Annotated in this window: 59 protein-coding genes, 2 tRNA genes and 1 pseudogene (2 of these 62 only partly in view); 30 read left to right on the top strand and 32 right to left on the bottom strand. The window is 71.5% G+C overall.

Annotation, left to right across the window (positions count from 1 at the left end):
• Positions 1-160, top strand: partial view of a tyrosine-protein phosphatase gene (locus tag ACGFI8_RS10655; protein ID WP_392802805.1) — the final stretch only. Its footprint begins 584 nt before the window's first position; 160 of the gene's 744 nt are visible here — the last part of the coding sequence; its start codon lies off the left edge, out of view; its stop codon occupies positions 158-160.
• A 24-nt stretch (positions 161-184) separates the two neighbouring features.
• Here the strand turns inward: ACGFI8_RS10655 and ACGFI8_RS10650 are convergent, their stop codons facing one another.
• A complete protein-coding gene (locus tag ACGFI8_RS10650; RefSeq protein WP_392802802.1) occupies positions 185-1,006 on the bottom strand; it encodes an SDR family oxidoreductase in 822 nt (273 codons plus the stop codon).
• A 118-nt stretch (positions 1,007-1,124) separates the two neighbouring features.
• Here ACGFI8_RS10650 and ACGFI8_RS10645 point away from each other — a divergent pair, with 118 nt between their 5' ends.
• The 6 genes and pseudogenes from ACGFI8_RS10645 to ACGFI8_RS10620 all read left to right on the top strand — a co-directional run bounded on the left by ACGFI8_RS10645 (position 1,125) and on the right by ACGFI8_RS10620 (position 4,723).
• Positions 1,125-1,787 (top strand): DUF2625 family protein, encoded by a 663-nt coding sequence (locus ACGFI8_RS10645; protein WP_392802800.1) that lies wholly within the window; start codon positions 1,125-1,127, stop codon positions 1,785-1,787.
• Entirely contained in the window at positions 1,784-2,467 is a 684-nt protein-coding gene (locus ACGFI8_RS10640) for an alpha/beta fold hydrolase (protein WP_392802798.1), read from the top strand. Before ACGFI8_RS10645 ends, ACGFI8_RS10640 begins: the two co-directional genes overlap by 4 nt.
• Before the next feature lie 88 nt (positions 2,468-2,555).
• On the top strand, positions 2,556-2,954 hold the full coding sequence (locus ACGFI8_RS10635) for a YciI family protein (protein WP_392802919.1): 399 nt from the start codon (positions 2,556-2,558) through the stop codon (positions 2,952-2,954).
• Positions 2,954-3,631, top strand: a pseudogene (locus ACGFI8_RS10630) (RNA polymerase sigma factor); the annotation flags it as partial. The gene ACGFI8_RS10635 and the pseudogene ACGFI8_RS10630, both read left to right, overlap by 1 nt.
• 178 nt (positions 3,632-3,809) lie before the next feature.
• Complete coding sequence (locus ACGFI8_RS10625) at positions 3,810-3,965, top strand: hypothetical protein (protein ID WP_392802795.1); 156 nt, start codon at positions 3,810-3,812, stop codon at positions 3,963-3,965.
• 50 nt (positions 3,966-4,015) lie between these two features.
• Positions 4,016-4,723: a GntR family transcriptional regulator gene (locus ACGFI8_RS10620; RefSeq protein ID WP_392802792.1), complete on the top strand. Its 708-nt coding sequence runs from the start codon at positions 4,016-4,018 to the stop codon at positions 4,721-4,723.
• Between the two features lie 10 nt (positions 4,724-4,733).
• Here ACGFI8_RS10620 and ACGFI8_RS10615 read toward each other — a convergent pair whose 3' ends face one another.
• The 8 genes from ACGFI8_RS10615 to ACGFI8_RS10580 form a co-directional block, all read right to left on the bottom strand.
• Positions 4,734-5,204, bottom strand: a complete 471-nt coding sequence (locus tag ACGFI8_RS10615; RefSeq protein WP_392802789.1) for a ribose-5-phosphate isomerase — start codon at positions 5,202-5,204, stop codon at positions 4,734-4,736.
• 13 nt (positions 5,205-5,217) lie between these two features.
• Complete coding sequence (locus ACGFI8_RS10610) at positions 5,218-5,412, bottom strand: hypothetical protein (RefSeq protein ID WP_392802786.1); 195 nt, start codon at positions 5,410-5,412, stop codon at positions 5,218-5,220.
• A 55-nt stretch (positions 5,413-5,467) separates the two neighbouring features.
• Positions 5,468-6,646, bottom strand: coding sequence for a DUF1015 family protein (locus ACGFI8_RS10605; RefSeq protein WP_392802783.1), 1,179 nt, complete (start codon positions 6,644-6,646; stop codon positions 5,468-5,470).
• A gap of 17 nt (positions 6,647-6,663) precedes the next feature.
• The gene (locus ACGFI8_RS10600; protein WP_392802780.1) at positions 6,664-6,846 is read right to left on the bottom strand and encodes a hypothetical protein; all 183 of its coding nucleotides are present in this window, start codon (positions 6,844-6,846) and stop codon (positions 6,664-6,666) included.
• Positions 6,847-6,993: 147 nt separating this feature from the next.
• On the bottom strand, positions 6,994-7,407 hold the full coding sequence (locus ACGFI8_RS10595) for an ATP-binding protein (protein ID WP_392802917.1): 414 nt from the start codon (positions 7,405-7,407) through the stop codon (positions 6,994-6,996).
• A gap of 39 nt (positions 7,408-7,446) precedes the next feature.
• Complete coding sequence (locus ACGFI8_RS10590) at positions 7,447-7,773, bottom strand: DUF3817 domain-containing protein (protein ID WP_392802778.1); 327 nt, start codon at positions 7,771-7,773, stop codon at positions 7,447-7,449.
• Positions 7,774-7,817: 44 nt separating this feature from the next.
• Positions 7,818-8,189, bottom strand: coding sequence for a hypothetical protein (locus ACGFI8_RS10585; protein WP_392802776.1), 372 nt, complete (start codon positions 8,187-8,189; stop codon positions 7,818-7,820).
• Positions 8,190-8,215: 26 nt separating this feature from the next.
• The gene (locus ACGFI8_RS10580; RefSeq protein ID WP_392802914.1) at positions 8,216-8,845 is read right to left on the bottom strand and encodes a disulfide bond formation protein DsbA; all 630 of its coding nucleotides are present in this window, start codon (positions 8,843-8,845) and stop codon (positions 8,216-8,218) included.
• A gap of 185 nt (positions 8,846-9,030) precedes the next feature.
• Here ACGFI8_RS10580 and pepN point away from each other — a divergent pair, with 185 nt between their 5' ends.
• Complete coding sequence (gene pepN, locus ACGFI8_RS10575) at positions 9,031-11,577, top strand: aminopeptidase N (protein ID WP_392802773.1); 2,547 nt, start codon at positions 9,031-9,033, stop codon at positions 11,575-11,577.
• Positions 11,578-11,671: 94 nt separating this feature from the next.
• Here the strand turns inward: pepN and ACGFI8_RS10570 are convergent, their stop codons facing one another.
• From ACGFI8_RS10570 to ACGFI8_RS10560, 3 genes are all read right to left on the bottom strand, one after another.
• Positions 11,672-12,076, bottom strand: coding sequence for a DUF5130 family protein (locus ACGFI8_RS10570; RefSeq protein WP_392802770.1), 405 nt, complete (start codon positions 12,074-12,076; stop codon positions 11,672-11,674).
• Positions 12,063-12,371, bottom strand: a complete 309-nt coding sequence (locus ACGFI8_RS10565; protein WP_392802767.1) for a hypothetical protein — start codon at positions 12,369-12,371, stop codon at positions 12,063-12,065. The genes ACGFI8_RS10570 and ACGFI8_RS10565 overlap by 14 nt, the downstream gene beginning before the upstream one ends.
• A 150-nt stretch (positions 12,372-12,521) precedes the next feature.
• Positions 12,522-13,064 (bottom strand): HNH endonuclease, encoded by a 543-nt coding sequence (locus ACGFI8_RS10560; protein ID WP_392802764.1) that lies wholly within the window; start codon positions 13,062-13,064, stop codon positions 12,522-12,524.
• A gap of 214 nt (positions 13,065-13,278) precedes the next feature.
• Between ACGFI8_RS10560 and ACGFI8_RS10555 the strand changes: the two genes are divergently transcribed.
• From ACGFI8_RS10555 to ACGFI8_RS10540, 4 genes are all read left to right on the top strand, one after another.
• Entirely contained in the window at positions 13,279-14,349 is a 1,071-nt protein-coding gene (locus ACGFI8_RS10555) for a mechanosensitive ion channel family protein (protein WP_392802761.1), read from the top strand.
• 333 nt (positions 14,350-14,682) lie between these two features.
• Positions 14,683-16,185, top strand: a complete 1,503-nt coding sequence (locus ACGFI8_RS10550; protein ID WP_392802758.1) for an MFS transporter — start codon at positions 14,683-14,685, stop codon at positions 16,183-16,185.
• A gap of 4 nt (positions 16,186-16,189) precedes the next feature.
• The gene (locus ACGFI8_RS10545) at positions 16,190-16,609 is read left to right on the top strand and encodes a globin (protein WP_392802756.1); all 420 of its coding nucleotides are present in this window, start codon (positions 16,190-16,192) and stop codon (positions 16,607-16,609) included.
• Between the two features lie 563 nt (positions 16,610-17,172).
• Positions 17,173-17,475, top strand: coding sequence for a hypothetical protein (locus ACGFI8_RS10540; protein WP_392802753.1), 303 nt, complete (start codon positions 17,173-17,175; stop codon positions 17,473-17,475).
• Between the two features lie 57 nt (positions 17,476-17,532).
• On the opposite strand, the gene ACGFI8_RS10535 is transcribed toward ACGFI8_RS10540, so the two are convergent.
• The 4 genes from ACGFI8_RS10535 to ACGFI8_RS10520 all read right to left on the bottom strand — a co-directional run bounded on the left by ACGFI8_RS10535 (position 17,533) and on the right by ACGFI8_RS10520 (position 21,170).
• Positions 17,533-17,608 (bottom strand) — tRNA-His (locus tag ACGFI8_RS10535).
• 53 nt (positions 17,609-17,661) lie between these two features.
• A complete protein-coding gene (gene orn / locus ACGFI8_RS10530) occupies positions 17,662-18,300 on the bottom strand; it encodes an oligoribonuclease (protein ID WP_392802750.1) in 639 nt (212 codons plus the stop codon).
• Between the two features lie 107 nt (positions 18,301-18,407).
• Positions 18,408-19,094: a hypothetical protein gene (locus ACGFI8_RS10525; RefSeq protein WP_392802748.1), complete on the bottom strand. Its 687-nt coding sequence runs from the start codon at positions 19,092-19,094 to the stop codon at positions 18,408-18,410.
• A gap of 264 nt (positions 19,095-19,358) precedes the next feature.
• A complete protein-coding gene (locus ACGFI8_RS10520; RefSeq protein ID WP_392802746.1) occupies positions 19,359-21,170 on the bottom strand; it encodes a copper resistance CopC/CopD family protein in 1,812 nt (603 codons plus the stop codon).
• A 139-nt stretch (positions 21,171-21,309) separates the two neighbouring features.
• Between ACGFI8_RS10520 and bcp the strand changes: the two genes are divergently transcribed.
• From bcp to ACGFI8_RS10490, 6 genes are all read left to right on the top strand, one after another.
• Positions 21,310-21,783, top strand: a complete 474-nt coding sequence (gene bcp / locus ACGFI8_RS10515; RefSeq protein ID WP_392802743.1) for a thioredoxin-dependent thiol peroxidase — start codon at positions 21,310-21,312, stop codon at positions 21,781-21,783.
• Between the two features lie 112 nt (positions 21,784-21,895).
• Positions 21,896-23,491, top strand: a complete 1,596-nt coding sequence (locus ACGFI8_RS10510; RefSeq protein WP_392802741.1) for a circularly permuted type 2 ATP-grasp protein — start codon at positions 21,896-21,898, stop codon at positions 23,489-23,491.
• Between the two features lie 8 nt (positions 23,492-23,499).
• Positions 23,500-24,447 carry an alpha-E domain-containing protein gene (locus tag ACGFI8_RS10505; protein ID WP_392802738.1) on the top strand — a complete coding sequence of 316 codons (948 nt, stop codon included), beginning with the start codon at positions 23,500-23,502 and terminating at the stop codon, positions 24,445-24,447.
• A complete protein-coding gene (locus tag ACGFI8_RS10500; RefSeq protein WP_392802736.1) occupies positions 24,444-25,286 on the top strand; it encodes a transglutaminase domain-containing protein in 843 nt (280 codons plus the stop codon). Before ACGFI8_RS10505 ends, ACGFI8_RS10500 begins: the two co-directional genes overlap by 4 nt.
• Positions 25,287-25,308: 22 nt before the next feature.
• Positions 25,309-25,381, top strand: a tRNA-Leu gene (locus ACGFI8_RS10495).
• 56 nt (positions 25,382-25,437) lie between these two features.
• Complete coding sequence (locus ACGFI8_RS10490; RefSeq protein WP_392802734.1) at positions 25,438-26,169, top strand: hypothetical protein; 732 nt, start codon at positions 25,438-25,440, stop codon at positions 26,167-26,169.
• Positions 26,170-26,794: 625 nt separating this feature from the next.
• Here ACGFI8_RS10490 and ACGFI8_RS10485 read toward each other — a convergent pair.
• Complete coding sequence (locus ACGFI8_RS10485; RefSeq protein ID WP_392802731.1) at positions 26,795-27,286, bottom strand: hypothetical protein; 492 nt, start codon at positions 27,284-27,286, stop codon at positions 26,795-26,797.
• 400 nt (positions 27,287-27,686) lie between these two features.
• Entirely contained in the window at positions 27,687-28,487 is an 801-nt protein-coding gene (locus ACGFI8_RS10480) for an MOSC domain-containing protein (protein ID WP_392802729.1), read from the bottom strand.
• 95 nt (positions 28,488-28,582) lie between these two features.
• Between ACGFI8_RS10480 and ACGFI8_RS10475 the strand changes: the two genes are divergently transcribed.
• From ACGFI8_RS10475 to hutH, 6 genes are read left to right on the top strand one after another with little or no spacing between them, the layout of a single operon-like run.
• A complete protein-coding gene (locus tag ACGFI8_RS10475; protein ID WP_392802727.1) occupies positions 28,583-29,446 on the top strand; it encodes a MurR/RpiR family transcriptional regulator in 864 nt (287 codons plus the stop codon).
• A gap of 9 nt (positions 29,447-29,455) precedes the next feature.
• Complete coding sequence (gene hutU, locus ACGFI8_RS10470; RefSeq protein ID WP_392802912.1) at positions 29,456-31,108, top strand: urocanate hydratase; 1,653 nt, start codon at positions 29,456-29,458, stop codon at positions 31,106-31,108.
• Positions 31,108-32,313, top strand: coding sequence for an allantoate amidohydrolase (locus ACGFI8_RS10465; RefSeq protein ID WP_392802909.1), 1,206 nt, complete (start codon positions 31,108-31,110; stop codon positions 32,311-32,313). The genes hutU and ACGFI8_RS10465 overlap by 1 nt, the downstream gene beginning before the upstream one ends.
• Positions 32,310-33,779, top strand: a complete 1,470-nt coding sequence (locus ACGFI8_RS10460) for a formimidoylglutamate deiminase (RefSeq protein WP_392802907.1) — start codon at positions 32,310-32,312, stop codon at positions 33,777-33,779. The genes ACGFI8_RS10465 and ACGFI8_RS10460 overlap by 4 nt, the downstream gene beginning before the upstream one ends.
• A complete protein-coding gene (gene hutI, locus ACGFI8_RS10455; protein ID WP_392802725.1) occupies positions 33,776-34,945 on the top strand; it encodes an imidazolonepropionase in 1,170 nt (389 codons plus the stop codon). Before ACGFI8_RS10460 ends, hutI begins: the two co-directional genes overlap by 4 nt.
• Positions 34,942-36,462 (top strand): histidine ammonia-lyase, encoded by a 1,521-nt coding sequence (gene hutH, locus ACGFI8_RS10450; protein WP_392802723.1) that lies wholly within the window; start codon positions 34,942-34,944, stop codon positions 36,460-36,462. Before hutI ends, hutH begins: the two co-directional genes overlap by 4 nt.
• Before the next feature lie 383 nt (positions 36,463-36,845).
• On the opposite strand, the gene rdgB is transcribed toward hutH, so the two are convergent.
• The 6 genes from rdgB to ACGFI8_RS10420 form a co-directional block, all read right to left on the bottom strand.
• On the bottom strand, positions 36,846-37,442 hold the full coding sequence (gene rdgB / locus ACGFI8_RS10445) for an RdgB/HAM1 family non-canonical purine NTP pyrophosphatase (protein WP_392802720.1): 597 nt from the start codon (positions 37,440-37,442) through the stop codon (positions 36,846-36,848).
• Positions 37,439-38,167, bottom strand: a complete 729-nt coding sequence (rph, locus tag ACGFI8_RS10440; protein WP_392802717.1) for a ribonuclease PH — start codon at positions 38,165-38,167, stop codon at positions 37,439-37,441. The genes rdgB and rph overlap by 4 nt, the downstream gene beginning before the upstream one ends.
• Positions 38,168-38,192: 25 nt before the next feature.
• A complete protein-coding gene (locus ACGFI8_RS10435) occupies positions 38,193-39,032 on the bottom strand; it encodes an SGNH/GDSL hydrolase family protein (protein WP_392802714.1) in 840 nt (279 codons plus the stop codon).
• Positions 39,029-40,141 (bottom strand): glycosyltransferase, encoded by a 1,113-nt coding sequence (locus ACGFI8_RS10430; protein WP_392802712.1) that lies wholly within the window; start codon positions 40,139-40,141, stop codon positions 39,029-39,031. The genes ACGFI8_RS10435 and ACGFI8_RS10430 overlap by 4 nt, the downstream gene beginning before the upstream one ends.
• Complete coding sequence (locus ACGFI8_RS10425) at positions 40,138-41,286, bottom strand: glycosyltransferase family 4 protein (RefSeq protein WP_392802709.1); 1,149 nt, start codon at positions 41,284-41,286, stop codon at positions 40,138-40,140. Before ACGFI8_RS10425 ends, ACGFI8_RS10430 begins: the two co-directional genes overlap by 4 nt.
• A 67-nt stretch (positions 41,287-41,353) precedes the next feature.
• Positions 41,354-42,106, bottom strand: a complete 753-nt coding sequence (locus ACGFI8_RS10420; protein ID WP_392802707.1) for an MBL fold metallo-hydrolase — start codon at positions 42,104-42,106, stop codon at positions 41,354-41,356.
• 258 nt (positions 42,107-42,364) lie between these two features.
• Here ACGFI8_RS10420 and ACGFI8_RS10415 point away from each other — a divergent pair, with 258 nt between their 5' ends.
• A complete protein-coding gene (locus ACGFI8_RS10415) occupies positions 42,365-42,712 on the top strand; it encodes a hypothetical protein (protein WP_392802704.1) in 348 nt (115 codons plus the stop codon).
• A 23-nt stretch (positions 42,713-42,735) separates the two neighbouring features.
• Here the strand turns inward: ACGFI8_RS10415 and ACGFI8_RS10410 are convergent, their stop codons facing one another.
• The 6 genes from ACGFI8_RS10410 to ACGFI8_RS10385 all read right to left on the bottom strand — a co-directional run bounded on the left by ACGFI8_RS10410 (position 42,736) and on the right by ACGFI8_RS10385 (position 46,976).
• Entirely contained in the window at positions 42,736-43,686 is a 951-nt protein-coding gene (locus ACGFI8_RS10410; RefSeq protein ID WP_392802702.1) for a PLP-dependent cysteine synthase family protein, read from the bottom strand.
• Between the two features lie 5 nt (positions 43,687-43,691).
• Positions 43,692-44,003, bottom strand: a complete 312-nt coding sequence (locus ACGFI8_RS10405; RefSeq protein ID WP_392802699.1) for a MoaD family protein — start codon at positions 44,001-44,003, stop codon at positions 43,692-43,694.
• Between the two features lie 71 nt (positions 44,004-44,074).
• Complete coding sequence (locus tag ACGFI8_RS10400) at positions 44,075-44,566, bottom strand: Mov34/MPN/PAD-1 family protein (RefSeq protein ID WP_392802696.1); 492 nt, start codon at positions 44,564-44,566, stop codon at positions 44,075-44,077.
• Between the two features lie 47 nt (positions 44,567-44,613).
• The gene (locus ACGFI8_RS10395) at positions 44,614-45,108 is read right to left on the bottom strand and encodes a DUF2017 domain-containing protein (RefSeq protein WP_392802905.1); all 495 of its coding nucleotides are present in this window, start codon (positions 45,106-45,108) and stop codon (positions 44,614-44,616) included.
• Positions 45,109-45,110: 2 nt separating this feature from the next.
• A complete protein-coding gene (clpS, locus tag ACGFI8_RS10390; protein ID WP_344620051.1) occupies positions 45,111-45,407 on the bottom strand; it encodes an ATP-dependent Clp protease adapter ClpS in 297 nt (98 codons plus the stop codon).
• A 15-nt stretch (positions 45,408-45,422) separates the two neighbouring features.
• Positions 45,423-46,976 carry a hypothetical protein gene (locus ACGFI8_RS10385; protein ID WP_392802693.1) on the bottom strand — a complete coding sequence of 518 codons (1,554 nt, stop codon included), beginning with the start codon at positions 46,974-46,976 and terminating at the stop codon, positions 45,423-45,425.
• Between the two features lie 199 nt (positions 46,977-47,175).
• On the opposite strand from ACGFI8_RS10385, the gene ACGFI8_RS10380 reads away from it, so the two are divergent.
• From ACGFI8_RS10380 to ACGFI8_RS10365, 4 genes are all read left to right on the top strand, one after another.
• On the top strand, positions 47,176-49,800 hold the full coding sequence (locus ACGFI8_RS10380; protein WP_392802690.1) for a LuxR C-terminal-related transcriptional regulator: 2,625 nt from the start codon (positions 47,176-47,178) through the stop codon (positions 49,798-49,800).
• A 35-nt stretch (positions 49,801-49,835) separates the two neighbouring features.
• Complete coding sequence (locus ACGFI8_RS10375) at positions 49,836-51,122, top strand: nicotinate phosphoribosyltransferase (protein ID WP_392802687.1); 1,287 nt, start codon at positions 49,836-49,838, stop codon at positions 51,120-51,122.
• Positions 51,119-51,691: an isochorismatase family protein gene (locus ACGFI8_RS10370; RefSeq protein WP_392802685.1), complete on the top strand. Its 573-nt coding sequence runs from the start codon at positions 51,119-51,121 to the stop codon at positions 51,689-51,691. The genes ACGFI8_RS10375 and ACGFI8_RS10370 overlap by 4 nt, the downstream gene beginning before the upstream one ends.
• 213 nt (positions 51,692-51,904) lie before the next feature.
• A complete protein-coding gene (locus ACGFI8_RS10365; RefSeq protein WP_392802683.1) occupies positions 51,905-52,282 on the top strand; it encodes an STAS domain-containing protein in 378 nt (125 codons plus the stop codon).
• Between the two features lie 597 nt (positions 52,283-52,879).
• Here ACGFI8_RS10365 and ctaD read toward each other — a convergent pair.
• A complete protein-coding gene (gene ctaD, locus ACGFI8_RS10360) occupies positions 52,880-54,616 on the bottom strand; it encodes a cytochrome c oxidase subunit I (RefSeq protein WP_392802681.1) in 1,737 nt (578 codons plus the stop codon).
• A 130-nt stretch (positions 54,617-54,746) separates the two neighbouring features.
• Entirely contained in the window at positions 54,747-55,076 is a 330-nt protein-coding gene (locus ACGFI8_RS10355; RefSeq protein ID WP_392802678.1) for a hypothetical protein, read from the bottom strand.
• A 225-nt stretch (positions 55,077-55,301) separates the two neighbouring features.
• On the opposite strand from ACGFI8_RS10355, the gene ACGFI8_RS10350 reads away from it, so the two are divergent.
• Positions 55,302-55,407: the 5' portion of a LacI family DNA-binding transcriptional regulator gene (locus tag ACGFI8_RS10350; RefSeq protein ID WP_392802676.1), read on the top strand. The gene runs 944 nt beyond the window's last position; 106 of the gene's 1,050 nt are visible here — the first part of the coding sequence; the start codon lies at positions 55,302-55,304; its stop codon lies beyond the right edge, outside the window.

Raw genomic sequence — 55,407 nt, 5'->3', positions numbered from 1 at the left:
CGCGTCGCTGCCGGTGTGGGAGCCCGAGGCCGCGCTCATGACCCGGACGCTTGACCTGGTGCGCGAGCGGTGGGGCGACATGCAGGGGTGGGCGCGCGAGTACGGGCTGACTCCCGATGAGTTGTCCGCGCTGCGCGCCAACCTGGTCATAGCCGCCTGATCAGCCGGCCGATCAGCCGTCTTATCAGACCGCCGCGGGCACCTGGCGCGCGTTGAGCAGCGCCGTGTAGTCCCGCTGCGCCGCGTCCAGCAGCGCCGTCCACGCGTCCTCGCCGACGGGTGTGCGCACCGGCCGCTCCTCCGACGCGATCAGCCGCACCAGCTCGGCGGCGAACAGCTCCGGCGGGCTCGCCACGGGCAGCGACCGCAACGCCCGCACGCCGGCGCGCATGGGCTCGACGACGGCCGCGTACGCCGGTACATGCTCCGCCGACTCCGTCAGCGACGCACCCCACTCGGTCGCGTACCTGCCCGGCTCGACCGCCATCACGTGCACCCCGCTGCCGGCCAGCTCCAGCGCGAGCGTCTCGACCATGCCCTCGAGCGCGTACTTCGCGGCCGCGTACGCGCCCAGGCCGGGGTACGCCATCCGCCCCGCCGTCGAGGAGACCATCACGATGTCGCCGAAGCCCTGGGCGCGCATCAGCGGCAGCACCATCCGGGTCAGGCGCCACGGCGCGACGAGGTGCACCGCCAGCTGCGCCTCGAGCTCGGCGTCGGTGACCTCCTCGACGGCGCCGAAGTGGCCCGCGCCGGCGTTGTTCACGAGCACGTCCACGCCGCCGTAGCGGGCCAGCGCGGCGTGCAGCGCGTTGTGGCAGTCGTCGGGGTCGCGTACGTCCAGTACGCAGGTGGCGAGGGTCCTCGGATACCGATCGCGAAGCTCTTCGAGGGTCTCCGGGCGCCGCGCCGTGGCCAGCACCTGCTGTCCGGACGCGGCCACCGCCTCGGCCAGCGCGCGCCCCAGGCCGGTGGAGCAACCAGTGATCAACCAGCGACGAGTCATGTCCGGCATAGTGACTCTCGGTATCCGCTGACCGACAGTCTGAGAAACGTGAATGACAATCATTCAGCGGAGATTTCCGTCGTTCGTGTCGGGCGGCCCCCGGCCGTACAGTTGGCGGGTGCGCTCGCTGGCGGAGCTGATCTCCGACGACCGGTCCGCCTGGGCCGAGATCGAGGCCGCCGTCACCGGCTCCCCGTATGCCGTCGAAATCCTGCCGACCGACCCCGATCGGGCCGCCTCCTGCCTGCATCGGCTGCAGGTCGGCACCACGTCCTGGCTCGGCGCCCTGGTGTACGGCAGCGGCGGCCTGGTGGTCGACGACGGCTGGCTGAGGGTCTTCGGGTCCGGCAACCCGCCGCGGCGGCTCGCCGACATCCACACGGTGAACGAGGTGTTCGAGCCCGCCGGGCTGCTCGTCGCGCAGGACATCATGGGCGGCGAGTTCGTGTGGCGCCAGGGCGAGTCGGGCAGCGAGTCGGTTCAGGTGCCGACGATCCACTACTTCGCGCCGGACACCCTGCGCTGGGAGGATCTCACGCTCGGCTACACCGACTGGCTGTACGCCATGCTGGCCGGCGCCGTCGACCAGTTCTACTTCAGCTGGCGCTGGCCCGGCTGGCGCGACGAGGTGGCGGCCTGCCCGCTCGACGCGGGCATCCACACCTGGCCGCCGCTGTTCTCCAAGGAGGGCAAGGACATCGAGAGCTCGAGCCGCCGGCCGATCCCGATGCATGAGCTCGTCGGCGCGAAGCACGACATGGCCGACCAGCTCGGCGCATGAGACTCGCCCGCACCGAGTCGGGCACCGGCCCGCTCATGGTCCTGCTGCACGGCGGCGGCAGCGGCCGCGCGACCTGGGACGCGTTCACGCGCTCGATCTCCGGGTGGCGCGTCGTCGCCCCCGACCTGCGCGGTCACGGCGACAGCCCGCGCTGCTCGCAGTACACCCTGGAGGGCTATGCCGACGACGTGGTCGAGCTGCTCGACGAGCTCGCGACCGATGAGCACGGTCCGGCCGTGCTGGTCGGGCACTCCCTGGGCGCCTACACGGCGTCGCTGATCGCCCAGCGCCACCCGGGCCGGGTGTCCCGGCTGGTGCTCGAGGACCCGCCGGCCCCGCCCCGCGCCGGCGCGCCCGGCGGCTTCTCCCGCGCCCGGCTGGCGCTGTCCGGCCTGTCCGGCGGGCTGTCCTCGCGGCGGCGCTTCGACCGCCACGCGCTCGTGTCGGCCATCGCGCAGCTGCGCGAGCCCGACCCCGGCTGGTGGAATGATCTGGCGAAGATCGAAGCCCCGGCATTGGTACTGTCGGGAGGCCCGAAAAGCCACATCCCGCCCGCCCGGCTGCAGGCGGTGACGGCGGCGATCCCGGACGCCAGGCTGGTCACCATCCCGGTCGGCCACCGCATCCACAGCACCGCGCTGCCGCAGTTCACCGCCGCGGTCCTGGAATTCCTGGGCTGAACCTGTCCCGGACCTGTCTGGAAGCGCGGCGCGGCTCCGACGTAGCCCGCGTGCACACCGAACCGGAAAGGGGCCGACCGTGAAGTACATGATCCTCAGCTACGCCTCGCAGCGCGACTACGACGCGATGGCGGGCAAGCCCGGCCAGACACCGTGGAAGCCGGAGGACTTCGCCAGGATGGGCGAGTTCATGGCCGCGTTCAACCACGAGCTGGAGGAGTCCGGCGAGCTGGTCGAGACGCGCGGCCTCGACGCGCCCGTGCACACCCGGCGGGTCGGCGGCGCGCCCGGCGTCGTGACCGACGGGCCCTACGCGGAGACGCAGGAGGTTCTCGCCGGCTACTGGATCGTCGAGTGCGACAGCTTCGACCGGGCCACCCAGATCGCGATGCGCCTCGGCGAGTGCCCGGCGCCGCCGGAGGTCGCCGCCACCGCGTACGCCGACGTGCGCCCGATCGTGGAGTCCTCCGGGGAGCTGGGCTTCTGATGCCCGCGGCCGCGCTGGAGGGCCTGCTGCGCGAGCTGGCGCCGCAGGTCCTCGGCGCGGTCGTGCGCCGCTACGGGCACTTCGACACCGCCGAGGACGCCGTGCAGGAGGCGCTGCTGGCGGCGGCGCGCCAATGGCCGGACGACCCGCCGCAGGACCCGCGGGCGTGGCTCATCGCGGTGGCGGCGCGCCGGCTCACCGACCTGCTGCGTGCCGACCAGGCCCGGCGCCGCCGGGAGGAGACGGTGTTCCGGCTGGAGTTCGCCGTGCCGCCGGCGGTCGCGGACACCGACGACTCCCTGGTGCTGCTGTTCATGTGCTGCCACCCCGCGCTGCGGCCTGACGCGCAGATCGCGCTCACGCTGCGGGCCGTGGGCGGGCTCGGCACGGCCGAGGTGGCCCGCGCGTTCCTCGTGCCGGAGGACACGATGACCCGCCGGATCACCCGGGCCAAGCAGCGCGTGAAGGCCAGCGGCCGGCCCTTCGCCCTGCCGCCCCCGGCCGATCGTCAAGAGCGTTTGGATGTCGTACTGCACGTGCTGTACCTGATCTTCAACGAGGGGTACGCGGCCACGCGCGGCACCGCGCTGCAGCGCCCGGACCTGGCGGCCGAGGCCATCCGGCTCACCCGGCTCGTCCACCGCCTGCTCCCGGACGACCTCGAGGTCGCCGGCGTATCTGACCGCGGCGTCCCTGGCCGGCACGTGGGCGCAGCAGCGCTACCTCAACGCCCGCGCCGCCCGCCTGCAAGAATCCGGATGATCGGGCACCGGCGGGCACGTACCGGACGTTTCCCCAGGTCAATTCCTTGATCACGGCTGTTTTCGTACGTATGTTCGGCTAAGGTCGTGCGTCATGGAGATCAGCACCTGCCCCGCCACGAAGACGACCACCACCGCCACCGGCGACGTGGAGGTCCGCTGCACGAAACCCGCCGGCCACGTCGAGTCGGGAGACCCTCGGCACGAGGCCCGACTCGGCGTCTTCCCCATCCGCTGGCGGGAGTCGTAATCTGGTCCGGCCCTGCGGCTCGCAGCCCGATCGAAGGGCCAGTTGCCGCCGTGCCGCCGAAGTACGCCGAGATCGTCAGCGCCCTGCAGAGCCGCATCGACGGTGAGTTCTACGCCGTCGGCGCGCTGCTGCCCAGCGAGGCCCAGCTCACCCGCGAGTTCCGCACGTCCCGCTCGACCGTGGTGCGGGCGCTGCGGTACCTGCGCCGGCAGGGCTGGGTCCGGGGCGTGCAGGGCAAGGGGCGCATCGTGCTGGGCCGCCCGGCGACCACGCTCGCCACCCTGCCGCACCGCGTCCGGTTCCTGCTGCAGGCCGACCGGCACGCCGTCCCGCTGGGCATCCGGTGCGTCCTCGCCCCGGCGCGGATCGCGGCCGCGCTGGACCGCCCGGCGGGCGCCCCGCTGTTCGCGGCCCGCTATCTGCTGGCGCCGACCGGGCCCACCAGCGCGGCCCCGCCGTTCGGCCTGAGCACGGTCTTCGTCCCGGCCGCACTGACCGACGCGGCGACCGCCGAGCCGGACGGCGGCCTGCTCACCCACGTGGAGCGCCGCAACGGCACGTCGGCCCACCGGGTCGTCGAGCGCCTGGGCGCGCGCATGGCCACGGACGCCGAGATGTCGGCGCTGTCCCTGCGTCAACGCCGCAGCGTGGCCGTGTCCCTGATCACCGTCCTCGACGTCGCCGACGTGCCGTTCCTGGCCGTGGACGCGGTCCTGTCAAGGGAGGCACCGGACCTGGTGGCGACCTACGACCTGTGACGGGCAAGCGCTAGTCGGGCAGCGGCGGCAGGGTGTGGGAGGTCTCGTACTCCAGCACCTGCGCGATGCGCCGGGCGTGCCGCTCGTTGCCGGAGAACTTCGTCTGCAGGAACGCCGTCACGAGCGTGGTGGCCTCGTCCAGCGTGTGCTGGCGCGCGCCGATGGCCACGACGTTGGCGTCGTTGTGCTCCCGGGCCAGCTGGGCGGTCTCGATGTTCCAGGCCAGGGCGGCCCGGACGCCGTGGACCTTGTTCGCGGCGATCTGCTCGCCGTTGCCCGAGCCGCCGATGACCACGCCCAGGCTGTCCGGGTCGGCGACCACCCGGGCGCCCGTGTGGAGACAGAACGCCGGGTAGTCGTCGTCGGGGTCGTACTTCGCCGGACCGACGTCCACGACCTCGTAGCCCTGCGCCCCGAGGGCGCTGACCAGGTGCTCCTTCAGCTCATAACCGGCGTGGTCCGAACCAACGTAGACGCGCATACCCGGCAGTCTGTCAGAGCCGGATCAGGCCCACGCACGAACCCGCCAGCAACCCGCCACCCAGCAGCAGGAAGCCGAACACCCACCCGGCCGTCGCGCCCGGTTGCAGCCGCCAGATGCGGCGGCGGTCCCAGACGAGAGCGGCCGCGGCGAACGCGCCGACGCCGCAGGCGGCGATCATCGCCGCGATGAAGATCTGCAATTGCATGTGCACACCCCAGGCCCGGAAGTTCAGCGGCCTAGTGTGTATCACGATCGGGTGACTAGAACGAATCGAGCTGCGCGACAACCAGACCGGCCCGCGCCTTCGGCGTGAACCAGGTGCTCTTGCGTGGCATCTTCTGGCGGGCCAGGTTGACCGCCACGAAGTCGTCGACGGTCACCGGCGCGATGAGCACGGCAAGCTCGGCCCGGCCGGCGTCGACCTCGCCGCGAAGCCACTCGGCCGGGTAGTCGCCGCCGACGTACGTGATCCGCTTGTCGCCCGGCTCCAGGCCGAGGGCCTCGGCGAACAGCCGCCGCTCGACGAGGGCGTGGTCGAGGTTGTCCACGACGCTCGCCCCCTCGACCCGGGGCAGGGCGGCCGACCAGGCGCCGTCGCGGGTGTACAGGTGCACGCGGCCGCCCGTGGCCGGCACGCCGACCGGGCCGGTCAGCGGCCGCAGGTCGAGGTCTTCCAGCGGGCCCGGCAGCTCCGAGACGAGCCGGTTGTACGGCTGGATCGCCACCGACTCCGGGGTGGTGACGACGGCCAGGAAGCGCGGGTACCCGGCGGTCTGCGCGGCGAGGCTGCGGTGGTTGCCGTCGGCGACGACGAGCTCGCCGCCGCCGGCCAGCGCCAGCAGCCGGTCGCGGGTGGTGCCGGCGCCGACGGCCCAGATCTCGTGGGCGCGGCCGGACGGGTCGAGGTCGGTGACGGCCGGGCTGCCCGCGTCGGCGACGGCCTGCGCCAGCGCCGCGTGCAGGGCCTCGCCGTGGGCGGTCTGCAGCAGCAGGACGGGCGAGAGCAGGTGGCCGGTGGCCTCGGCGAGCGCGACCCGCTCGCGGACCTTCTCGATGAACACGTCCTCGTTACGGATCACCGCGCCGGGCTCGTCGGCGCTGGTCGAGATCTGGTCGGTGTCGACCATGCACCACAGGCCGTAGGCGCGGGCGCCGTCGGGCGCGGTGATCCGGTAGAGCACGACGACGTCCGAGGCGGCGGCGTAGTGGCCGTCCTCCTTCGCGGCGCCCAGCCGCTCGACCGCGTCGGGCAGGCAGTCCAGGAACGGGCGGCCGACGCTCTGCGGGGCCCGGTGCGGCATCTCCACGGCCAGGGCGCTGGCGGGGTTGGCGGCGATGATCGCGGTGATCTCCGCGTCGTCGGCGAACTCGTCGTAGTTCTGCGCTCCGGTTCCTCCGGTGGAGAGCCAGGCGTGGGCGATCGGGTGCGCAACCGTCATGAAGGAAACGCTATAGGTCAGCCGACCCGGGCCTCAGCACGGGGGACCGCCCGTCCCGCAGTGCGGCGGCGCACGCCGCGCGGCAGGCCCGAGGCGCACACCACGACGGGTGGGGCGAGCAGCGCGCTCACCTCGTCGGGCAGCTCGGGCAGCTCGTCCTTCCAGGTCCGCTCCTGGACGGTCCAGCAGGTCTCGGTCATCGTCTCGGCCTCTCCCGGAGGGTGTCGTCGCAAGCTGCAACGCCACCCGTTCGCGCCGGTGTCGCACCGGCTGTGCGTCTCTGCACGTCTTCCAGGAAAAGGCACGCGCGGCCGCCGCGAGCCGTTCTGTCGCGCTCACGGCACGAATCAGGGAAAGGCCGGCGTCGTACGCGTCAGCATCTTGACGATCCGCAGGGCCGCGCCGCCGGGCTGGCGGCGGCGCAGCTCGACCATGTCCGCCAGCGCGTGGATGATCCGCAGGCCGCGGCCGGCCTCGGCGTCGGGCGCGGGGTCGGGAATCTCCATCGTGTCGAGGCCGATGCCGTCGTCGAGCACGTCGATGACGCAGCGGTCCTCGTGGATGGTGACCGTGACCTCGTACTCCGCGCCGGATGCGGCGTGCTGCACGACGTTGGCGCACGCCTCGCCGACCGCCAGGCCGATGTCGTCGCGGCACTCCTTCGTGACGGAGAAGACCGCCAGCGCCGCGTCCAGGGCCCGCCTGGTCAGCGGGACGGTCGACCGGTCACGCGGCAGGGAGAGCGACAGCCGGACTTCCATCCCCACGATCGGGCTCCCTTCGCGCGAACGCCTGCACCGTTAGGGTGCCCCGGACGTCGCGAGGGAAAACGCCGAGCGGACCCGGCGGGTCACGACCCGCTCGGCGACAAAGGACAGGAACGGCACGGTGCCGGCCAGCAGCACCAGCACCGTGAACGGGAGCCGCCAGCGCGCCCGGCGGGCCAGGTCGGCGGCGAACACCAGGTAGACCATGTACAGGAAGCCATGCGCCGGCCCGACGACGGCGACGATCGTGTCGTCGCCGTTGGTGTACTTCAGCACCGTGCCCACCGTGAGCACGATCAGCAGCACGCCGACGATCCAGGCCACGACCCGGTAGCGGGTGAGTGCGGGGTTGAGGTTCATCTGGTTCTTCCCTGGTCTGTCCGGTTCATCCGTGGTCGGTCGCCTCACCCTGGAAAATCGCTCGGGCGGCGGTCGGGGTTGGCCGAGAGCCAGGCGAGCATCCGGTTGTACTGCGCGAGCTCCGGATCCTCGTCGTCGCTCACCGCCGGCGCGGCGGGGGCCCGGCTCACCGGCGGGCGCAGCGGCGGCGGGGCCGGCCGGGGCGCGCTCCCGCCGCGGGCGTCGCGGATCGCGCGCACCCACAGGAAGACCACGAAGAGCGCGAAGAGCGGCCACTGGACGGTGTACGCCCAGCTGAGCATGTTGCCGGCGGCGGCCCGCTGATACTGCCAGCGACCCGCGAACAGGCAGACGGCCACCCCGGCGAGCGCCAGGGCGTGGCCGAGCACCCACCGGGGTGTGAAGAACCGCCGCACGAGTAGGCAGGCTACTCCTAACGCGCTCAGTCGAAGACGGGACCCACGTCGCGGGTGCGCTTGATCTCGTAGAAGCCGGGCGTGCCGGCGACCATCAGCGTGCCGTCCCACAGGCGACCGGCCGCCTCACCCCGCGGCTTGGGGGTGACGACGGGGCCGAAAAACGCGATGAGATTGCCGTCCGGCCCCGGCACGTGGATGACCGGCGTGCCCACGTCCATCCCCACCGGGTTCATCCCGGCGAAGTGGCTCTCGCGCAGTTGCGCGTCGTACTCAGTCGAGTCGGCGAACTCCGCGAGGTCCGCCGGGAGGCCGGCCTCGGCGAGGGCCGAGCGGTAGAGCTCGTCGGAGAGCTCCTGCTTCTCGTGGTGGATACGGGTGCCAAGCGCGGTATAAAGCGGACGAAGTACCTCATTACCGAACTTCTGTTCGGCGGCGATCGCCACGCGTACCGGCCCCCAACCCTTTGCCAAACCCTCCCTGTATCGCTCGGGGAGGTCGTCGCGGCCTTCGTTGAGAACCGACAGGCTCATGACGTGGAAGCGCACCCGGACGGGGCGCACCTGCTCCACCTCCAGCAGCCAGCGGGAGGTGATCCAGGCCCACGGGCAGCGCGGGTCGAACCACATGTCGGCTATGACGCGGTCTTCGGCCATGACGGTGACCACCTCACTAGTGAAAGAGTCGGGAATCAGAACCGATCCTTACCCAACCCTCCCGCCACGTACTACTTCGCGCATGAGTGACCTGAGCCACTCCCCCAGTGTCCTCCGGGGACATGGAACACTCGGTGTGACGCCGTCGACGGGGACGGCCACAGCGAAACGACAGGAGACGACACGTGGCCGGTGTACGCAACCTACGCCAGGTCGAAGCCGTCGAGCGGGCGCGCCTGCTCGGCGTCACGGCGTACGACATCAGCCTCGACCTGACCGATGGCGCCGGAAATCCGGGGGAGGGCACGTTCCGGTCGACCACCGAGGTGCGGTTCACCTGCCGGGAGCCGGGCGCCGGCACCTTCATCGAGGTCGCCGCGGCGACCCTGCGCGGCGCGACGCTCAACGGCGAGCCCGTCGACATCGGTGGCTGGTCGACGGAGGGCGGGCTGGCGCTGCCGGGACTGGCGGCCGAAAACGTGCTCGTCGTGGACGCCGACTTCGGGTACTCCACGACCGGCCAGGGCCTGCACCGCAGCGTCGACCCCGTGGACAAGGAGGTGTACCTCTACAGCCAGTTCGAGACGGCCGACGCGCAGCGCGCCTTCGCCTGCTTCGACCAGCCGGACCTCAAGGCGGCGTTCACCTTCCGCGTGACGGCGCCGGCGCACTGGAAGGTCATCTCCAACATGCCGCTGGAGCGGCAGGACGGCCTCGTGCGGCACTTCACGCCCACGCCGCCGATGAGCACCTACGTCACGGCCGTGTGCGCCGGGCCCTACCACGAGGTCCGCGAGACGCACGACGGCATCGACCTCGGCGTCTTCTGCCGGCAGTCGATGAAGCAGTACCTCGACGCCGACGAGATCAACCTGGTCACCAAGCAGGGCTTCGACTTCTTCCACGAAGAGTTCGGCATCCGCTACCCGCTGCCGAAGTACGACCAGGTGTACTCCCCCGAGTTCAACGCCGGCGCGATGGAGAACTTCGGCTGCGTGGTCCACGCCGAGCAGCACTACATCTTCCGCTCGCCGGTCACCGACTTCGAGTACGAGCAGCGCGCCAACACGATCCTGCACGAGCTGGCCCACATGTGGTTCGGCGACCTGGTCACCATGCGCTGGTGGGACGACCTGTGGCTCAACGAGTCGTTCGCGGAGTGGGCCAGCCACTGGTGCAACACCCACGCGACCCGCTACTCCGACGCCTGGACGACGTTCCTGTCCGTGCGCAAGAACTGGGGCTACCGGCAGGACCAGCTGTCCTCGACGCACCCGGTGTACACCGAGATGCCCGACGTCGAGGCGGTCGAGGTCAACTTCGACGGCATCACCTACGCCAAGGGCGCCAGCGTCATCAAGCAGCTGGTCGCCTACGTCGGCATCGACGCGTTCCGCAGCGGCCTGCGCGCCTACTTCCAGCAGCACCAGTGGGGCAACGCCACCTTCGACGACCTGCTCACCGCGCTGGAGAGCGCCAGCGGCAAGGAGCTGCGCAAGTTCGCCGCGCAGTGGCTGGAGACCGCCCAGGTCAACACCCTGCGGCCGGAGCTGACGGTCGCGGCGGACGGCACGTATGAGCGCGTCGTGGTGCGCCAGGAGGCGCCGGCGGCCTACCCGACGCTGCGAACCCACCGCATCGGCATCGGCCTCTACGACCTTGTCGACAGTGGCCTCGTGCGCCGGGAGCTGATCGAGGCCGACGTCGACGGCGAGCGGACCGAGATCACCGCGCTGGCCGGCCGCCGCGCCGCCGACGTGCTGCTGCTCAACGACGACGACCTCACCTACGCCAAGCTGCGGCTGGACCCGCGCTCGATGGCCACGGTGGTCGACCACATCGACGGACTGGACAACTCGCTGGCCCGGGCGCTGGTCTGGTCGGCGTCCTGGGACATGGTCCGCGACGCCGAGCTCGCCGCCCGCGACTACGTGCGCCTCGTCGCCGTCGGCCTGCCGGCCGAGAAGGACATCAACCTCGTCACGGCCACCATCCGGCAGGCGCAGTCGGCGCTGGTCTTCTACGCCGACCCGGCCTGGGCGCCGCAGGGCTGGACGCAGCTGGCCGACACGGCGCGCGAGGCGCTGCGCTCGGCCGAGCCGGGCAGCGGCTTCCAGCTCGCGTGGGCCCGCTCGTTCGCGGCCGCCGCGCGCAGCGAGGCCGACCTGGCCGTGCTGTCCGGCTGGCTGCGGGGTGAGGACGTGCCGGCCGGCCTGACCATCCAGGCCGACCTGCGCTGGGGCATCCTGCACGCGCTCGTCGCCAACGGCGCCGCCGATCCGGCCGAGATCGAGGCCGAGCTCGACCGCGACCGCACGGCCAGCGGCGAGCGGCAGGCCGCGCTGGCCCGCGCCCTGGTGCCGACCGCCGAGGCGAAGGCCGAGACGTGGCGCCGGCTGACCGAGGACCACTCGCTGCCCAACTGGCTGCAGCGCTCGCTGCTGCAGGGCTTCCAGCACTCGGCGCAGACGGCATTGACCGCGCCGTACGTGCCCGCCTACTTCGACGCGCTGCTGCCGGTGTGGGAAAGCCGCGACAGCGAGCCGGCGGCGGAGTTCGTGGAGCTGGGCTACCCGGCGTACCAGGTGAGCGAGGACACGGTCGCGCGGACCGAGGCCTGGCTGGCCACGCCCGACAGGCCGGCCCCGCTGCGCCGCCTGGTGGGCGAGGGCCGCGACGGCATCGTGCGGGCCCTGAGGGCCCGCGCCCGCGACGCCGCGGCGACGGCCTGAGCGAAGGCGAACGGCGCGCGTCCCCGAAGGGGGCGCGCGCCGTTTTCGCGACTTGTGACTAGCGTTTCGCGACTACGAGCCGGGTCAGTGCCGGTCAGTGCCGACCGGCGTGGTCGGCGAGCTGGGCCAGGCCGGAGACGAGGCCGCCGGCGAGGTCGCCGCCGCCGAAGGACGCGGCCATCGACAGGGCCGCGAGTTTGGCCGCACGGTCCGGCAGCCGGCGCCGGGCCTCGCCGCCGGTGACGATCTCGAGCTGGCGCTGGTTCGGGGAGAGCGCGATGAGCACGGAGTGCGGTGGGTCGGCCAGTTGGCCGTGCAGCTTCTCCGCGTAGGCGCGGACCGGCTCCTCGAGGTCGCCGACGTAGATGCTGAACGTCAGCCCGGTCGAGGAGTCGGCCAGACGCAGCGCCTCGTCGAGGCGCAGCAGCTGGCGCGTGGTGAACGGGCCGTTGAGGACTTCGGGCTGGCTCTTGTGGACAGCCGGGTTACCACCGGTCACTTGCGCCTCCGATGACGTGCGGCTGGGCCTTGTCGCCGGACCACTCGGTCGCGGTGGAGGCATCGCCGCCTGCGGTCAGTTCCGCCCGCCGCGCCCCGGTGAGCTCGCGGGCGTTCGCCGCCTTGGCCAGTTGCTCGGGCGCGGAAAGGAACCAGACGGGCGCGAACTCGAACGGCCGTCCGGGCCGGTAGCGCTTGCTACGGCGGGAACCCCCCGCGTAGACGGCGCCCGCGACGAGCAGGATGACCGCTACCGGAATCCCGGCGAAGATCAGCGTCGTCTCGATGATGGACAAGCTCAACGCCCCCAGGCGTCGAAGGGACTAAAAGACCGGCTTCACGTTAGCGGGCGGCCATGACCAGCCGGTTGCCGGGGGTGTCCGACCGATCTCCACCGCGGCTCCACGTGAGTGACCTCACACCGCGGGTGGGACCCGCCCGGACGCTCAGGCGGCCTGCGGGAGCCCGTCGGCCGGCAGGTCGAGCCAGTCGGCCCAGCGCGGGTCGGGGGTGCGGTGGCCGAGCACCCGCCACGCGACGCCCTTCGGCGCGATGGGGGTGGTATGCAAACGCCAGCCGAGTTCGGCTGGCGTTTTGTCACCCTTGGTGTGGTTGCAGCGGGCGCAGGCGGCGACGACGTTTTCCCAGGCGTGCCGCCCGCCCCGGCTGCGTGGCATCACGTGGTCGATGGTCTCGGCCGGGCCGCGGCAGTAGGCGCAACGCCATCCGTCGCGGGCGAATATGCCGCGCCGGGAGAGGCCTATGTGTGTGCGATACGGCACCCGCACGTAGCGGGTGAGCCGGACCACAGAGGGGATCGGCAGTTCGTTCATCGCACTGTGGAGGATCCCGTCACCGTCGGCGACGCACACGGCCTTCGACGTCAGGACCAGGATGGTGGCACGTCTGACAGACACGACACACAGCGGCTCGTAGGTGGCGTTGAGCACCAGCGCACCCGATACTCGTGCGGGTCGTATGTCAGGCATCGCCGTCCCCCTAGTTCGTGAAGCGAAGTCTCCCTGGAAAGGCCATGTGAGGTCTCGTCACGGGCCCACCGGCAGTGGGTCCGTGGGCTAATCGTCCCTGATAGATCCTCGGATTGCACGTACTATTTGCGGCCGGTGAGTGAACCTTCACCCGCTGGCTCGGACGTTTGTGCGGACTTGCCCCCGTTCGCACCGGTTTGCTGCTAGGAGCTCCGTGATCAGCCCTCTGGCGATGCCACTGAAAGCGCCCGGCCCCGAACCGAGCTGCGCGGACAAGAGCGGCATCTGCGACTTCGTCTACGACCAGACGAAGAACAAGTGGCTCGCCGAGAGCAGCTACCTGGTGCTGGTCAAGCCGGTGACGATCGTGATCATCGTGCTGGTGGCGTTCGTCATCCGGGCGCTCATCCACCGGGCCGTCGACCGGCTGATCAAGCATACGATCGCTGACAACGAGTCGGGCGGCTCGCTGCTGCGGCCGCTGCGCAACCGGCTGCCCAACGCGCTCACACTGCCCTCCGAGCGGCGCAACCAGCGCGCCCGGGCGCTCGGCTCGGTGCTGCGCAGCATCGCCTCCGCGGTGGTGTTCACGATCGCGACGATGCTGGTGCTCGGCGAGATCGGGATCGACCTCGCGCCGCTGCTGGCCAGTGCCGGCATCGCCGGCCTCGCGATCGGCTTCGGCGCGCAGAACCTGGTCAAGGACTTCATCGCCGGCCTGTTCATGCTCCTGGAGGACCAGTACGGCGTAGGCGACGTGGTCGACGTCGGCGCGACCACCGGCACGGTCGAGGCGGTCGGGCTGCGGATCACCACGATCCGCGACGGTTCGGGCGTGCTCTGGTACGTGCGCAACGGCGAGATCGTCCGCGTGGGCAACAAGAGCCAGGGCTGGGCCGTGGTGAACATCGACGTGCCGGTCGGGTTCGTCTCCGTCGAGCAGGCGACCGCCGTGCTGCGCGAGGCGGCCGACGCGTTCGCCGAGGACCCGGACTTCGCCGAGGACTTCATGGATCCGCCGAAGGTACTCGGCGTCGAGCAGCTCACCGCCGACGGCGCGGTGCTGCGCACCACCGTCAAGACGTCGAACGAGGCACAGTGGCGGGTCGGCCGCGAGCTGCGCCGCCGGCTCACCGAGGCGCTGGAGCGGGCCGGCATCACCGCGCAGCTCACGGCGGCGCGCATGTACATCCGCCCGGACTCCGAGGGCGGCGAGACCGGGCCGGCCGTGCCGCCTGGGCAGACCAAGCAGACTGGGCACACCGGGCAGCCCGACCTGACCTGACCCGGCCTGACCGGCCCGTCGTCCGGCGCCGATCCTTCGTCCGGCACGAGCAAAGCACGCCAGGAGGCGGCTAGCCACCCGGCCGATGTGGCCATATAGCTCGCACTGCGACGAACGGAGGAATTTGTCCGATCTAGCGGTCATCTGTGATCAACCCGGAGGGTAGGGTCGCGCGTCGGGTGGCCAGTCGGTTATCGTCCGTTCGTTCAGGTGCATCGCTGCACAGTATCCCGGTCCGCCGCCATTGACCCCTCTTGGTGGTGGAATGACCGGTTCGGCCGCGCCCGCGAACGTTTACGCCGCCGTCGTGACCGAGGGAAGGGGGCTCCGCCGGTGTCCGACCCCGACGAGTCCGCCCAACGCCCTGCCACCATCCGCGAGACGCTCGCCAACCGCGAGTTCGCCGCCGTCTTCGCGGCCCAGACCCAGTCCGCCCTCGGCGACAACGTGGCCCGGGCGGCCGTCGTCGCCGTGGTCTACGGCCAGACGCACTCGGCGGTCCTCTCGGGCGCCGCGTTCGCCGTGAGCTACCTGCCGTGGCTCGGCTTCGGCGCGCTGCTGTCGGCCTGGGCGGAGCGCCATCCGTACCGCCGCACCATGATCGGCTGCGACCTCATCCGTGCCGGGATCATGTTCGTGCTGGCCGCCTTTCCCCACGCGCCCGCCGGGGTGCTCATCGCGCTGCTGTTCGGCAACGCGCTGCTGAGCCCGCCGTTCGACAGCTCCCGCTCGGCGCTGCTGCCGCGGCTGCTGCAGGGAGAGCGGTACGTCATCGGCATCACACTCAACCGCACCGCCACCCAGATGGCGCTGATCGGCGGCTACGCCCTGGGCGCCGTGCTGGTCGCCTTCGACGACTCCGCCGCGCTGCTGTTCAACGGGGTCACGTTCGCGATCTCCGCGCTGCTCATCGCCGTGGTGGTCAAGGAGCGGGCGCCGAGCCTGAAGGTGGAGCAGCGCACCAACCTGATACGCGAGGCCGCCGACGGCTACCGGGTCGTATTCCGCTCGCCGGTCATGCGGGCCATCGCGCTGATCGTCTTCTGCGGGGTCTGCTTCGGCGTGGTGCCCGAGGGCCTCGCCGCGGCGTGGGCCGCCCACCTGACGGGGCGCGCCGACCCCTTCACGTTCGGCGCGATCATGATCGCCGCCGCGTGCGGCTTCGTGTTCGGCAGCGCGCTGGTGACGTGGCTGCTGCGGCCACATCGGCGGATCGCATTGATCCGCCCGGTGGCGATCGTCACGCCATTGTCGCTCGTGCCGGCGCTGTTCGACCCGAGCCTGGTCGTCGTCGTGATCATGACGGTGCTCTCAGGGGCGTCGCTGGCCATCACGCTGCCGGCCGGCAACGGGCTGTTCGTGCAGGTCCTGCCGCCGGCGTTCCGGGCCCGCGCGTTCGGCGTCATGCAGAGCGGCGTGCACCTGCTACAGGGCGCCGCGATCGTCTTCACCGCCTGGCTGGCGACCTACTACCCGCTGCCGGACGTCGTGGGGTACTTCGGGATCGCAGGCGTTGCCGCCATGGTGCTCATCATCGCCGCCTGGCCGACGCGGGCCACCATCGCCGACGCGATCGCGGCCAACAAGGTCCGGGTCGCGGCCGAGCAGCACGCCGCCACCGAGCGCCCCAACCGCATCGACGACTTCGGCGAGGTCACCATCGACCTGGGCCGCGCCCCGCTGCCGCCCCGCCGGCGCCCCTCGCCCGGGCCGTCGGCGCGCCGGGAGCCGCCGATGCTCGACCCCGCGGAGCGCACGGTCGACCTCAGCGAGCGCACCGCGGAGCTCGACGGCCTCCCGCCGCCACCCCCCTCCCAGGCCGCGCGGCATAGTTGATGGCGTGACGTCCCCTGACAACTTCTACGAGCTCGTCGGCGGCGAGCCGACCTTCCGCAAGCTCGTCGACGAGTTCTACGCCGGCGTGGCCGAGGACCCGATCCTGCGGCCGCTGTATCCGGAGGAGGACCTCGGCCCGGCCAACGAGCGGTTCCGGCTGTTCCTGATCCAGTACTGGGGCGGCCCGGGCACCTACTCGGAGCGCCGCGGCCATCCCCGGCTGCGGATGCGGCACGCGCCCTTCCGGATCGCCTCGGCCGAGCGCGACGCGTGGCTGCGGCAGATGCGCCGGGCCGTCGACGCGATCCAGCTCGCGCCCGAGCACGAGGCGGTGCTGTGGGAGTACCTCGAGCGCGCCGCCCACTTCATGGTCAATGCCGACGATCCGAACGAATCGGACTCTCCGGCCATTTCGGTGCTTTAACGGTCTTAGCGTTTCCTTTCGTGACGTTCTCCCGTTGGTCGCATATGTGCCGCCGTGTCCGGCGGCACGTTCTTTTCACCAACGAGAGACCAAGGAGACGCACGCATGCGCCGACGCCTGATCGCCGCGGCCGCAACCGCACTGGCCGCGTTCGCGGTCGCCATCCCCGCCTCCGCCGCCCTGAACCAGCCCACCCAGGTGTCGACCAACCCCGCCGACTTCACTCCTCACGTGCTCGACGGCGAGGTGCGCGCATTCGCGGTGGTCGGTGACGCGGTGGTGGTGGGCGGGGACTTCACGACCGTGACCGACGCCACGCGCAAGGTGCGGTACAAGCGCGACAACCTGTTCGCGTACCGCGCCGCGACCGGCGAGATCCTGCCGTTCGCGCCGCAGCCCGACGCCCCGGTACTCGCGCCCTGGCCACCGGCCCGGACAACACCGTCTACGCGGGCGGGGCGTTCCAGCGCATCGCCGGCGGGTCGCAGCGCGGCCTGGCCCGGCTCAGCCTCGCCGACGGCGGCCGGGTCCCGGCCTTCACCGCCGCGATCAACTGGGGCGACGTGCGCAGCCTCGTCTCGTACGGCCCGTGGCTCTACGCCGCCGGCTCGTTCAGCCGGATCGGCGCGACCGACCGGTGCCCGCAGGGCCACGAGTCGGCCGGGCCCGGGGCCGTGTCCCGCCCCGGCATCGCCGCGATCAACCCGCTGACGGGCAAGGCCACCGACTGGAACCCCAAGCGCGCCCCGCGCGGCGTCGGCGCCAGGGCACTGCTCGCGACCCCGCAGGGCCTGCTGGTCGGCTCGGACACGGAGCGGATCGGCAACGAGTACCACGCTCGGCTGGCGCTGCTGCCCCTGCCCTGACCCGCACCCCCGCGGAAAAGAGATCGGCCCCCGTCCTGCGACGGGGGCCGATCTGTATGGGGTGACTGATGGGATTTGAACCCACGACACCCGGGACCACAACCCGGTGCTCTGCCAACTGAGCTACAGCCACCATGAACTCGCCCGCTAATAGTAGGGCATGCGGGGCGGGATCCGTCGACAGGGTTATGACGCGTTCGTGTCGCCTTCCCGGCTCAACTCGGCGGCGATGGCCTTCGCGGTGTCGACGTCGGGCCCGGGCAGCGGCACGAAGAGCGTGCGCCGGTAGTACTCGAGCTCGCGGATGCTCTCGCGGATGTCGGCCAGGGCGCGGTGGGCGAGGCCCTTCGGTGGCTGGCCGAAGTACACCCGCGGATACCACCGCCGGCACAGCTCCTTGATGGAGGACACGTCGATCATCCGGTAGTGGAGGTGGTGATCGAGGCGTGGCATGTCACGGGCGAGGAAGCCGCGGTCGGTCGCGATCGAGTTGCCGCACAGCGGGGCGGTGCGCGGGTCGCGAACGTGCTCCGTGACGTACGCCATGATCATGTCCTCGGCCTCGGCCATGGTCACCGTTGAGGCGCGCACGGCCTCGGTGAGGCCCGACTTGCCGTGCATGTCACGGACGACCTCGAGCATGCCGTCGAGCGCGGCGTCATCAGCGTGGATCACCACGTCGACGCCCTCGCCGAGCACGTTGAGATCGGGGTCGGTCACCAGCGCCGCGACTTCGATCAGCGCATCCTTCCCCAGATCCAGCCCCGTCATCTCACAGTCGATCCAGACCAAAAGATCACCCACACCGGACAGCCTAGTGTTCATCTGGTCGACTTCTCACTCCTCGGTGTGCGCAACCGCTCATACTGCGCGATGTCGTTACCAACACCACAGGCCACTGTGGCACGACTCACGCGGCCCGAGCGCCGTCCTCAGCGCGCCGCCGTGCCCGAGCCGGCGGTGTCGCGGCGCTGCCCCGGCTCGCATGCGGCGTCCCCAGCAGGCTCGCTCAGCGCGACCGGCGCCCAGGTGAACTGCAGTTCGATGGCCGGCATGACGGGCAGCGGGGGCAGCTCGATCGGTCCGTCGCCGTCGAGCTCGACGTCCTTCGGCGCGGGCCGGTCGAGCTCGCTCTCAGTGAGGAGCAGCGGATCCTTCGGTTCGGTTGTTACGTTGTCGGCTTCCGGACCCGGTGCGGTGGGCCCGGAATCGGCCTCCGCGGTCGTCTCGGCGGTCGTCTCGGCGTCCGCCTCGGCCAGGACGTCGGCGAGCGTCGCCAGGACGGACTCGCTGGGCGCCGTCCGCGGCCCCTCCCCCGGCGCCTCGGCGCTGGACGCCTCGTCCTTGGCCTCGTCGGCCTCGTCCGCCTCCGGCCCCTCGGACTCGGGCTCCGGGGTCTCCTCCGGCTCGTCGCGGGTCTCCGACGTGGGCTGGGCCGGGAGGGCCGGCAGCGCGTGCGGCTCGGGGGCGCGGGCCGGTGGCCAGGCCAGGGTGAGCAGCGCCAGCAGGAACAGCGCGGTGCCGAGCATCATCAGGCCGCCGGTGGTCGGGCCGAGCCACGCCGGCGCCAGGCGCGCGGTGACCGTGGCGTCGATGCCGGCGGTACCGTCGGCGCGCATGATGACCAGCGCCAGGTGCCGGCCGCGCAGGGCGGACGGGGACCAGGTCAGCTCCGCCGCGCCCGCCTCCTGTCGGCCGCCTTCTGATCGCTGCCCTGCTCGCTTCGGCTGAGCCAGAAGCGCTGGCCGCCGGGCGCTCGCGCCGGACGGGCTCGCGCCGGACGCGTCGCCGGACGGGCTCGCGGCGGAGCTGACATTACCGGCAAATCGGTCGCAAAATGCCCGTATTGTCCGAAAACCACCGAGCAGGATCGTTCAGATCGCTCAGGGCTTGACGGGCACCTGCACCGTTACCGTGGCCTGGTTGAGATCGTCGACGCGGGCCGTGAACTTGAACTCCCACGTGCCCGGCGAGACGAGCGAAACCTGCCCCAGCGCGTGGTCGTCGGAGATCGCGAGCGTCGGCACGTTGATGGGCTCGATACCCTTGGCCGGCAGCGCCGCGGTCGCCTTCCACTCGACCACCGTCTGGGGCAGTCCGGAGCCGTCGGGCTTGAGGGCGTACAGGTGGATGGAGTTCTGCCCGACCGTGGCCGGCGAGATGTCGACCTGGAGCTTGAGCACGCTGGTCGAGACGGTGCTCTCGAACGGCCCGGGCGGGACGTCGCTCTGCCCGCTCCGCGCCGGGCTGGTCTGCACCAGAACCGAGGCGAGCGCCAAGATGACGACGGCGATGGCGACCTCGATCAGGACCGCGGTGCGCAGTCGCTTCCGGTCGTGCTGTTCCGCCTTGGGTCGATCCACCTCGGCGGGCTGGCCAACCTCCCCTTCATCGCTTTCCGCCTCGTCTTCGTCCTCCTCGTTGCCGCCCGGTAGTTCGGCACCGTCTGCCATCGCCACTTTTTCTGGCATTTCCGAAATGTCGCCGACGTCCGCCGCAACCGGGCTCGGCGTGAAGCGGCGATTCGTCAGGCTGCGGGAGTACGCGGCCACGGACACCACGACGGCGAGCAGCGCCACCTTGGCGATCACCAATTGGCCGTACAACGTGCCCGTGAGCGCGTCGATCGTGCCGATCTCCACGAGCGCCTGCGCGGTGCCCGCCAGCACGAGCACCGTGATCGCGAAGAGCGCCCACCCGGACCACACCGGGACGATCGCGGTGAGCTCCCGCGTGTTCGCGCGGCGCAGCAGGAACCCGAACAGCATGACCAGCCCGCCGAGCCAGATCGACATGGCCGCGAGGTGGGCGGCGTCGGCGACCACGGTCAGGGTCGGCACCGGCGAGGCGCTCGGGTGCCCGGAGATCGGCCAGGTGGCGAGCCCGACCACGCCGAGGATGATCAGCAGCGTCTGGTCGACCTTGCCCGCGCGCCCCGCGATCACCGGGCGCAGCAGCACCGCGGTGGCGAGGACCACGCCGAGCCGCACGAGGTGGGCCGCGCCGAACGGGGTGCCCAGCACCTCGCGGGTCGCCGCGCCGGTGACGTCGAAGAGCGTCGTGCCGGCGGTGTAGGGGATCTGGAGGTACAACTCCAGGATCGTGCTCACCGCGAGCAGCCCGGCGCCCGCCTGCGCCAGCCGGCCCGGGTCGCGGGCGGGGAGCCGGCGCGGCCAGAGGGCGAACAGGATCAGCGCCGGGCCGACGAGCAGCACCAGGCCGGCGAAGCCGAGGAAGCGCGCGACCGACATGGCGTTCTTGACCACGGCGTCGGTCTGGACCGAGGAGCCGGCGTCGTCGGCGTTCGGGGTCGCGGAGACCTGGCCGTAGGAGAAGCTGTAGCCGCCGCTGACCGGGTGGCTGTCGGCCGAGATGACCCGGTAGCTGACCAGGTAGGTGCCCTTCGGGCCGCCCGGCTTCAACGGGATGACCAGCTCCGTGTCGCGCACGGCGGGCTTGCCGGTGTCGGCCCGGTTGCCGTCCGGGCCGGTGATGCGGATCTTGTCGGCGACGAGGCGCACCGGCTCGCTGAAGGTCAGCGTGACCTCGCCGGGCAGCTGGTCGAGAACGGTGCCGGCGACGGGTGCGGTCTGCTCGAGGGTGGCATGCGCGCTGGCGGGCGCGGCGGGCAGCACGAGGATGGCCAGGGCGCCGAGGAGCATCGCCAGGGGTACGGACCATCTGCGTCGGGTCATGACGTCATGATTTCGCGCCCGTCATTCCCGGGTGGTCGCGGGTCGACCACCGAAAGTTCCCAATAACCATCCGTAGTCGTTCAGGTACGCGGCGCTATGCGCCCCCTCGGCCCCGACCCGCACGCGATAGAGTCCAGTCATGACGACGACGCGCCTCGAGCCGGGTGACACCGCCCCCGAGTTCACGCTGCAGACGGACCGGGACGAGCCCCTGTCGCTCGCCGACCTTCGCGGCCGCAAGGTCGTCCTCTATGCCTACCCCGCCGCTATGACCCCGGGCTGCACCAAGCAGGCGTGCGACTTCCGTGACAACCTGGCCTCGCTGAAGGCGGCCGGATACGAGGTCGTCGGCATCTCGCCGGACTCCCCCGCGAAGCTGGCCCAGTTCCGCGAGCACGACGCGATCACGTTCCCGCTCGTCTCCGACCCCGACCGCTCGGTGCTGCGCGCCTACGGCGCCTACGGCGAGAAGCAGAACTACGGCCGCACGGTGCTCGGCGTGATCCGCTCCACCTTCGTGATCGACGAGAAGGGAACCATCGAGCGGGCCCTCTACAACGTGCGCGCCACCGGGCACGTGGCGAAGCTTCGCAAGGATCTCGGCCTGGACTGAGCGGCGGCGGCCCCCGGCCCGGATCCGAGGACATAGGCCAAGGTCAGCGCAAGATCGCGCGCCAAAACACATCGGTAATCCGGCCGAAACGGTTCGTGCCTAGGCTCTCGTCATGGCGGACATCTTCGATGAGTACTCGATGTCCGGGGCCATGTTCGAAGCTTGGGACGAGATGTTCGAACGCCCCGGCCAGCCGCGATCGCCCTATCGTTCACTGTTCGCCGCGCTCCAGCCGCTGGCCCCGGCCGACCTCCGGTTCCGGGCCGACCAGCTGGCCCGCGTCTTCACCGACCGTGGGGTCACCTTCGCCTATGCGGGCGAGGAGCGTCCGTTCCCGCTCGACCTCATCCCCCGCATCCTCGACGCCACCGAGTGGGACCTGCTGACAGCCGCCGTCCAGCAGCGGGTCAAGGCCCTCGAGGCGTTCCTCGCCGACATCTACGGCGCCGGCCGCGTGTTCGTCGACGGCGTCGTGCCCCGCAAGCTCATCACCACCAGCGCACACTTCCACCGCCAGGCGCACGGGATCGAACCGCCCAACGGCGTGCGACTCCACATCAGCGGCGTCGACCTCATCCGCGACGAGGAGGGCCGCTTCCGGGTCCTCGAGGACAACCTGCGCATCCCGTCCGGGGTGTCGTACGTCATCGAGAACCGCCGCGCCCTGACCCACACCATGCCGGCGCTGTTCGCGGACGCACGCGTCCGGCCGGTCGACGACTACCCGGCCCGGCTGCTCGCGGCGCTGCGGGCAGCGGCCCCGGAGGGCGTCGACGACCCGACCGTCGTGGTGCTCACCCCGGGCGTCTACAACGCGGCGTACTTCGAGCACGCGCTGCTGGCCCGCCTCATGGGCGTCGAACTCGTCGAGGGCCGCGACCTGGTCTGCGGCGGCAACCGCGTGCGCATGCGCACCACGCAGGGCGAGCGTCCGGTGCACGTGGTGTACCGGCGGGTCGACGACGAGTTCATCGACCCGCTGCACTTCCGCCCCGACTCGGTCATCGGCTGCCCCGGGATCGTCAACGCGGCCCGCGCCGGGCAGGTCACGCTGGCCAACTCGGTCGGCAACGGGGTCGCCGACGACAAGCTCGTCTACACCTACGTGCCGGACCTGATCCGCTACTACCTGTCCGAGGAGCCGCTGGTCGACAACGTCGAGACGTACCGGCTCGACGACCGCGACCCGGACGTGCTGTACGACGTGCTGGACCGGCTCGACCAACTGGTGCTCAAGCCGGTCGACGGCGCCGGCGGCAAGGGCATCGTCATCGGGCCGCAGGCCTCCGAGGAGACGCTGGCCGGGCTGCGGCGAGCGGTCGAGCAGGACCCGCGCGGCTGGATCGCGCAGCGCCCGGTCGCGCTGTCCACGTCGCCGACGCTGCTCGGCGACCGGGTGGCGCCCCGCCACATCGACCTGCGGCCGTTCGCCGTCAACGACGGCAACGAGATCTGGCTGCTGCCCGGCGGCCTGACCCGGGTCGCGCTGCCGGAGGGCGCCCTCGTCGTCAACTCCAGCCAGGGCGGCGGCTCCAAGGACACCTGGGTGCTGGCCCACCCGGGCGAGCCCGCGCCCTCCGCCCGGCCTGGCTCGTTTCGCGCTGATCGACCCGGACCAGGCGCCCCGAGGCACCGCGTCCGGGACTCGGGCGGCAGCCCCCGTGACAGCGGCCCGGCGGCCGCGCAGATGGCCGGACAACAGCAGTAGGAGTGCCGATGCTCAGTCGCATCGCGGAGTCGCTGTTCTGGATCGGCCGCTACGTCGAGCGGGCCGACGACACCGCCCGCATCCTCGACGCGTTCCTCGGCCGGCTGCTGGAGGACCCGTGGGCCGACGAGGACGCGGCGTGCCGCAGCCTCATGTCGATCCTCGGCGCGCCCGCCCCGCAGGACCGGCGCCTGTCCACCGGCGACGTGCTGGAGCTGCTCGCGTTCGACGCGGAGGACCCCAGCGCCATCTCCGGCGCGATCGTGGCCGCCCGCGACAACGCCCGCGGCGTGCGCGAGACGATCTCCAGCGAGATGTGGGAGTGCCTCAACGTCACCTGGCACACGCTCGCCTCCCGCCGGGTCGCCGCTGAGCGCCTCGGGCCGACCGTGTTCCTCAGCTACGTCCGCGAGCGGGCGGCGGTGCTCGCCGGCCTGGCCGAGTCCACGATGAGCCGGGACGACGGGTGGCGCTTCCTGATCCTCGGGCGCAGCCTGGAGCGGGTCGACATGACCGCGCGGCTGTTGTCGATCCAGACCAACACGCCGGACGAGGTCACCGGGTGGCGCACCGTGCTGCGCTCCTGCGGCGCCGACGAGGCGTTCCTGCGCACCCACGGCGGCACGTTCGACCCGCAGCGGGTCACCGAGTTCCTGCTGCTGGACCGCCTGTTCCCGCGATCGGCGCTGCACGCCCTCGGTACGGCCGAGCAGTGCCTCGTCGACCTGGCGCCCACGATCGAGCGCGCCGGCGTGACCGACGCCGCCCGCCGGCCCATCGGGCAGATCCGCACCCGCCTGGAGTACGCCGACACCACCACGCTGCTGTCGGAGCTTCCGCACCACCTGCGCGCGCTGCAGCAGACCTGCGCGACTGCGAGCGCGGCGATCACCGCCCGGTATTTCCCGCAGTCCGCGCCCGTCACGTGGGGCACCGTCGCTTGGGGTGGGTCATGAACTGGCGTCTCAAGATCCGGCACGTCACCGGCTACGAATACGCCGGTACCGTCTCGGCCTCCTACAACGAGGCCCGCCTCACGCCGCTGACCCTGCCGTGGCAGACCACCCTGTTCAGCCAGGTCGAGGTCACCCCCGGGGCGACGACGTACCGCTACCACGACTACTGGGCCACCCAGGTCACCGCGTTCGACCTGCACCGCCCCCACCGGCAGCTACGGGTCGTCTCCAGCAGCCTGGTCGAGGTCTCCCCGCCGCCGGCGCCGCACGCCTCGCTCGGCTGGGCGGACCTCGGCACCGACGCCGTCCTCGACACGCAGGCGGAGTTCCTCGGGAACAGCCGGCTGACCGACGTCGACCCGGCCCTCGTCGAGGAGGTCTGGGCCGCGGTCGGCGACCACACGCCGGCCGAGTCCGCCGAGGCGGTGTCGCACTGGGTGCGCTCCGAGGTCGCGTACGTGCCCGGCTCGACCGGCGTGCAGACCAGCGCCCAGGAGGCGTGGGGCCTGCGCAAGGGCGTCTGCCAGGACATCGTCCACCTGACCGTCGGGCTGCTGCGCGCCAAGGGGGTGCCCGCGCGGTACGTCTCCGGGTATCTGCACCCGAAGGTCGAGGCCGAGGTGGGCGAGACCGTCGCCGGCCAGAGCCACGCCTGGGTCGAGTGGTGGTGCGGCGACTGGACGGGCTTCGATCCCACCAACGGCGTGCCCGTCGGCCCGCGGCACGTGATCGTCGCCCGCGGCCGCGACTACGACGACGTCCCGCCGCTGCGTGGGGTGTACCACGGCGCGCCGAGCAAGCACCTGGGCGTCACGGTGGAGATCACGCGGCTGGCCTGAGTATTGTGTCTCTCGGTTAGTCGGGGCCGTAGCCCAATGGCAGAGGCACACGGTTTAGGTCCGTGCCAGTGTGAGTTCGACTCTCACCGGCCCCACAGCACGGTTTTTCGTTTCTGCGGGCGGGAGTCCGCCTCGTACACTCGTCCGCATTATGACGAAGCTGAATCAGATCATCGCGGTCGAAAAGGGCGTGAAGTCCCGCTCGTTCCAGGACCTCACCGAGGCACACCACGTCCTGCAGAAGCCGGCGCTGCTGGCCGGCATCTCCCGCACCTACCGTCCTAAGGACGAGGAGGGCGAGCAGCTGCCGCCCGAGTCGACCCGGGTCCAGGTCAAGGCCGAAGAGGTGCTGCGCCAGACGGGCACCATCCTCACCCGCCTCTTCGACGTCACCGCCACGAAGGACTGGACGAACTGCGTGGCCCGCGCCGACGTCGTCGTCGACGGCCAGCCGCTCCTTCGCGACGTGCCCGTGTCGTACCTGCTGTTCCTCGAGAAGCAGCTCGCCGACCTGCTCACGTTCGTGCGCAAGCTGCCGATCCTCGACGCCGCCGAGACGTGGGTGTACGACGCGTCCGCCGACACCTACGCCACCGAGCCCACGCAGACCACGCGCACGAAGAAGATCCCGCGCAACCACGTGAAGGCCGAGGCGACGGAGAAGCACCCGGCGCAGGTCGAGGTCTACTACGAGGACGTCGTCATCGGGTACTGGAAGACCGTGAAGTTCTCCGGCGCCCTGCCCGCCAAGCGCGTCAACGAGCTCGTCGAGCGCGTCGAGCGGCTCCAGGCCGCGGTCAAGTTCGCCCGCGAGGAGGCCAACGCCGTCGAGGTGGTCGAGCAGGAGACCGGCGAAAAGGTGTTTCGCTACCTGTTCGGGTAGGGGCTAGGATCGGCGGTGCGCAAGGAGCGCAGACTGAAACTGAGGCTCAGTTTGACAGGTGCGCGCGGTGTCAATGTGGAGGTTCGATTCCTTCCGCCGCCATACTCGTGGCGGCGTAGCCCAACGGCAGAGGCGGCCGCGGGAGCCGAAACACAAACTCAACTTCTCGCTCCAGTCTGAGCATTCGCCGCCGAACGCCGGATCAATCGAACGGGACGCCAGTCGTCGAGGTTGCGGGTTCAACTCCCGCTCGGTCCTCTCCATGGACCGATAGCTCAATCGAAGAGCGCGACGTCATAACCTGATCCACGTTCTTCAAACGTCGCCGGCGTGCGCAATTGGGCGGCAGACCGAGGCCCGGTGGATGGATACTCCACCGGGCTTCACCAAGCCTTCTCCGGCCGCGCTCGCTTTTGCGCTTCGGCACGTCCTCTTTGCGCTTCGACACGTTTTCACGTTGTCGCCGCGCGGGTCGCGCACGGCTTCCCAGACGTGCCTCTAACGCAGCCTTCGGGACGTTAGGCCGAGCGCGGCTTTCGGGACGTGGGCCTTACGCAGCCTTCGGGGCGTGCGTCGAGCGTGGCTTTCGGGGCATGCGTCTGGCGCGGCTTTCGGGGGCGTGGGCTTAGCGCGCGGACATCCGCATGCGGTTGAGCGCGGCCATGGCATCTTCCGGCGCATCGACGCTGACCGTGAACTGCCGGCCACCGAAGTCGAACGTCAACGCCGGCCCGGACCGCACGATGACGGCCCGCCCGCGCCCGGGCACCCACGTCCACCCCCACCGCTGCCCGATGCTCGACCGCACGTCAACCGTGCGCACGTCGTTTACCATGCGCAGCGGCACCGCGATGGGCGGCATCGGCAGCAGCCCGTGCCGAATCCGCACGTTGTACATGCTGATCTGCACGCCGACGTGCGCCATCGCCGCCGCCCAGACGAGCGCCGCCAGCCCGGCCAAGAAGAGCAGCACCGTCAGCGCGAGCCGCTTGGGATGCTCGAACGGCTCGCCGGGCGCCTCGAGGTACCCCGCGGCGAAACACACCACGGCGACCCCCACCCCGGCGCCGGCCCGCCGGTACCCGATGGCCTGCCCGGCCCAAAGCAGAAATGACACGCGCGTTGTTCTACCAGAGCCCCACCCGGTTGACCCCCACACGCCGCGTGACGGTCCACACTCTTCGATCCCACCGCCCTACGCTCCGCCGCTCCCACCGCTCTTGACCACCACAAACGCGCCCCGACCGCCCACCCCACACGGCTCAGCCACCGGCTGTCCGATGCCGGTCAGTCCGCCGGCCAAGGCATCTCAAGCCGCGCTGAGCACCATCTACAGACATAAGCCCGACACCACTCGCCACAGACCACCCTCCGCAGCACCTCACCGACCCCGCCACCGCCAACACAGCGCAGTTGCCTACACGGGCCGCCCGAGCAGCACCGGACCGACCGGCTCCCCCGCGCACCTGACAACCCCCGATGGCCTCAGCCCGCGGCTCACGACAGCCGTCACGGCGTCAGAGGACCGTGACCTCGTCCCCGATCGCGATCTTTCCGCGCACGTCCGGAATGAGGTTGAGGCCGAACATCAGCCCGCCCGGGAACCGTCGATGCTGGCCGAGCACCCGAAGCGGCTGCCGGCCCTTCTCACCCGTCTCGGGGTCGATGGTGGTCAGCACGCACCGGTCGCAGGGCTTCGGCGCCCGAAAAGCGACATCGCCGATAACGACTCGCCGGCCGATCCAGTCGTCCTCCACCCAGGCCGGGGCTCCGGCGACGACGACATTGGGCCTGAAGCGCGTCATCGCGATCGGCTCGTCGCCGTCCTCGGCCAGCCAGTCGTTCACCGCCTGCAGAGACGCCTCGTTGGCCAGCAGCAACGGATAGCCGTCGGCGAAGCTCACACGGTCGTCCGGGTTGCCGAACTCTGGGTTGACAGGCCTCCGCGTCGGATCGTCGAGATAGAACAACCGAGCCGACCGCTCGATCACCTGTGACACCCACTGGTCCGCGACGTCCCCCGCAGGCGTCGCGGCGATCCACTGATGAAAATGCCTGACCTCCGTCGTGGCCCCCGACGGAAACGGCACTTCGAGCGGAACCGCCCCCTGGGCCTGGAGCACGAGGCCGCGATCGTTGTACCGCGGCCGAATCCTGCCCATCGCCGGCCAGACCCGCTGCGTGATGAGCTTGGCCTCGTCGTCGACGATGAGCCAGCGGCGGTCGCCCGCCAGGCCCCATGGCTCCACTTCGGCAGCGTCCGCCTCGACGCGATAGCAACTCTTGATCGGGTAGGTCGCCAAGTAGCTCAGCCGCACGCTCAGAGAGTCGCATGTCATCCTCCCTTCCCGCCAACAGTCTGAATGACTCCATGCGGTTGACGCAACCCTGAAAGCCGACTTACAGTCGGGCCATGACCTCATCCCCGCGCCAGCGGATCCTCGACCTCTTCGACGGGCAGCGTCTGACACCCGTCCAGCGCCGCATTGCGCGCATCCTGGTCGAGCACGCCGGTCAGGCCGGTTACCTCTCCAGCGGCGACCTGGCCACCCTCGCCGGCGTCAGCCAGCCGTCGGTGACCAGGTTCGCCACGGCGCTGGGGTTCGAGGGCTATCCGGCGCTGCGGGACCAGTTGCGCGTGACGATCGACGGCTACCGGCACAGTTCGTCCACAATGGACGACGTCGTCGAGACCGCGCCGGTCAGCCAGTTCGAGCAGGCGCTGAGCGACGAGATCACCAACCTGCAGCGGCTCTCCGACACCCTGCGCGACGCCGGACCGCTGACCGAAGCCGGCCGCCTGCTCATGGAGAGCCGCCCACTGCCGGTGCTCGGCATGCGGGCGGCCGGGGCCCTCGCCGAAGCCTTCGTCTATTTCGCCGCCAAGGTGCACCCGGACGTCCGGTTGCTCCACGAGCAGGGCAGCCTGTTCGCGGATCGCCTGGAACAGGCACGCGCGGCCGGTGCAGTTGCCATGCTGGCGTTTGTGCTGCCGCGATACCCCCGCGAGGCGATCGACGCGCTGCGCGAGGCGCGGGCCTCCGGGCTTCGCGTAGTCACCGTGACGGACTCGCCGGTCAGCCCGGCCGCCGCCGAGTCGGACGTGGTGCTGCCCGCTCCGGTCGGATCACGGCTGGTGTTCGACCTGCACACCGCGCCGATGGCCATGGTGACCATCCTGCTGCAGGCGATGTGCGACTCCGCGCCTGCCGAGACCCAGGAGCGACTCGAGGCGTTCGAGCGCTCCGCCGCCACCCGTCAGGTATTCCTGCCCTAGCCGAGGAGAATCATGGAAGCGATCCGTGCCCCTCGAGGCACCCAGTTGACCGCGCGAGGCTGGCAACAGGAAGCCGCCCTGCGCATGCTCATGAACAACCTCGATCCTGACGTCGCTGAGCGGCCGCAGGACCTCGTCGTCTACGGCGGCACGGGCAAGGCCGCGCGCGACTGGCCCTCGTTCCAGGCACTGGTCCGCACGCTCACGACGCTGGCGCCGGACGAGACGATGCTGGTCCAGTCCGGCCGTCCGGTCGGCGTGCTCCAGACGCACGAGTGGGCCCCACGGGTGCTGATCGCCAACTCCAACCTGGTCGGCGACTGGGCCACCTGGCCGGAGTTCCGGCGGCTGGAGGCGCTCGGCCTGACGATGTACGGGCAGATGACCGCCGGGTCGTGGATTTACATCGGCACGCAGGGGATCCTGCAGGGCACCTACGAGACGTTCGCGGCGGTGGCCGAGAAGCGGTTCGGCGGGACGCTCGCCGGCACCCTGACCGTCACCGCGGGCTGTGGCGGGATGGGCGGCGCCCAGCCGCTCGCTGTGACAATGAACGGCGGCGCTTGCCTGATCATCGACGTCGACCGGTCACGGCTCGAGCGCCGGGTCGCCACTCGCTATCTCGACGTCATCGCCGATTCCCTCGAGGACGGGGTCCGGCTCGCGGTGGAGGCCCAGATCGCCCGCCGGGCGCTGTCGGTCGGGGTCGTCGGCAACGCCGCCCTGCTGCTGCCAGAGCTGCTGCGGATGGGCGTGGCGGTCGACATCGTGACCGACCAGACCTCGGCACACGACCCGCTCTCCTACGTGCCGAGCGGCATCGCGGTCGAAGACGCGGCGGACTACGCGGCGAAGAAGCCCGAGGAGTACACGGAGCGGGCCCGACACTCGATGGCGCGCCACGTAGAGGCGATGGTCGGGTTCCTCGACCGCGGCGCCGAGGTGTTCGACTACGGCAACTCGATCCGCGGCGAGGCACAACTCGGCGGATTCGATCGGGCGTTCGCGTTCCCGGGGTTTGTCCCGGCGTACATCCGGCCGCTCTTCTGCCAGGGCAAGGGACCGTTCCGTTGGGCGGCCCTGTCGGGTAACCCCGCCGACATCGCCGCGACCGACCAGGCGATCCTCGACCTCTTCCCGGAGAACGAGCCCCTGCGTCGCTGGATCACGATGGCGCAGGAGCGGGTCGCGTATCAGGGCCTCCCGGCCAGGATCTGCTGGCTCGGCCAGGGCGAGCGCGACCGCGCCGGCCTGCGGTTCAACGAGATGGTCGCCGACGGCACGCTGGAGGCCCCCATCGTCATCGGGCGCGACCATCTCGACACCGGATCGGTCGCCTCGCCATATCGCGAGACCGAGGCGATGCGCGACGGCTCCGACGCGATCGCCGACTGGCCGCTGCTCAACGCCCTGGTCAACACGGCGTCGGGCGCGTCCTGGGTGTCGATCCACCACGGTGGCGGCGTCGGGATCGGGCGCTCGATACACGCCGGCCAGGTCTCGGTCGCCGACGGCACCGAGCTCGCCGCGCAGAAGCTGGCGCGGGTGCTGACCAACGATCCGGCGATGGGCGTGCTGCGACACGTCGACGCCGGATACGAGGACGCGGCCGAGGTCGCCGGGGCGACCGAGCTTCGGATACCGATGCGGGAGCAGTCATGATGAGCGCCGAGCGGTTCGCCGCGCTGTGGGACTCGCTGAGCCCGATCGGAAAGGCCGGCGAGGACGGCGGGTACGTGCGCCTTTCGTGGACCGACACCGACCTGGTCTGCCGGGAGTGGTTCGTCGAAGAGGCGATGGATCGGGACCTGGAAGTCGAGATCGACCGCAACGGCAACATATGGGCCTGGTGGGGCGAGCCCGATGGCGAGGGGGCCGTTGTCACGGGCAGCCACCTCGACTCCGTGCCGCACGGCGGGGCCTACGACGGCCCCCTGGGCGTGGTGTCCGGCCTGCTCGCCATCGACCGGCTTCGCGAGCGCGGCGTAACGCCGACCCGACCGGTCGCGGTGGTCGTATTCACCGAGGAGGAAGGGGCGCGGTTCGGCGTACCGTGCCTGGGGTCGCGGCTCCTCACCGGCGCCTACGACCCGGCGAAGGCGCTGCGCCTGCGCGACCGGGAGGGGACACGGCTCGCCGACGCGATCGGCCGCGCGGGGCTCGACCCCGACCGGCTCGGCCCCGATCCGGAACGGCTGGCGCGCATCGGGGCCTTCGTCGAGCTCCATGTTGAGCAGGGGCGGGCCCTCGACCACCTCGACGCGCCGGTGGGAGTGGCGAGCGCGATCTGGCCGCACGGTCGATACCGGTTCGACTTCACCGGCGAGGGCAACCACGCCGGCACGACCCGGATGGCGGACCGGCACGACCCGATGCTCACCCTCGCCTACACGGTGCTGGCGACCGACGAGGCGGCCCGAGTCCACGGCGCGCATGCGACAGTCGGGCGGGTCGACGTCGCACCCAATGCCACCAACGCGATCGCCGCCCGAGCCTCCGCCTGGCTCGACGCCCGAGCCGCCGACGCCGACACACTGCAGAAGCTTGTCGAGTCGATCCATCAACGGGCCGAAGAGCGCGCCCGTCACGACGGGACCCGCGTGTCGATGGCCGCCGAGTCGCTGACCGGCGAGGTCGGGTTCAACGGTGACGTCAGCCGCCTCGCCGCGCTGGAACTCGGTGCGCCGGTGCTGCCGACCGGCGCCGGGCACGACGCCGGGGTGCTGGCGGGGCACGTCGACACGGCGATGCTGTTCGTTCGCAACCCGACCGGCATCTCGCACGCGCCACAGGAGTCGGCCTCCGACACCGACTGCGCCGTCGGGGTGGAGAAGCTCACCGACCTGCTGGAACGGCTATGTCAGTGACGCGCTACCACTGCGCACACGCCTGGCTGCCGACCGGCGTCGAGAACGACGTGCTGGTCGAGGTCGTCGGCGGCCGGTTCGTCGCGGTGCGCCCGCGGACGCCGGTCGACGCGCCGGAGGCCGCCGACGCGGTGCGGCTCGCGGGCATCACGCTGCCGGGGCTGGCCAACGCCCACTCGCACGCGTTCCACCGTGCGCTGCGCGGACGCACGCAACGGGGGCGCGGCACGTTCTGGACGTGGCGGGAGCAGATGTATGCGGTGGCGGGAGCACTCGACCCGGACTCCTATCACGCGCTGGCGGTCGCTGTGTACGCCGAGATGGCACTCGCCGGCATCACGTGCGTCGGCGAGTTCCACTACCTGCACCACGGCCCGGGTGGGGTGAGGTATGCGGATCCGAACGCGATGGCCGAGGCGCTCATCGCGGCGGCCGCGGACGCCGGGATCCGGATCACGCTGCTCGACACGCTGTACCTGACCGCCGGGGTCGACGGGCGGCCGTTGGAAGGGGTACAGCTGCGCTTCGGCGACGGGTCTGTCGACGCGTGGTCGAACCGGGTGGACCGGCTTCGGGGCCGCCCACACGCGCGGATCGGCGCGGCTGCGCACAGCGTGCGGGCCGTGCCGGCCGACGCCCTGGCCGAGTTCGCGGCGCGCACCGACGGCGTGCCGACGCACGTGCACCTCTCCGAACAGCGCGCGGAAAACGAGGCCTGCCTGGCCGTCCACGGCTGCACACCGACCGAGCTGCTCGCCGACCGGGGGCTGCTCGGCTCGCGGATCACGGCGGTGCACGCGACGCACCTGACCGACGCCGACCGGGCGGACCTCGGGGACAGCGGCACCGGCGTGTGCTTCTGCCCGACCACCGAACGGGACCTCGCCGATGGCATCGGCCATGCCCGGGCGCTCGTCGACGCGGGCAGCCCGCTGAGCCTGGGCAGCGACAGCCAGGCGGTCGTCGACCTGTTCGAGGAGGCGCGCGGTGTTGAGATGCATGAACGCCTCCACACCGAGCACCGAGGACACTTCACCGCCGCCGAACTGATCGACGCCGCCACGGTCGCCGGGCACGTGGCTCTCGGCTGGTCGCACAGCGGGACCATCGCCGTCGGCGCGCGAGCGGACCTGGTCACCGTGGCGCTCGACTCGCCCCGCACGGCCGGCTGCGATCCGGCCGCGATCGGGTTCGCGGCCACCGCGGCCGACGTCCGCCACGTCGTGGTGGACGGGCGCGTCGTCGTTCGCGATGGAGTCCACGTCGCCGTGCCTGACGTCGGATCGGCCCTGACCCGGGCGCTGCGCGTCATCTCGGCGGAGTCGACCGGCTACCACGCCGCACCGGGTGATCAGGCCGCTGCCAACACTTCCTCGACGGCGGCGGACGCCAACCAGGAGGCCGGCGAGACGACCGGGTCGGTCTCGCCGGACGTCGGTGGCAGGCGGATCGGGGCGGTGCGATGAGGTCGCTACTGGTCACCAACATCGGCGAGTTGGTCACGGCGGACCCGGCCTGGGGCGAAGGGCCGCTCGGCATCCGGCACAACGCTGCCCTCGTCATCGACGACCGGCGGGTCGAGTGGATCGGGCGCGCCGCGGATGCGCCGGCCGCCGACGCGCGGCTCGATGCCGACGGCGCGGCGGTGCTGCCCGGATTCGTCGACAGCCACTCGCACCTGGTGTTCGCGGGCGACCGCGCGCCCGAGTTCGCGGCGCGGATGGGCGGGCAGCCCTACACCGGCGGCGGCATCCGCACCACCGTCGGGGCGACGCGCGCCGCCGACGACGAGCAGTTGCGGACGAACGTCGCCCGGCTGCGCAACGAGGCGCTGCGGCAGGGCACCACGACGATGGAGATCAAGTCCGGTTACGGGCTGAGCGTGGCCGACGAGGCTCGCTCGCTGCGGGTCGCAAGGGAGTTCAGCGTCGAGACCACGTTCCTCGGGGCGCATGTGGTGCCGGCGGAATACGCCGACCGGACCGACGACTACGTCAGCCTGGTCTGCGGGCCGATGCTCACCGCGGCGCGGAGCGCCGGGGCGCGTTGGATCGACGTGTTCTGCGAGCGGGGCGCGTTCGACGCCGATCATTCCCGGGCGATCCTGACCGTGGGCGCCGATGCGGGACTGGGTGTACGCATACACGCCAATCAGCTGACCGAGGGGCCCGGCGTGCAGCTTGCCGTGGAGCTCAACGCCGCCTCGGCCGATCACTGCACGCATCTGTCCGCGGCGGACATCGCCGCGCTCGCCGGGTCGGCCACCGTCGCGACGCTGCTGCCCGGCGCGGAGTTCTCGACCAGGTCGCCCTATCCGCCGGCGCGCGCGCTGATCGACGCCGGGGCGACCGTTGCGCTGGCCACCGACTGCAATCCCGGCTCGTCGTACACCACGTCGATGCCGTTCTGCATCGCGCTTGCCGTGCGCGAGATGGCGATGACGCCGGCCGAGGCCGTGCTCGCCGCCACCCGCGGCGGGGCGGCCGCGCTGCGCCGCCGCGACATCGGGCATCTCACCGTCGGGGCGCGTGGCGACCTCGTCGTGCTCGATGCCCCCTCCTATGTGCACCTGGCCTACCGGCCCGGGGTGCCGCTGACAACAACCGTCGTGCTCAATGGGGAGCTGGTTTGATCACCATCACCGCCTCTGGCATCACCCCTGACGACCTCATCGCGGTCGCACGGGCCAACGCGCGGGTTACCCTCGCGCCGGACGCGCTCGACGCGATGCGGGCGAGCCGGTCCATCGTCGATGGAATCGAGCGTGACGGGCGCCCCGTGTACGGGGTGTCGACCGGCTTCGGGGCGCTCGCCAACACGTTCATCGCACCGGAGCGGCGGGCGGAACTGCAGCACGCGCTGATCCGGTCGCACGCGGCGGGCGTCGGAGCACCGATGCCGCGCGAGGTCGTCCGGGCGATGATGCTGCTGCGCATCCGCTCGCTGGCGATGGGCCGCTCCGGGGTACGGCCCGAGGTCGCGCAGGCGCTCGTCGAACTGCTGAACTCGGACATCACCCCGTGGGTGCCCGAGCACGGCTCGCTCGGCGCGTCGGGCGACCTGGCGCCGCTGGCGCACTGCGCGCTGGTACTCATCGGCGAGGGCTGGGTCCTGGCGAAGGACGGCACTCGGATCAGCGCGCTCGACGCCGGCGTGTCGCCGATCGAGCTGTCGTCGAAGGAGGGGCTGGCGCTCATCAACGGCACCGACGGCATGCTCGGCATGCTGCTCATGGCCATCGAGGACGCCGCGCACCTGTTCACGATGGCGGACGTGACCGCCGCGCTGTCGATCGAGGCGATGCTCGGCTCCGACCGGCCGTTCATGCCGGAGCTGCACGCGATCCGGCCGCATCCCGGCCAGGCAGCCTCGGCGGCGAACATCCACCGGCTGCTGCAGGGTTCGCCGATCATGGATTCGCATCGGGACGACCTGGTGCATGCGGTGCAGGACGCGTACTCGATGCGGTGCGCGCCGCAGGTCGCCGGGGCCGCGCGGGACACGCTGGAGTTCGCGGCGACGGTCGCCGGCCGGGAGCTGCGCTCGATCGTCGACAACCCGGTCGTGCTTCCGGACGGGCGGGTCGAGTCGACCGGGAACTTCCACGGCGCGCCGCTCGGGTTCGCCGCGGACTACCTCGCGATCGCGGCGGCCGAGGTCGGCGCCATCGCGGAGCGGCGGGTCGACCGGCTCCTCGACGTGACCCGGTCCCGTGATCTTCCGCCCTTCCTGACGCCGGACGCGGGCGTGAACTCGGGGCTGATGATCGCGCAGTACACGGCGGCGGGCATCGTCGCCGAGAACCGCCGCCTGGCGGCGCCGGCCAGCGTCGACTCGCTGCCGACGTCCGGCATGCAGGAGGACCACGTCTCGATGGGGTGGGCCGCGGCCCGCAAGCTGCGCACGGTCCTGGACAACGTCTGCAGCATCCTGGCCGTCGAACTGATCTCGGCGGTCCGCGGTATCCAGCTCCGAGCGCCTCTGCAGCCGTCGCCCGCCGGCCGGCTCGCGGTGGCGACGGTGGAGCGCTTCGCGGGAGGACCGGGCCCGGACGTGTTCCTCGCCCCGGTGATGGAGGCGGCGCGCGCCCTGGTGTGGTCGCGCGACCTGAGGAAGGAGATCGAACGGGCGACCGGCCCGCTGGCTTGACGCACGCCGCCGAGCAACGCGGAGACGGCCGCACCCGGAGGCCCGCCCCAGGTGCGGCGCAGGACGCGGCCCGAGCCAAGCGCAGACGCATGCGCGCATCCGGGCGAAGCGCAGGCGCAGGCACGGGCGCGGGCGCAGGCGCAGGCACGGGCGCAGGCGCAGGCGCAGGCACGGGCGCAGGCACGGGCGCAGGCACGGGCGCGGGCGCAGGCGCGGGCGCGGGCGCAGGCGCAGGCACGGGCGCAGGCACGGGCGCGGGCGCCCGGTGTAGGACCAGGTGCCAGAATCCGCAATGGGCCGCGACGCGGGCTTGAGCAACGAATGTCAAGCCGGGGTCGCGGCCCAGAGGACAGCCCGGAGAAGCGCGCGGTCGGTGAGCGGGGCTACAGGCGGTCGGCCAGGGCTCGGAAGGCCTTGCCGCGGTGGCTGATGGCGTCCTTCTCGTCCGGTGAGAGCTCGGCCGTCGTGAGGGTGTAGCCGTCGGCTACGAAGATCGGGTCGTAGCCGAAGCCGCCGTCGCCGCGGGGGGCGCGGATCAGGTGGCCTCGCATTTCGCCGCGGAGTACCTCCTCGCGGCCGTCGGGGTAGACCAGGGCGGCGGCGCAGACGAAGGCGGCGCCCAGGTGTTCGTCCGGGACGTCGGCCAGTTGGGCCAGGACCAGGCGGAGGTTCGCGCCGTCGCGGTCGGGGGTGCCGCTGGGCAGGCCCGACCAGCGGGCCGAGAATACGCCGGGCATGCCGTTGAGGGCGTCCACGGCCAGGCCGGAGTCGTCGCCGACGCTCGGCAGGCCGGTGTACTGGACGGCCTCGCGGGCCTTGAGCAGGGCGTTTTCTTCGAAGGTCAGGCCGGTCTCGGGGGCCTCGGGGTAGGCGTCGACGTCGTCGAGGCCCAGGAGCTCGATGTGGGAGGCCGAGGCCTCCAGGACGCGGCGGAGCTCGACGAGCTTCTTCTTGTTGCGGGTGGCCAGGAGCAGCTTCATCCGGCGATCGCCTTCTGCTGGAGCGTGGCCAGCTCGGCGCAGCCCAGGGCGCCGAGGTCCACGAGGGTGTCGAGCTCGGCGCGGCTGAAGACGCTCTGCTCGCCGGTGCCCTGCACCTCGACGAAGTCGCCGGCGCCGGTGCAGACGACGTTCATGTCGACGTCGGCGACGACGTCCTCCTCGTAGCAGAGGTCCAGGCGCGGATCGCCGCCGATGATGCCCACGCTCACGGCCGAGACGGAGCGGTGCAGGACCTCGGCGGGCTTGCCGGCGAGCTTGCGGTGGGCGGCGAGCCAGGACACGGCGTCGTGGAGGGCCACGTAGGCGCCGGTGATCGCCGCGGTGCGGGTGCCGCCGTCGGCCTGCAGCACGTCGCAGTCCAGGACGATGGAGTTCTCGCCGAGGGCCTTGAGGTCGATGCAGGCGCGCAGGCTGCGGCCGATGAGGCGGGAGATCTCGTGCGTGCGGCCGCCGATCTTGCCCTTGACGCTCTCCCGGTCGCTGCGGGTGGTGGTGGCGCGGGGCAGCATCGCGTATTCGGCGGTGAGCCAGCCCAGGCCGGAGCCCTTGCGCCAGCGGGGCACGCCCTCTGTGACGCTGGCGGTGCAGAGCACGCGCGTGGCGCCGAACTCGATGAGCACGGACCCCTCCGGGTGCATGCTCCACTGGCGAGTGATCGATACAGGTCGAAGTTGGTCTGCTGCGCGTCCATCGGGTCGAGCCATACCGACCACCCTAGTCAAGCCATGGTCACGCGACCTTGCCCGGTACCTCGTCGCTGCGCACGGAGGGGCCGAGCTCGAGGTCCAGCAGATCCAGGTCGGGCGAGCCGTGCCGCCACTCGGACCAGGCGAGGCGGAGCAGGCCGGGAAGGAGGTCCGTCGAGCGGCGGATCACCCACTGGGTGCCCGCGGTGGCCATCCACCATGCCTGCGCCCGCGCGGTCGGGAGCGGGCTGCTCGGCTCGGGCGAGGGGCGGGCCGCGGCGATCCCGTCGGCGGCCGGCCCGTCGAGAAAGCCGCGCGCGGCGATCAGGTCGAAGTACGAGCACGCGAGGAAGCGATGGCCGCGCTCGCTCGGGTGGAGGCGGTCGACGCTCCACATCCGGCGGTCGTACGAGTCGGGGTTGCTCGCCGCGTCGAAGTGCACGGTGTCGTAGCGGGCGGCGATGAGATCGGCGGCCTGGTTGATCTCGGCCATCCGCCGGGCGAGGGGCCGGGCGAGCGGGCCGGGCAGGCCGAACATCCGGCCGGGGTCGGGCAGCCGGATGGTGAGCACCTCGGAGCCGGCGCGGCGAAGGGCGGCGACGGTGCGCTCGAGGTTTTCGGCGAAGCGCGCCGGGGAGAACGGGTCCCGCAGGGTGTCGTTGGTGCCGATGAGCACCGCGGCCAGGTCGGGGGCCACGGCCAGCGCGCGGGGCAGCTGGTCGCGTTCGACGTCGGCGGCCCGGGCACCGCTGGTGGCGAAGTTGTGCAGGCGGACGCCGAGCGCCTCGGCGAAGATCGGCGCCCAGCCCCGCCACGAGCCGTCGGGCATCCGGTCGCCGAAGCCGGCGGTGGTGGAGTCGCCGAGCGCGGCAAAGACGGTCATGGCACAGCCACCGTCGAGGACGAATCATGAACCGCGAGAAACCCGGCGACCGCGGCCGGCCACGAGAACTGTTCCGCGCGGGCCCGGGCGTCGGCTCGACGTGTTGCGACGGGTCGGGCGAGCACTTGCAGTACACCTCCCGCAAAATCGTTGGTGACGGCGACGCCGGCGGCGCCGATCACCTCGGGTAGCGCGGACGCCGCGTCCACGACGACGGGCGTTGCGCAGGCGAGCGCCTCCAGCGCGGCCAGCCCGAAGGTCTCGATCGGGCCGGGCGCGATGACCACGTCCGCGGTGGCGAGCAGCGACGCGACGGCGGTGCGCTCGGCCACGAACTCCATGAAGTGCACCGCGTGGCCGTGGGCCTGCTCCTGCAGCCGGGCGCGCAGCGGGCCGTCGCCGGCGATCACGAGCACCGCGTCGATGCCCCGCTTGCGCAGCGCGACGAGGGCGTCGACCGAGCGCTCGGGGCGCTTCTCCGACGAGAGCCGGCCGCAGTGGACCAGCAGCACCTGGCCGGGCTCGGCGTAGCGGGCGCGCAGGGACTCGTCGTACCGGGACGGGTTGAAGAGTTCGAGGTCGACGCCGAGCGGCACCTGGGACAGATTGGCGGCCCCGATGCGCCGGAACTCGGCGGCCGCCCAGCTGGTCGTGCACACGATGCGGTCGTACGAGCGGAAGCTGCGGGCGTTGAGCAGGTCGGCCCAGGGGTTGCCGAGCGGGCCGGCGAAGGTGAGCAGGCCGGCCAGGCTCTCGTGCGAGACCATGACCGCCGGGATGCCGCGCTCGCGGGCCCAGCGGCCGGTCCAGCGCAGGGTGAACCGGTCGGAGACCTCGAGCCGGTCGGGCTCGAGGTCTTCGAGCAGCCTGGTCAGGCGGCGGCGGTTGAGCAGGACGCGGTAGCCGCCGGTGCCGGGCACGACGGGGCCGGGGATCGTGATGACGCGGCCCTGGGAGGTCATCTCGTCGCAGTAGTCGGCTCCGGGAACGATGAGGACCGGCTCGTGGCCCGCGGCCAGGTATCCCTCGCCGAGGGCGTGCAAGGCCGTGCGCAGGCCCCCGGAGCGCGGCATGACGAAGTTCGCCAGCCGCACTATCCGAGAGGTCATGCCGGGACGGGGACGGACCGGGCGGCCAGGCCGCCCGAGTGGACGTCGACGTAATGCCGGATCAGCTCGTCGCCGACCGCGGCCCAGGTGCGGGTGGAGACCGCAACCCGGGCGGCGACGCCCATCGCCTGGCGCCGCTCCGGGTCGCCGACCAGGGAGGCGACGGCGGAGACGAGGGCGGTCGCGTCGCCGGGTGGGACCAGCAGGCCGGTCCGGCCGTCGTCGACCAGGTCGAGCGGGCCGCCCTGGGCCGGCGCGACCACGGGCACGCCGCTGGCCAGAGCCTCCTGGATGGTCTGGCCGAAGGTCTCGAACGGGCCGGTGTGCACGAACAGGTCCAGGCTCGCGAAGATCCGGGCCAGTTGCGTGCCGCGCCGCTCGCCGAGGAACACCGCGTCCGGCATGGCCCGCTCGAGGTTCGCCCGGGCGGGTCCGTCGCCGACCACGACGACGCGGACGCCCGGGATGCGGCTGACGGGGGCGAGCAGGTCGACCCGCTTCTCGACGGCGAGGCGGCCGACGTACCCGACGATCACCTGCCCCTCGACGGCCACCGCGCGACGCAGGGACGCCGAGCGGTGCCCCGGGTCGAAGCGGGCGGCGTCGACGCCGCGGCGCCAGAGCCAGACGCGCTCGATGCCGTGGCCGTGCAGCGCGGTCGCCGCAGCGGTGGAGGGGGCCAGGGTCCGGTCGGCGGCGTTGTGGATGCGCCGCAGCCAGCGCCAGGCGGCCTGCTCGCCGAGGTTGGACTTGTAGTAGAGACGGGCGTAGGCGGGGACATCCGTCTGGTAGACCGCCACCGTGGGCAGGCCGAGCGACGTGGCCACCGTCATGCCGCGCGCGCCGAGCACGAACGGACTCGCGAGATGGACCAGGTCGGTGCGGTGGGCCCTCAGGGCGGCGGCCAGTCGCCGGCTGGGCAGTCCGAGCCGGAAGCTCCCATAGCCCGGCGTGGCCACCGAGGGCACCCGGATGATCTCGTACGGGAACGAGCCGGTGACCGAGCGCGCCCCGGACGACGGCTGTGGGGCGATCACGAGCGGCTCGTGGCCACGCGCGACGAGGTGTTCGGCGACCCGGACGACGGAGTGGGCGACGCCGTTCACATCGGGCGGGAACGATTCGGTGACGATCGCGATCCGCATGCCATGACCATGAGGGGGGTGTCCATGCATGCGGCCACGATATGTTGGCCAATCGGCAAACGGGTGCCTAAATGTCGTAACGAGCGCCTGGTCGGACGATGTCGATCGGTCCTGAGAAGGCGCTCGATGCGGCCTCCAGCGTGAGTGCCTCGCTGCCCCATGCCGGCACCAGGTGGGTGAGCAGCAGCCGGCCCACGCCGGCCTTGGTGGCGTGCTCGGCCGCTTCCCGGCCGGTGAGGTGCAGGTCGGGCGGGTTCTCGACGCCGTCGAGGTAGCTCGCCTCGCACAGGAACGTGTCCGCGCCCTGCGCCAGGCGGATGAGCTGCTCGCAGGGGGCCGTGTCGGCCGAGTAGGTGAGCACCCGGCCCTGGTGCTCGATGCGCATGCCGTACGTCTCGATCGGGTGGTTGACCCGGTCCACGGTGACCTGCAGGGGGCCGATCGGGAAGCTGCCGGGCTGCAGCGCGTAAAAGGTGTACACGTCGCTGATGGACATCGGCTCGTTCTCCCCGCCGTAGGCGGCCGCGATCCGCTCGGGTGCGGCGATCGGCGCGTACACGGGCAGGGGCGGGAACGGTCCGGCGGGCGCGTAGCGACGGGCGACGATGTACGAGCAGGCGTCGAGCATGTGGTCGCAATGCAGGTGCGACAGCAGGATGGCGTCGACCGCGTACAGCCCGCTGTAGCGCTGCAGCGTCGACATCGAGCCGGGGCCGAAGTCGATCAACAGGCGGAAGCCGTCCGCCTCGACGAGGTAGGCGGAGCAGGGCGCCTCCGGGCCCGGGAAGCTGCCGGCGCAGCCGAGAACCGTCAGCCTCATGATGCTGCCCTCAACCCGCCGTCTCCCGTCTTCGAACGAATCTGTGGATCGCACCGGTCAGGGTGAGGATAGATCCAATCCGCGGACCGGCCGTTGTAGGGCATGGCATGGCCCGTCACGCTGCGCAGCCTACGCCGGACTGGCAGCCCAGGCTGAATGATCGGACGCCAGATGTCGCCAACGTGACACGGTTGCGTCACGCACCACTACCTCCCTCGTTGCACCCAGTGAGCCAGCACCGGGTAAGAGGAGGCCACCTTGTCGGTCTACGTGTCTCGCGTGAAGCAACTGCGCCGGCACCTGCCGAACGCCTTCCGCCTGCCGACGGCGGCCGACCCGCGCCCGGCCAACCGGCAGATCGCCGCCGTGTGCGCCTGGGCGGCCGCGCTGGGCCTCGGCGGCATGGCGGTGGCACTGCGAGCCTTGGTGGGGCTCATCGGGCAGTACCGCGACTGGTACGCCCCCACCGTCATCATCGTGGGCCTGCTGGGCCTGGCGTGCACGATCGCGGCGTTCGCGAGCGTGCACCGCCGCCGGCTGCCGTTCGCACTGCTGGGCGTCGCCTCGGTGACCCTGCTGACCGGCTGGGTCGTCACGGGCCTGTAGGGCCTTGTGCCGTCGGCGCGCCCTCAGGCCCAGAGCTGGCCTTCCAGGGCGCTCTCGGCCTCGGCCAGGGTGCCGCCGTAGGCGCCGGTCGACAGGTACTTCCACCCGCCGTCGGCGACCAGGAACACGACGTCGGCCCGCTTGCCGGCCTTGAGCGCCTGGTGGGCGACGGCCAGCGCGGCGTGCAGCACGGCGCCGGTGGAGAAGCCGACGAACATGCCCTCGACCTCGACCAGCTGCCGGGTGCGTAGCACCGAGTCGCGCGTGCCGACCGAGAAGCGCCGGGTGAGCACCGTCGCATCGTACAGCTCCGGCACATAACCCTCGTCGAGGTTGCGCAGGCCGTAGACGAGCTCGCCGTAGCGCGGCTCGGCGGCGATGATCTCGACGTCCTCGACCTTCTCGCGCAGGTACCGCCCGACGCCCATGAGCGTGCCGGTGGTGCCCAGGCCGGCCACGAAGTGGGTGATCGTGGGCAGGTCGCGCAGGATCTCCGGCCCGGTCGACTCGTAGTGGGCGCGCGCGTTGGCCTCGTTGCCGTACTGGTACAGCATGACCCAGTCCGGGTGCTCGGCCGCGATCTCCTTCGCCACGGCGACGGCGCGGTTGGAGCCACCCGCAGCCGGCGAGAAGATGATCTCCGCGCCGTACATGCGCAGGATCGAGGTCCGCTCGGCGGACACGTTCTCCGGCATGACGCAGACCAGCCGGTACCCGCGCAGCTTCGCCACCATCGCCAGCGCGATGCCGGTGTTGCCGCTGGTGGGCTCGATGATCGTGTCGCCGGGGCGGAGGCGGCCGGAATCCTCGGCCGCCTTCACCATCCACAGCGCCACGCGGTCCTTGACGCTCCCCGTCGGGTTGCGGTCCTCGAGCTTGGCCCACAGCCGCACATCGGCGCTCGGCGAGAGCCGGGGCAGGCCGATGAGCGGCGTATTTCCGCACGCGTCGAGGAGGGACTCGTAGCGCGCCACGCCGATCAGCCCCGCAGGGCGTGCGCGGCGGCGAACGCGAACGCGCCGCCCGCGACCGCGGGCAGGATCGTCACGGAGTCACCGTCGTTGAGCTTCGCGTCGAGCGCGCCGAGGAACCGCACGTCCTCGTCGTTGATGTACACGTTGACGAACCGGTGCAGGCCGCCCTCACCGGTGATGAGCCGGTCCTTCAGGCCCGCGTGGCGCGAGTCCAGGTCGGTCAGCAGGTCGGCGATCGTGTCCCCGGAGCCCTCGACGGTCTTGGCACCGCCGGTGTAGCTGCGCAGGATGGTGGGAATACGAACCTCGATAGCCATGATCTCTTCTCCTCTGGTACGGCATGAGCGTTGGACGACGACGAAACGGACGAGTGCTGCACGGCGGCTGATCAGCTGCCGGTCTGACACTCGTAGTCGACGGTCGCCGGGCTCTGCCCGAAGAGGTAGGTCTGGACGGCGTTCGGATCCACGACTGCATTAACTACCTGAACCGGCTCCTCGGTGATGACCCCGTCCACGATGCGGAACGACCGGATCTCTGTGAGCTCCGGGTCACGGGTGGAGACCAGCAGGTAGTGCGCGTTGGGCTCGCCGGCGAAGGAGACGTCCGTGCGGGACGGGTAGGCCTCGGTCGCGGTGTGCGAGTGGTAGACCACGACCGGCTCCTCGTCGGCGTCGTCCATCTCCCGCCACAGCCGCAGCTGCTCCTTGGAGTCGAACTCGTAGAACGTCATGGACCGGGCCGCGTTCTCCATCGGCACGTGCCGCTCCGGCCGGTCGGAGCCGGCCGGACCCGCGACGATCCCGCACGCCTCGTCCGGGTGGTCCCGGCGGGCGTGCGCGACAATCGCGTCGAGGATCGCGGCGTCGATGGTCAGCACGCCTGACAGCGTACCGAAACCCGAGCGACACTAGCCCGTGACCGCCCTCACGCCATGAGGGCGCCGACGAGCGACTCCTGCAGGTACGTCAGGTACTGGTACACGGACAGCTGCCCCACCCGGGCGGACGTCGGATCCTTCAGGATCGCCTCGTCCAGCTCCGCCTCGATGTCGACGTCGTCGTCCACGATGCCCAGCCGCAGGCCGAGGGTGAGCCGGACGTCGGTCAGCGCGCGAAGCCAGGCCTCCGCCTGCTCCTCGTCGAGCGCCACCTCGCCGCCCTCGACCGGCAGCGCGTCGAGCAGCATCGCGGCCTGCTCCAGCTTGGCCGAGCGCAGATCGTCCTCCGTGTAGCGGCGCAGCTCGGCCGACAGCGCGGGGTCGTCGCGATACACGTCGGGAAACAACCGCTCGATCACCGGGTCGGCGCGGTCGAACCCCTCCGACAGCAGGGTGATCACCTCGAGCATGACCTCGTTGAGCACGGCGGCCTCGCCCGGGCCGAACCGCGCGACGCACGCCTTGCCGGCGCGAACGAACATGGTCACGACTGTTCCACCGTCGCCCAGAGGCCGTGTGCCTGCAACCGTGACGCGTCGTACTCCATGCGCTCGCGCACACCGCTGGTCACGATCGCCTTGCCCTTGTGATGCACGTCGAGCATAAGGCGTTCGGCCTTCTCCTTGTTGTATCCGAACAGCTTCTGCAGGACCCAGGTCACGTAGCTCATGAGGTTGACGGGATCGTTCCAGACGACGGTCACCCACGGACGGTCGGTCTGGGGCACCTCGTCAACCTCGACGTGGGTCTCTTCGATCGGTAGGACCTGCGGCGCCGCCATACCATCATGGTGCCATCAAGCGAGCAGCACGCCATGGTCGACCGCGTCCCCCGCGATGATCGCGAGCGCCTGGCGCAGCTCCGCGTACCGCTCGCCGAGTTCGTGATCGAGCTCGACCTCGACTTCCCGCAGCGCGTGCTGCAGCCAGCGCCGGCAGTCCTTCTTGTCCGGCAGCTTCGGCGGCCCGCCCGGCGCGTGCCGGGGCTGCCACATGGCGTACGACCCGGCGTTGAGCCCGATGCCCAGCGGCGAGAGCACCTGCCCGGCGTCCTCGCCGGCCCCGCCGACCGCGGAGAGGCTGTCCAGCGCCCCGGTGCCGGTGAGCGCGGCGACGCCGGAGGTGGTGGTCACCAGCAGCGCCCGGTGCCGCTCGCGCCCGTCTTCACGCGCGGCGTCGACGGCCCGCCGGGCGGCGGCGGCGATCCGGGCGAGCACGGCCTCGTCCGGCGGGCTGTCCAGCAGCGAGCCGAAGACGGCGCCGATCACCTCGCGGGTGTCGGCGTGCAGCACGCGGGTGCTGCGCACGGAGAGCGCGTGCAGCTGCCGATCGAGCACGCGGGGCAGCTCCGGGCAGCCCTTGCCGGAGCCGAGCTCCTGCACGCAGCGCACGTGGATGGTGGCCAGGTCGATCGAGACGCGCTCCATGGCGGCCAGCCGCCTGGCGCGGATCTCCCGGTCGAGCATTTCCTCCCAGGAATCACCCGTCACCGAGACTGTGGCGGCGGCGACCCCGCCGGTGCGGGTGCCGGCCTGTTCGTCGGCCTGTGCGTCGAACCAGGCCCGCTCGTCGGCCCACGTCTCGAGCATGTGACGCAGCTCGGCGACGCCGAACACGCCCGCGGGGTCGAGCGAGACCGGGAACCAGGGCGCGGTGGCCAGCCGGGGGCCGCGTGAGGCGAGCAGCGCCCGGTTGGCGGCCAGCATCTCCGGCCACTCGTCGTACTGGTCGATGCGGGTGAGCACGAACGCGATCCGCTCCACCCGGCCGTCGGCGGCGCCCAGCATGTCGAGGTCGGCGCGGGTGAGCGGGGCCGCGGCGTCGACCACGAACAGCAGGCCCAGGCCGCCGGCGGCGGCGTCCAGGACGATCTCGGCGGTGGCCGCGTCAGGGCCCCCGCTGCCCCCGCTGCCGGGCGTGTCGACGAGGGCGACCCGCTCGAGCAGGCCGAAGGGGTGCGTGATCTCGATCCGGCGGGCCGGGCGGACCGGGCCCTTGACCGAACTGCGGTCCGGGAACGGGCGCGGCTCGCGGTGCCCGGGCACGAAGGCCCACGCGTCGGCGCGCTCGCCGTGCCGGAACACCAGCCAGGCGTCCCCGGCGTCGATCGGTTCCTCGGCGGTACGCCGGATCAGCGCGTCGACCAGGGCCGTCTTCCCGCCGCGCGGGGTGCCGGCGACGACGGCGTAGGAATGGTGGGACGAATGGAACGGGGCGGTCGGCCGCCGGTGACTCCGGCTGCCGCGAACCGGCATGGCGGACACTGGACTCCCGCTCGTCGTGACGCCGTATCCCGGCGAAGACGTGACAGTCATATCGATCAGCGGCGCCTGCAGGACCCCGAAGCCCATGTGCGACCTCCTTGTGCACGCCCGGGAAGGCCCGCCCGCGCGCAGCTCGCGGGCCATGCGCGGCGGGGCACCGGAACGCTACGTGAACGGACACTTACAGCAGCAGGGTCGGAGCTACTCAACTGGGGTGGAACGCACTACTCAAAGTTCGTGCTTCCGCGGGTACGCCGAGTAATCAACGTATCGATATGCTGCGACTGTGCCTCCCTGGAGTTTTGTCGGCAGAAGCGCAGAACTGATCCGAGTCGCCGATGCGGCCTCCGGTGCGACCGGTCGCGGATTGATTCTCGGCGGCCCGCCCGGCATCGGCAAGAGCCGATTGCTTCGCGAGGGCGTCCAGGCCCTTGACCAGGACAGACTTGCGGTCTGGACGGCGACGGCCAACGCCGCGACGGCCGGCCTGCCGCTCGGCGGCCTGGCCCAGGTGCTCCCGCCGGACCAGCCTGCGGGGGGCTCGCCGGCCGGGCTGCTGCGCTGGGCCGTCGACGCGCTGCACCGCCAGGCGGCCGGGCGGCCGATCGTGGTCGCGATCGACGACGCGCACCTGCTCGACCCGCTGTCGGCCGCGCTGGTGTACTACGTCGCCCGCTCGGAGAACGCGACGGTCATCGGCACCGTGCGCACCGGCGAGACGGTGCACGACCCGATCAGCGCGCTGTGGAAGGACGACCTGGTCGAGCGGATCGAGCTCGGGCCGCTCACCGCGCAGGAGACCTCCGACCTGCTGCAGCAGGTGCTCGGCGGCCCGGTCGACTCGGCGTCCGTGGACCGGCTGTGGCAGCTCTCCCAGGGCAACGCGCTGCTGCTGCGCGAGCTGGTGATCGCCGCGCACGCCGCCGGCGACATCATCGAGAGCTACGGCATGCAGCGCTGGACCGGCAAGGTCGACCTGGCGCCCACCCTCACGGAGGTGGTCGACGCCCGCATCGGCCAGCTCACCCAGCAGGAGCGCGCGGTGCTGGAGCTGGTCGCCTTCGGCGAGCCGATCGGCCTGCCGCTGCTGGTCAAGGCCACCGACCTGGCCACCGTCGAGATCGCCGAGGAGCGGCAGCTGGTGCGGGTCGTCGTGGAGGACCGGCGCACCACGGTCCGGCTGGCCCATCCGCTGTACGGCGAGGTCGTGCGCCGCCGCTGCCCGGTCACCCGGTTCCGGCGCCTGCTCGCCGAGCTGGCCACGCTGGTGGAGGAGACCGGCGCCCGCCGCCGCGACGACCTGCTGCGGGTCGCCGTCTGGCGGCTGGACAGCGACACCGCCCGCGACCCGATCCTGCTGCTCAACGCCTGCCGCCTCGCCTTCGCCACCTACGACATGGCCCTGGCGATGCGGCTGGGCAAGGCCGCCGTCGCGGCCGGCGGCGGGTTCGACGCCGCCGAGACGCTCGCCACGATCCTGATGTTCGCCAGCTGCCCCGACGAGGGCGCGCGCATCCTCGACCAGAACGAGGACCAGATCATCGACGAGGCGCAGCGCAGCCGGTGGCTCGCGATCCGCCACATCACCTCGCAGTGGGGCCTGGGCGACTCGTCGACCGCCGACGAGATGAACCACCAGGCCCACAAGCTCAGCGACCTGCGGGAGCGCTCCCTCTCCCTGTCGGTGGAGTCGACCATGCGCCTGCACCGCGGCGACTATGCCCAGGCGCTGACCCTCGCCCGCACCGTGCTCGACAGCCCGGCGAGCGCGCCCGGGCCCCGCGCCCTGGCCCGCAGCAACATGGGCCACCTGCAGGCGATGCGCGGCATCCCGGTGCAGACGGTCAAGGCGATGGCGTCGCTGGACGCCGACGCCGCCCAGTGGCGGGCCGAGGTGCCGTACATCCAGCTGGGCATCGAGCTGGCCCGCGGCACCGCCATGATCCTCGCCGGCGACCTGGCGGCCGTCGACGCGATCGTGGCCACCGAGTTCGCCGGCATGGCCGACGCGGGCAACTTCCTGCTCGGCTCCGGCTACCTGCAGATCGTCCGCGCGCAGGCGGCCCGGCTGCGCGGGCGCCTGCAGGAGGCCGGCCGCGCGGCGAGCCAGGCCAGCGCCATGCTCGCCACCGGGCGGATCTTCGTGGCCCTCGCCCATGCGGAGCGGGCGCACATCGCCGCGCTGCTGGGCGACGCGGTCGCCGCCGCGAGCGCGTTCACCCTCGCCGAGCAGGCGCACTACCGCTCCATGGAGGTGCTGTACCCGTGGATCGAGGAGGCCCGCGCCTGGGTCGCCGTCGCGTCCGGGGACATACCCACGGCCGCCGAGGTGCTGCGCCTGCTCGCCGCGCGCAACCGCAGCGACGGCTTCGCCGCGCACGAGATGTTCGCCCTCTACGACCTCGCCCGGCTCGGCTTCGCGGCCGAGGTCAACAGCCGCATCGCCCAGCTCGCGCAGGCGGTCGAGGGCCGGCTCGCGCCCGCCATGGCCTGGCACGTGCGGGCGATGGCCGAGGAGGACGGCGGGTCGCTGCTGTCGGTCGCCGACGAACTCGCCGAGATAGAGATGTACCTCTTCGCCGCCGAGGCCGCCGCCGGCGCGGTGACCCTCCTGCGCGGCATCCGCTCGCCACAGACCCCGCGGGCCTCCCAGCGCCTCGCCGAGCTGCGCCTGGAGTGCCCGCACGCCGTCACGCCGGCGCTGGTGGTGCCGCAGCCGATGCTGACCGGCCGGGAGCGGCAGATCGCGCGGCTGGCCGCGGCCGGGGTGCCGTCGAAGGAGATCGCCGATCAGCTGTACCTCTCCTCCCGTACGGTCGACAACCACCTCATGCGCGTGTACGCGAAGCTCGGCGTGACCGGCCGGGCGGAGCTGGCCGCGGCGCTGCGTTCCCTGCCGCCCGAGGAGTGATCGGCGTCCTATAGCGGGTGGCATATGTTGGTCGTGTGACGAGTAGTGCGCTGCTGACCGACCACTACGAGCTGACGATGCTGTCCGCGGCCCTGCGCGACGGCACCGCCGACCGGCACTGCGTGTTCGAGGTGTTCGCGCGCCGCCTGCCGACCGGGCGGCGCTACGGTGTCGTGGCCGGCAACGCCCGCCTGGTGGATCTCATCGGGAAGTTCCGCTTCGGGCCGGAGGAGATCGAGTTCCTCACCGCCCGCGGCATCGTGGACGCGGAGACGGCCGAGTGGCTCGGGAAGTACCGCTTCAGCGGCGACATCGACGGCTACGCCGAGGGCGAGCTGTTCTTCCCCGGCTCCCCGATCCTGACCGTCAGCGGCACGTTCGCCGAGTGCGTGGTGCTGGAGACGCTGGTCCTCTCCGTGCTCAACCACGACAGCGCGATCGCGGCCGCCGCGGCCCGGATGGTCACGGCCGCCCGCGGGCGCCCCGTGATCGAGATGGGCTCGCGCCGCACCCAGGAGGAGTCCGCGGTCGCCGCCGCCCGGGCCGCCTACCTGGCCGGCTTCGCGTTCACGTCCAATCTCGAGGCGGGCCGTCGCTACGGCATCCCGACCACGGGTACCGCCGCCCACGCCTTCACGCTGCTGCACGACTCGGAGCCGGCCGCGTTCGGATCGCAGGTGGCGACGCTGGGCAAGCAGACCACGCTGCTGGTGGACACCTACGACATCGCGCAGGGCATCCGCAACGCGATCGCGGTGGCCGGCCCCGACCTGCGGGCCGTGCGCATCGACTCCGGCGACCTGTCCGTGCTCGCCTCCGAGTCCCGGGCCCTGCTCGACTCGCTCGGCGCGACGGACACCCAGATCATCGTGTCGGGCGACCTCGACGAGTACGCGATCGCGGCGCTCGCCGCCGAGCCGGTCGACGCCTACGGCGCGGGCACCGCGGTGGTTGTTGGCTCGGGCGCGCCGACCGCCGGGCTGGTGTACAAGCTGGTCGAGGTCGACGGACGCCCGGTGGTGAAGCGCTCGGAGAACAAGGGCACGGTCGGCGGGCGCAAGACGGCGGTACGCCGGCACAAGCCCACCGGCACCGCGACCGAGGAGATCGTCGTCTCGCTCGGCGCGCCGGAGCCGCGGCCGCACGACCGGCCGCTGCAGCGGACCCTGCTGCGCGGCGGCGAGCCGGCCGAGGACCTGCCGACGCTCGCCGACTCCCGCGAGCACCTGCGCCAGTGCCTCATCTCCATCCCCTGGGAGGGGCTCAAGCTCTCCGCCGGCGACCCGGCGGTCCCGGTCATCATGTCTGGAGGCTCCGCATGACGCGGGCGTTGATCGTCGTCGACGTGCAGAACGACTTCTGCGAGGGCGGCTCCCTCGCGGTCGCCGGCGGGGCGGCCGTGGCCGCGTCGATCTCCGCCGCGCTGGCAGACGGGCACTGGGACCACGTCGTGGCCACGCAGGATCACCACATCGATCCCGGTGCCCACTTCGACGCGCACCCCGACTACGTCAGCACCTGGCCGGCTCACTGCGTCGTCGGTACGGCCGGGATCGGCTTCCACCCTTCCTTCGACACCGCGCGCGTGGAGGCGGTCTTCGAGAAGGGGTCGTACACGGCGGCGTACTCCGGCTTCGAGGGCGCCGCCGAGGGCCGCGGCCTCGCCGAATGGCTGCGCGAGCGGGACGTCACCGAGGTCGATGTGGTCGGCATCGCGACCGACCACTGCGTGCGGGCGACCGCCCTCGATGCGGTGCGTGAGGGCTTTGTTACGACCGTGCTCCTGGACCTCACCGCGGGCGTCCAGCCGGCCACGACCGCATCCGCCCTGGTGGAGCTGCGGGAGGCCGGCGTGACCTTGATCGGTGAACCGGTCGTAGCCGGGAGTTGACCGTCCGGCGGATGGCACATGGCTGGACTTGCCGTGTAACAACCGACGTGTACCGTCATCCGGGCAAGCGGTTCCGCACCCGATGTGAGGACTTCTCACGTCACAACGTAAGGAGCGCCTACACGGAGCGTGGCGAAAATGGCCAGACTTCGCTACGCTTGCGGGACCTCGAAGGGTCGTCCATGGTGGACGGCTCAGCACCAGGAGGGTCACGTGAAGTTGTCGATCGAGACTCGCCCTTCGGATCAGCGGGAGGCAGTGCTGACGCTGAGTGGCGAAATCGACTATGAGACCGCTCAGGAGCTCCGCACCGCAGTGAGCTCAGTGCTCGACGGAAGCATCGACCTCCTCGTCATCGACCTCGCGGGGGTCACGTTCCTCGACTCCACCGGCATCGGCACGCTCGTCGTTGCCAAGCGCATCTGCCACAGCATGGGCGTCAAGCTCGACATTCGCCGTCCCAATCCGTTCATCGCGCGCCTGTTCGCCGTGGTGGGCGTGAGCGACATCCTCGGCGTGCCGATCCCGCCCGGCACCGTGTCCGGCAGGCTCCCCGCCCCGCGCGAGCGCGGCGTCACCCAGCCCGCCTGATCGATCACCCAACGTAATTCTCTCCCCGGCCCCGGCCGGCCTCGTTCACAACACTCCGTGGAGCGCCCCGCCCCTCACCCCGACGGCGGCGCTCCATCGGCGTGTCACAGAAGTGTCATATACGCAGCGTCACCCACACGGGGTTCGCCCATTCGAGCGACGGCGCCGGATTTATCGGAAATGTCACCCGGGCCGCGAAACCCTGCCATCCGACCTTTCCAGTTCCGGGCGCGACTTCCGCCGCCGCGACCCCGGGCCGGCCCGCCATCCTCCCGCCGGATCCGCCATCCCGCCGACGCGGCCCAGCGGGCAGTTGAGCAACGCAGCACGGCCCGGTCGCCGCCCAGGCAGCGCGGCGCACCCGAACGACGTACGGACGACCGGACGCCGCGGCTGATCCCAGTCCTGCGCAGCCCACCCCGAGAAGCCAAGTCCGAGCGGCGATGACCGGGCCTGCGAATCACGGAAAACCCCGCCCGCTGAGGTGTCCCAGGGACGGGCTCAGGTGGACGCTCCCGGCTCGGATCGGCATCGGCCACGAACGGGAACGCCCCCGGCGGCCTGAGGGCCCCGGGGGCGTTCCTGGAGAGCGGTGGGTCAGTGCTGTTCTTCGTACGTCGCGCCGCCGTCGGCCTCGTGGCTCAGCGGCCTGGCGCCGCCGGGCGGCGGGGCTTCCAGCGAGTGGCCGGGGGCGTGCGCCGGGAACTTCGCGTCGAACGCCGGGCGCTCCGAGCGGATGCGCGGCATGCTGTCGAAGTTGCGCAGCGGCGGCGGGCAGGACGTCGCCCACTCGAGCGACATGCCGTGGCCCCACGGGTCGTTGACCTCGACGACCCGGCCGGTCTTGTACGACTTCCAGACGTTCCACAGGAACGGCAGCGTCGACAGGCCGGTGATGAACGAACCGATCGTGGAGATCGTGTTCAGCGTGGTGAAGCCGTCGCTCGCCAGGTAGTCGGCGTACCGCCGGGGCATGCCCTGCGTGCCGAGCCAGTGCTGCACCAGGAACGTGGTGTGGAAGCCGATCGTGGTGAGCCAGAAGTGGACCTTGCCCAGGCGATCGTCGAGCATGCGGCCGGTCATCTTCGGGAACCAGAAGTAGATGCCGGCGTACACCGCGAACACGATCGTGCCGAAGAGCACGTAGTGGAAGTGGGCCACCACGAAGTACGTGTCGGAGACGTGGAAGTCGATCGGCGGGCTCGCCAGCAGCACGCCCGACAGACCACCGAAGAGGAAGGTCACCAGGAAGCCGATCGCGAAGAGCATCGGCGTCTCGAAGGTGATCTGGCCGCGCCACATCGTGCCGATCCAGTTGAAGAACTTCATGCCGGTCGGCACGGCGATGACGAAGCTCAGGAACGAGAAGAACGGCATCAGGACCTGGCCCGTGGCGAACATGTGGTGCGCCCACACGCTCATCGACAGGGCGCCGATCGCGATCGTCGCGCCGACGAGGCCCTTGTAGCCGAAGACCGGCTTGCGGCTGAAGACCGGGATGACCTCCGTGATGATGCCGAAGAACGGCAGCGCCACGATGTACACCTCGGGGTGGCCGAAGAACCAGAACAGGTGCTGCCAGAGCATCGCGCCGCCGGTCTCGGCGTCGTACACGTGCGCGCCGAGGCGGCGGTCGGCCTCCAGGGCCAGCAGCGCGGCCGCCAGGATCGGGAAGACCATGATGACCAGGACGCTGGTGACCAGGATGTTCCACGTGAACATCGGCATGCGGAACATGGTCATCCCGGGCGCCCGCAGGGTCAGCACGGTGGTGATCATGTTGACCGCGCCGAGGATCGTGCCGAGGCCGGAGAGCACCAGGCCGACGATCCACAGGTCGGCGCCGACGCCGGGCGAGTTGATGATGCTGTTGAGCGGCGCGTAGGCGAACCAGCCGAAGTCGGCGGCGCCGCCCGGCGTGATGAAGCCGATCAGCGTGACCGACCCACCGAACGCGTAGAGCCAGTAGGCGAACGCGTTGAGGCGGGGGAACGACACGTCGGGGGCACCGATCTGCAGCGGCGTGATGTAGTTCGCGAAGGCGAACACGATCGGCGTCGCGAAGAACAGCAGCATGATCGTGCCGTGCATGGTGAACAGCTGGTTGTACTGCTCAGGCGAGAGGAACTGCAGGCCCGGCCGGGCCAGCTCGGCGCGCATGAGCAGCGCCATGAACCCGCCGATCATGAAGAACACGAACGACGTGACGAGGTACATCAGGCCGATCTGCTTCGCGTCCGTGGTGCGCAGCAGCCGAGCGAACGCCGAGCCCTTGACCGGCTTGTGCACCGGCCAGGGCCTGGTGACTATCGGCTTCGGTGCGACGGTGGTCACGAAAGGCCTCCTGGGGCTGTTGAACCAGCTGGCGAGCCAGCTCCACGAGGCGCCGGGCGATCGGCAGCGCGATCAACACGTCACCCCGCAGGCAGAATAGTCTCCCCCGTTGGCGCGAAATCGCTGGGGTTCAGCTACCGCCCCTGGCGCCGAGGTCGAAGCTGATCGCGCCGGCCGCGATCGCCGCCAGCACCAGCAGGACGATGCCCCAGAAGATCAGGCGGTCGGCCGGGGTCGGGCTCTTCACGGCACTGACCAGCCGGCTGGCGACCGGGGCCGCGGCGGGCCGGGCGACGGGCACCTCGGCGGTCACGCCGGCGCCCAGGTCGTCGACGGCGGGCCCGGCGGCCGGCGCGGCCAGGTGGCCGTCGGCACGGGCCTGCAAGAAGATGAGGACGGCACCGGCGAGGACCAGCAGGACCCCGAGCACCGCGACGATGACAGCGATCCAGTCGCGCATGGCTTGCCTCCCTGGGGGTTGCGAGAGGGATCTATCTGCCCAGCAGGCTAGAGACCCGGACCGGGCGCGTCGAGCCCCGGCCGCCGGGGCGGCTCTGAAATTTACAGACCAAAGCCCGGTGGCGAAACCTTGCGGCAATCTCGTGTTGACACCGCAGAAACGGTGTATGACGCTCCCTATGGAAGCGCTCCCAAAATCGACGACTTGCTATCCGAGGAGGTCGCGATGTCGATTACCGCCGCTCCAGAAACGACGCAGGACCCCGCGCACGACCCCATGCACGACACCGCCGAACACCCCACCCTCGCCCACGTCGCCGCTCTCGCGGGCG

Origin of the sequence: Dactylosporangium sp. NPDC048998 (assembly GCF_043197855.1) — a bacterium.
In the GTDB taxonomy this organism is placed as follows: Bacteria; Actinomycetota; Actinomycetes; order Mycobacteriales; family Micromonosporaceae; genus Dactylosporangium.
The sequence above is the reverse complement of the archived record's forward strand: the minus strand, read 5'-3'. Positions and strand labels throughout refer to the sequence as shown.

What these genes read in the sequence shown, in the direction of transcription:
- ACGFI8_RS10650 (WP_392802802.1), bottom strand. Translation starts at nt 1,006, where the DNA reads ATGACTCGTCGCTGGTTGATCACTGGTTGCTCCACCGGCCTGGGGCGC.
- ACGFI8_RS10640 (WP_392802798.1), top strand. Translation starts at nt 1,784, where the DNA reads ATGAGACTCGCCCGCACCGAGTCGGGCACCGGCCCGCTCATGGTCCTG.
- ACGFI8_RS10635 (WP_392802919.1), top strand. Translation starts at nt 2,556, where the DNA reads ATGATCCTCAGCTACGCCTCGCAGCGCGACTACGACGCGATGGCGGGC.
- ACGFI8_RS10625 (WP_392802795.1), top strand. Translation starts at nt 3,810, where the DNA reads ATGGAGATCAGCACCTGCCCCGCCACGAAGACGACCACCACCGCCACC.
- ACGFI8_RS10615 (WP_392802789.1), bottom strand. Translation starts at nt 5,204, where the DNA reads ATGCGCGTCTACGTTGGTTCGGACCACGCCGGTTATGAGCTGAAGGAG.
- ACGFI8_RS10610 (WP_392802786.1), bottom strand. Translation starts at nt 5,412, where the DNA reads ATGCAATTGCAGATCTTCATCGCGGCGATGATCGCCGCCTGCGGCGTC.
- ACGFI8_RS10605 (WP_392802783.1), bottom strand. Translation starts at nt 6,646, where the DNA reads ATGACGGTTGCGCACCCGATCGCCCACGCCTGGCTCTCCACCGGAGGA.
- ACGFI8_RS10600 (WP_392802780.1), bottom strand. Translation starts at nt 6,846, where the DNA reads ATGACCGAGACCTGCTGGACCGTCCAGGAGCGGACCTGGAAGGACGAG.
- ACGFI8_RS10595 (WP_392802917.1), bottom strand. Translation starts at nt 7,407, where the DNA reads ATGGAAGTCCGGCTGTCGCTCTCCCTGCCGCGTGACCGGTCGACCGTC.
- ACGFI8_RS10590 (WP_392802778.1), bottom strand. Translation starts at nt 7,773, where the DNA reads ATGAACCTCAACCCCGCACTCACCCGCTACCGGGTCGTGGCCTGGATC.
- ACGFI8_RS10580 (WP_392802914.1), bottom strand. Translation starts at nt 8,845, where the DNA reads ATGGCCGAAGACCGCGTCATAGCCGACATGTGGTTCGACCCGCGCTGC.
- ACGFI8_RS10560 (WP_392802764.1), bottom strand. Translation starts at nt 13,064, where the DNA reads ATGCCTGACATACGACCCGCACGAGTATCGGGTGCGCTGGTGCTCAAC.
- orn (WP_392802750.1), bottom strand. Translation starts at nt 18,300, where the DNA reads ATGAACACTAGGCTGTCCGGTGTGGGTGATCTTTTGGTCTGGATCGAC.
- ACGFI8_RS10525 (WP_392802748.1), bottom strand. Translation starts at nt 19,094, where the DNA reads ATGCGCGCCGACGGTACCGCCGGCATCGACGCCACGGTCACCGCGCGC.
- ACGFI8_RS10520 (WP_392802746.1), bottom strand. Translation starts at nt 21,170, where the DNA reads ATGACCCGACGCAGATGGTCCGTACCCCTGGCGATGCTCCTCGGCGCC.
- bcp (WP_392802743.1), top strand. Translation starts at nt 21,310, where the DNA reads ATGACGACGACGCGCCTCGAGCCGGGTGACACCGCCCCCGAGTTCACG.
- ACGFI8_RS10510 (WP_392802741.1), top strand. Translation starts at nt 21,896, where the DNA reads ATGGCGGACATCTTCGATGAGTACTCGATGTCCGGGGCCATGTTCGAA.
- ACGFI8_RS10505 (WP_392802738.1), top strand. Translation starts at nt 23,500, where the DNA reads ATGCTCAGTCGCATCGCGGAGTCGCTGTTCTGGATCGGCCGCTACGTC.
- ACGFI8_RS10500 (WP_392802736.1), top strand. Translation starts at nt 24,444, where the DNA reads ATGAACTGGCGTCTCAAGATCCGGCACGTCACCGGCTACGAATACGCC.
- ACGFI8_RS10490 (WP_392802734.1), top strand. Translation starts at nt 25,438, where the DNA reads ATGACGAAGCTGAATCAGATCATCGCGGTCGAAAAGGGCGTGAAGTCC.
- ACGFI8_RS10475 (WP_392802727.1), top strand. Translation starts at nt 28,583, where the DNA reads ATGACCTCATCCCCGCGCCAGCGGATCCTCGACCTCTTCGACGGGCAG.
- ACGFI8_RS10465 (WP_392802909.1), top strand. Translation starts at nt 31,108, where the DNA reads ATGAGCGCCGAGCGGTTCGCCGCGCTGTGGGACTCGCTGAGCCCGATC.
- hutI (WP_392802725.1), top strand. Translation starts at nt 33,776, where the DNA reads ATGAGGTCGCTACTGGTCACCAACATCGGCGAGTTGGTCACGGCGGAC.
- rdgB (WP_392802720.1), bottom strand. Translation starts at nt 37,442, where the DNA reads ATGAAGCTGCTCCTGGCCACCCGCAACAAGAAGAAGCTCGTCGAGCTC.
- rph (WP_392802717.1), bottom strand. Translation starts at nt 38,167, where the DNA reads ATGGCTCGACCCGATGGACGCGCAGCAGACCAACTTCGACCTGTATCG.
- ACGFI8_RS10435 (WP_392802714.1), bottom strand. Translation starts at nt 39,032, where the DNA reads ATGACCGTCTTTGCCGCGCTCGGCGACTCCACCACCGCCGGCTTCGGC.
- ACGFI8_RS10430 (WP_392802712.1), bottom strand. Translation starts at nt 40,141, where the DNA reads ATGACCTCTCGGATAGTGCGGCTGGCGAACTTCGTCATGCCGCGCTCC.
- ACGFI8_RS10425 (WP_392802709.1), bottom strand. Translation starts at nt 41,286, where the DNA reads ATGCGGATCGCGATCGTCACCGAATCGTTCCCGCCCGATGTGAACGGC.
- ACGFI8_RS10420 (WP_392802707.1), bottom strand. Translation starts at nt 42,106, where the DNA reads ATGAGGCTGACGGTTCTCGGCTGCGCCGGCAGCTTCCCGGGCCCGGAG.
- ACGFI8_RS10405 (WP_392802699.1), bottom strand. Translation starts at nt 44,003, where the DNA reads ATGGCTATCGAGGTTCGTATTCCCACCATCCTGCGCAGCTACACCGGC.
- ACGFI8_RS10395 (WP_392802905.1), bottom strand. Translation starts at nt 45,108, where the DNA reads ATGTTCGTTCGCGCCGGCAAGGCGTGCGTCGCGCGGTTCGGCCCGGGC.
- clpS (WP_344620051.1), bottom strand. Translation starts at nt 45,407, where the DNA reads ATGGCGGCGCCGCAGGTCCTACCGATCGAAGAGACCCACGTCGAGGTT.
- ACGFI8_RS10385 (WP_392802693.1), bottom strand. Translation starts at nt 46,976, where the DNA reads ATGGGCTTCGGGGTCCTGCAGGCGCCGCTGATCGATATGACTGTCACG.
- ACGFI8_RS10370 (WP_392802685.1), top strand. Translation starts at nt 51,119, where the DNA reads ATGACGCGGGCGTTGATCGTCGTCGACGTGCAGAACGACTTCTGCGAG.
- ACGFI8_RS10355 (WP_392802678.1), bottom strand. Translation starts at nt 55,076, where the DNA reads ATGCGCGACTGGATCGCTGTCATCGTCGCGGTGCTCGGGGTCCTGCTG.